The sequence below is a fragment of the Bacillus cereus group sp. Bc031 genome, from assembly GCF_027716265.1.
Classification (GTDB): Bacteria; Bacillota; Bacilli; order Bacillales; family Bacillaceae_G; genus Bacillus_A; species Bacillus_A paranthracis.
Window position 1 is genome coordinate 1 of the sequence record NZ_JAQFUL010000010.1, and the last position, 57,671, is coordinate 57,671.

Sequence of the window (57,671 nt, forward strand, 5' to 3'; positions counted from 1 at the left end):
CCTCCATTGAATTTGCATACTTAGTATGCGAATTCAGGAGGTGTTTTTTTCATGTGCCACTATTCGGGTTCACTTCATTACGAAAGGAGGGGCTTACATGTATTTCTATTATGATAAAGCAGGAGCTTTTTCAAGAAGCTCTTTCGCATCAGCGTATTGTAAACCGTGAGCTTCTGCAACTGCTTCGAATGTTACGTATCCATCTAATGTGTTAATACCTTTTAGTAATGCAGTGTTGCCTAAGCAAGCATCTTTGTAGCCTTTGTTCGCAATTTGTACTGCATATGGTACTGTTACATTTGTTAATGCAAGAGTTGATGTACGTGGAACCGCACCTGGCATATTAGCAACTGCATAATGAACAACACCATGTTTTTCGTAAGTTGGGTTGTCATGAGTTGTAATACGGTCAGTTGTTTCAAAAATACCACCTTGGTCAATCGCGATATCTACAACGACAGAACCTGGTTCCATTGATTGAATCATTTCTTCTGTTACAAGTTTTGGCGCTTTTGCACCTGGAATTAATACTGCACCAATAACAAGATCAGATTCTTTTACAGCTTCTGCGATGTTGTATGGATTAGACATTAACGTTTTTACTTGGTTACCGAAAATGTCATCTAGTTGACGAAGACGTTCTGCACTTAAGTCGATGATTGTTACATCTGCACCTAAACCTACTGCAATCTTCGCTGCGTTTGTACCAGCTTGACCACCGCCGATAATTGTTACTTTGCCGCGTTTTACCCCTGGAACGCCTGCAAGTAAAATACCTTTACCACCCTTGTTTTTCTCAAGGAATTGTGCACCGATTTGTGCAGACATACGACCTGCTACTTCACTCATAGGTGCAAGTAATGGTAATGAACGATTGTCTAATTGTACTGTTTCGTATGCAATTGATACAACTTTGTTATCAATTAATGCTTTCGTTAATTCTGGTTCTGGAGCTAAGTGTAAGTATGTGAATAAAATTAAACCTTCACGGAAATAACCGTATTCACTTGCTACTGGCTCTTTTACCTTCATAACCATATCTTGATTCCATGCTTCTTCAGCAGTTTCAACAAGTTTCGCACCAGCTTGTACGTATTCTTCATCCGTAAAGCCAGATCCTAAACCTGCTCCTTTTTGAACAAAAACTTCATGACCATTTTGTACTAAATGTACTGCTCCCGCTGGCGTCATTGCCACGCGGTTTTCATTGTTTTTAATTTCTGTTGGAATACCGATACGCATTATTAGTTCCCCCTTGAGTTATGAAATGACCCCTGAATCATTTTTTAAAGCGCTTTCTACGCTCTTATATTTTAACATAATATCTCAATATTTGACAAAAAATAATACAAGTTTTCCGATAGATTTAATTTTATATTAAAGGACAGTATTATCCGCACCTCTTTGCATAAAGGATAAACTGTCCAATTATTCGAAACTTCTCTTTATTTTTCTCTATCGATGTCTATGAATAACATCAACTGCACCAGTCACTTCAATAATTGTACCGGTAATCATATCGGAATCGTCCTCACATAAAAACGAAATCGTTCTTGCAATATCTTCACCTGTTCCAGATCTACCAACTGGTGTGTTACGTTCTTTCAACTGACGTGCTTCTTGAATCGTCGCTTCTTTCATTTCACCAATAATATCACCAGGACATACCATGTTTGCAGTAATACCATATTCAGCTTCTTCGTAAGCCACTGTTTTCGTTAATGAAACAAGTCCTACTTTCGCTGCGGCAAAAGCTGAACGATAAATCCATCCCGGTGCGCTATCCGCCCCTTGAAATCCGTAATTAATAATACGGCCAAAGTTCTGTTTTCTCATAATCGGAACGACAAGTTTCAACAAATGAAACACCGCTGTTAAATTACCCTGAATCATTTCATTCCATTCATCTTCTTCATAATCGACTAACTTTTTTCGTTCAAATACATATGGACCAGCATTATTAATTAAGAAATCGATTTTGCCAAAACGGCTTATCGCTTCTTCTACTATTTTATGTAAATCTTCCTTTTTCGTGACATCCGCTTGCACGAATTGTAGACGCTCTTCCATATTTTTATATGTTTCTTTCATCTTTTCCATAGCCGTGATATCGCTATGATATGTTACTGTTACTGAATAGCCTTTAGCCAATAATTTTTCTGTTACTTGCTTTCCTAAACCTTTCGTACCGGCTGTAATGAGCGCGTGTCTCACAAAACGGCCCCCTTTTAAATTGCTATAGTTCATATGTAACAAGTTCTCGCACCAATTACAACTAAAATGAATCAAAACAGAGTTTTCGAAATTCTGTAACGTTTCTGGCAAGCACATTACCAAAATTTGTTTTATAATAAAGTTGTAAACGGTAATAAAAATGATTGGGAGGAATTTACTATGAATAATACATATACAAATATTTTAATCGCGGTGGATGGTTCTAAAGAAGCAGAAAAAGCCTTTAAAAAAGCAATTCAAGTCGCAAAACGCAACAATGCAACATTAACTATTGCTCATATCGTTGATGTAAAAGCATACTCAGCATTAGAAGCTTATAGCCGTGCAATTGCTGAACGTGCAAATCTATTTGCAGAAGACTTATTAGAAGACTACAAAAAAACTGCGCTTGAAGCTGGCCTTGAAAAAATTGAAACTGTATTAGAATTTGGTAATCCTAAATCAAAAATTTCAAAAGAAATCGCTCCAAATCATAAAGTAGATTTAATTATGTGTGGTGCAACTGGTTTAAATGCTGTTGAGCGTTTCCTAATTGGTAGCGTCTCTGAACATATTATTCGCTATGCGAAATGCGATGTCCTTGTTGTTCGTGGTGATGAGGAGCAAGGTGAGCTTTAATTTATAAAAATAAATAGGGTAAATAAGAGGCTTCTCTTATTTACCCTATTTTCATTTATACTTTTGGAATTCTGTAATCTGGATTATGCTGTTCCCAGCCACCTTGTGTATGTACACTCGTATCGCCATCACCATCTACCCATATTGTTCTCCCGTCAGGTAAAACTCTTTCATGGGGTGTTACATGATGCGTATTCGGGTTTTCCTCCGCTGTATATTCTGCATCCATTACTTCTGGAGCTGATGCTTGTGCTACACTATCACCTTCTACTCCGTCGGCGATTCCATCCACACCATCAACTATATCAATAACTCCAACTGAGAAGACGCCTACAGCTGCAACTTTAGCTAATTCTTTCCCTGCTTCTATTGCTTTATCAGTATCTCCTTCTCTTATTGCTTGTACAGTTTCAACTCCCTTTTCCGAAACATGTACAATCCCTTTTCCAATTGTCGTTGCTGTATCTTGAACTGTTCCAAGTATTTCTTCGTATCCTCGCTTCGCTTGCTGTTTATCATCTGTAATAAGACCACCTATAGCATCATACGTCCCATCAGCAAGATTCCCAACGATTTCCCCAGTTTTCACAGTAGCTTTATTAACACCTTTTCCAACATCCTTTATGAAATTACTGTTCGTAACTTCTCCTACTGCTTCTATCGCACCGCCCACTACTTCGGCTGTAACTTTAGCGGCTGCTTTAGTTACTAATTTAATTAAACTCATACCGCATCTCCTTTTTAATATCATTATATAAAACTATTGCGATTATAATTATATAGCTGTAGTCTATATAACTACAACTTATTTCACATACTTTACTATAAACACAAAACAAACCACAACAACAATAACGATCGCCAACACATAAGGCGGAAGAAACTTCAAAGACCATAATGCCATCATAATCGTAGCTACTGTTAAATAAGATTGCCTTGCATCTTCTGTCATTTTTTTACGAAGGCAGAATACATACAAATAACCGATTGGCGGCGTAATAAAGCAAAGAACATATATAATTTTAGATTTCAAATACCATTTTTGTTCCCCAAGTTTCTGTATATCTTCTTCTATTCTCTTATGCTCTTGTTCTCTCGCTTCTTCTACAAGCGGATCTTCCTCTTCTCCTCGCTTTTCTTTCATATAAGGAAGAAAATGCATGAAAAAATAGTATGCAAATACGAACGCTCCAAATCCAATATTTAATCTTTCTATTGGAATATGCTCACTAAAAAAGACAGCAGTAAACACTAAAGACAAACAGTACGTCATCATCCAAAATGAACGTTTTCTCTTTTTTCGTTCCATTTCTTTTTTATCTTGTACATGTTTTCTTTTCGAAAGCCATATCGAAATACAGCAGTCTACTACAAATAGAATAAAGATAAATATCCCGATATGTACTGTTTCTACATCCTCAAATGAAAAGATATTTGGGAATGCAACGTGCAATACAATTAGCGTATACAAAATTAACCCTATAAAATAAATACGTCTCATTTTCCATCCCTTTCTTATTTCCTAACATTAGGTTAACATACATTTTTTAGAAATAGATGGACAAAATATATATGTTTAAAAAAGGAGGGTGCCACATGGATGATTCTGAACGTATTATTTTAGATGTGAATGGGAAAGAAATCGAAATGTTAGATACAATTCGCGCACATTTTAGAGAAACGCATGGAATTGAGCTAAGTAATGGTGCATTACTGCGAGATTTAATGGATATTGAGTATATTCGAATTACGGAAGATCGACATAAGTATGATTAAAAGAAAACGACTGCAGGCGAATGCCATCAGTCGTTTTTCTTTCTTTATTTAAGCTCTTGATGCTTCCCGCCCATACCACCTGGCTCATTGCTATCTTGGTGTACAGTTACTTTATTGGTTTTCGCATCTTTCAAAACTCTATATGTATATGATTCGTTTGGTTCATCTTTAAACTGTACATTCATACCGTAAGAACCGATTTTACTATAAAAGGCCGGTTTTATGTACGAAATATCACTTTCTTTATATCCTTTTTCTTGCAAGTGCCACATCGTTGCAAGAATCGCTTCCTCTCGCTTTACTTGTTCACCAACAAAGATATATTTGTCTAGGAGAAACACTTTAACATTTGCACTTAAGCTAATTAACAGTAAAACGATAAATATTATTTTTTTCATAGACTTCCCCTAAATTATTCTTTTTTACTATATCATAACTTAAATACTAGTAAAAAAGAAAGTACGCCAGACTTTAACAGACTGGCGTACTTTTTAACTCAATTCTTGATAACTTCTTTCGTTAATCCCTTCGCCTTCTCCAAAGCCTTTTCAATCTGTTCAAATCCTGTTCCCCCAGCACTGTTACGACGCTTTACAGCTGCATATGGTGACAGCACTTCATACAAATCTTCTTCAAATAACGAGCTCATTTCTTTATACGTTTCAAGTGGTACATCTACTAAATAAATTCCTTTTTGTGTACAGTGCAGCACTAGCTTTCCAACAATTTCATGAGCTTGACGGAATGGTAGTCCTTTGTTTGCTAAGTAGTCAGCAATTTCTGTTGCATTAGAGAAATCTTGCGTTACAGCTTGCCCCATTTTTTCTTTGTTTACAGTCATCGTCTCTAGCATGCCTGCCATAATATGAAGGCATCCTTCTACTGTTTTTACTGTATCAAACATTCCTTCTTTATCTTCTTGCAAGTCTTTATTGTAAGCGAGCGGCAATCCTTTCATTACTGTAAGTAAGCTAAATAAATTACCGTACACTCTGCCTGTTTTACCACGAATAAGTTCCGCCATATCTGGATTTTTCTTTTGCGGCATAATGCTGCTTCCCGTTGCGTATTGATCGCTCATTTCAATAAATTGAAACTCTTGGCTACTCCATAAAATAAGTTCTTCGCAAAAGCGTGATAAGTGCATCATAAGCATAGATGAGTTACTGAGGAACTCCAATATGAAATCGCGATCGCTTACTGCATCTAAACTATTTTCATAGATTCCATTAAATCCAAGAAGCCCCGCACTATATTCTCGGTCAATCGGGAATGTTGTCCCAGCTAACGCTCCTGCTCCTAATGGTGAAATGTTAATACGCTTTAATGAATCTTCATAACGATTCACATCACGCTCTAACATCCAAAAATAAGCGAGAATATGATGCGCAAATGAAATTGGCTGGGCACGCTGCAAGTGCGTATAACCAGGCATAATCGTCTCAATATTATTTTCTGCTTGATGAACAAGAACCGTCTGCAATTGTTTTGTAGCTTTTATAATATGCTCTACTTTTTCATTTAAATATAAGTGCATATCTGTCGCTACTTGATCGTTACGACTTCGGCCAGTATGAAGTTTCCCGCCTACTTCACCGATTTTTTCAATTAACATCTTTTCGATATTTAAATGAATGTCTTCCGCTTCAACGGAAAAATGCAATTTATTTTGTTTCGCTTCTTCTAATAAATATTGAAGACCTATCTTTATTTTCTCTGCTTCTTCTTTCGTAACGATGCCTTGCTTTGCTAGCATCGTTACGTGCGCAATACTCCCGTTTATATCTTGATTTACTAATTGTTGATCGAAGGAGATGGATGCCCCGAACTCTTCAACCCACGCTTCCGCTTCTTCTGTAAAACGTCCGCCCCAAAGTTTGCTCACGCTTCCACCTTCTTTTGATTCACTTGGCTGTATACTTTCGTCGGTAAACCGAATAATGAAATGAATCCAACTGCTGCATCATGATTAAATTCATCCTGAGCAGTATACGTTGCTAATTTTTCATCGTATAAAGAGTACTCAGATTTACGTCCTTCTACAATTGCATGACCTTTAAATAATTTCACACGCACCATGCCTGTTACATTCTTTTGCGTTTCTTGTAAGAAAGCATGAAGCGCTTGTTTTAAAGGCGAGAACCATAAACCGTTATAAATAAGCTCTGTTATTTTTTGCTCAATCATCGGTTTAAAATGTGCTACTTCTTTTACGAGTGTTAAATCTTCAAGTTCTTTATGCGCCGTAATTAATGTCATTGCTGCTGGGCATTCGTATACTTCACGCGATTTAATACCGACAAGACGATTTTCTACGTGATCGATACGTCCAACGCCATGTTTTCCAGCAAGTGCATTTAACGTTTTAATAAGTTCTGAAAGTGGGTATGCAGTACCATTTAAAGTCGTCGGTACGCCTGCTTCAAAGCCGATTTCTACAAACTCTGGTTTATTCGGTGTATCTTCTAATGCTAATGTCATCTCATATGCATCTTCTGGCGGTGCTGCCCATGGATCTTCTAAAACGCCACATTCATTACTGCGTCCCCATAAGTTTTGATCGATTGAAAATGGGCTGTCTAAATTAATCGGAATTGGTACATCGTTTTCTTTTGCATAGGCAATTTCTTCTTCACGTGACCATTTCCATTCACGTACAGGCGCAATCACTTCTAAGTAAGGATTTAACGCTTGAATAGAAACTTCAAAACGAACTTGATCATTCCCTTTCCCTGTACATCCGTGTGCCACTGCAGTCGCTCCTTCTTGTTCTGCAATCTCTACTAATTTCTTTGCGATAAGTGGACGAGATAACGCCGAAACGAGAGGATATTTCCCTTCATATAACGTGTGTGCTTGCATCGCCATCAATGCATATTCGTTTGCAAATTCTTCTTGAACATCAATCATATATGATTTAATTGCACCTACTGAAAGTGCCTTTTCTTTTACAAATGCTAAGTCTTTACCTTCCCCTAAGTCTAAACAAAGCGCGATAATATCATAATTCTTCTCTTGTAACCATTTAATTGCAACGGAAGTATCAAGGCCTCCAGAATATGCTAATACAACTTTTTTCTTCTCCATTTTGCATCCCCCTAAAGAATAAATATTCATTTTCTTTTATAATAATTCACACTTTAACACCTTTTACAAAATGTATCAAGAGTCATTTTCAAATTTTTTCAAACAATTTCGTCGAACTTCTTTCTGTTTTTTTGTACAATATAAGCAGGAAAACGGGGGTGAACTTATGGAAAAGTATTTCTTATACGATGAACATCTCGGAATTGAAATTCCGCATTTACAAGAAGACTGGGAAGATATCCCCGAAAAAATGCAACATGCGATTTTATTAAAATGGGAACAAGTTCGCGGAAAGATTCCTGATCGTATAAAAGAACTCGAACATTATATTAATGCAAAACAGCATCATTTAAATAACGAAGAAGACTTCGAAATTTCTTGCAAACTGAATTCAGAAATTGCCGATCTCGCTTCCATCATTAATGACCTTTGGCTTTGGTATCGACTCACTCAAAATGTATCTGAGGGGAAAGCACACCAATAAAAAAAGCATGCCCCTCAATTACTTTGGGTCATGCTTTTTTGTCGTAACACGATTTACAATATATTTCTTGTGCTGTTTTTGCCAAACACACATCAAATGGACCAACTAATATACTTCTTTCTTTCGGCAACTTTACAAAAGCAACAAGCTCTTCTTCATATTGAATCTTTTTCTGACATGAAACGCATATTAACTCTTTTCTTTTAAACATGTCTTTTAGCATATTCTCACTCTCCTCTTCATCTATCTATATTAATATATTCTCATAATAGTTAAAACTTGTAAAAAAATGACACATTATAAAGTAAATGATTCATATACTATGTACAAAAGGAGGCCTTACACTTATGCGCGCTTTCGTTATTATCGCTTTAACTTTTTTAAGTGTGATTAGCTGGGATGCGTTTTTTAAAGATAAAAATACAACTGAATAGAAACTCTTCTTTTCTTACTTATTGGACAAACTAAAAAAAAACGGTCCAATTCTCCAAAATAACTTAGGCTTTTCTACAAAAATATTTAAACATAACAATTTTTGTAGATTTCCTCCGTTTATTGTCGGTTTCCATCCGCATACATTTTTTGAAAGTATGATATAATAATATAAATCTTGAAGGAAGGGATTTTGATATCATGATCGCTCGAAGGAGCATGTGGCATCGTATTGACGAATCATACACGTAGCGTATTTTCCAGCTCAGATACTTTAGTCTAGCGAAAAAAATACGAGAGTGGGGAAATTATGATTGCCCGAAGGATAATTTGGCAAAAAAAAGACTCTTCTTACACATAGCGTTTTGTTTAGGGCTTAATTGTTACTAGCTAAACAAAACAAAGAAGAGCAGGATTGCTAAATGAAGAATCCTACTCCACGTTTTGTTTAGTCGTTTTAAGACTTAAACTAAAACGAAAGTAGGGAGAATTGATGGACGAGAGGATTATTCGTTATTTCTTCAGCGACATATAGCTTCAGTTAGTTTTTTCGTAAACTAACTGAAGCTATATGTGAGCTCGTAGTTAGTTTACAACACAAAAAAGGACTACTAACTACGGAAAGAAGGAATAACGATGAGGAACATCCAAAGTCGACAAATTATTAAAGAAGTTTTTATGGTTTTAATCGGTTCATTTATTTTAGCAGCAGCGCTATATCACATTCACTTCCAAAACCACTTAACAGAAGGTGGCTTTGTAGGTATCGCACTATTCATCCAAAATTTTTATGATATTTCACCATCTATTTCAACTGTAATGATGGATATCCCAATTATTCTACTATGCGCTTCATTGTTAGGTAGAAAAATGGTTGGCTATTCATTCTTAGGTTCAATTTCATTCGGAGTATTTTATTCTCTTATGGAAAATTATTCTCCATTTACGGTCGATTTATCAAACAATTTATTTATAGCTGCAGTAGTTGGCGGTGCGTTAGCTGGTATTGGACTCGGTTTTATATTGCGATTTGGCGGTGCAACCGGTGGAGACGATATTTTAACAATTGTATTAAGTAAAAAAACACGTTTTACAATTGGGCAAATTTTCTTCGTCTTTGACGCGATTGTTCTTGCGCTTTCATTATATTATTTAAATTGGACAGAAATTGCTTTTACTATTCTTTCGATTGCCGTACAGGCAAAAACATTGGATTTAATTTATTATCCAAAAACAGAAAAAGCAGAAGAAAAGCAGCCAGTATCTATTCCAATGTCCAAAAAGCATGCAACAAATTAAAAAAGCGAAAGGTTTCGGCCTCTCGCTTTTTTATGCTCTTTTTTCCTTCTCGACTATGTGGCGCACTTGATAAAATCTATTTGCAAATTCAGTAACGTTTCTTGTTAAACGATAATTCACTGTAGACCCGATTGCCATTCCAATCACCGGAATACCTTGGAATAATTTACGACGAAGAGCATAAATCGAAAATGTTTTCAAAATTTGTTTTAAAATAATTTCAGTCGAAGCTGGTTGTAACACCGCTTCATCTCCTTCGTAGAAGAAGGAATCTTCTTGTTCTAGCTCTTGCAGTAAATTGTACCATGCGTATTGCTGAAGTCTTCCTGGTAGTAATGACGCATGAAATACCTTTAACGCAAGCATCATTTCATAAGGCTTGTTCACATCATGCCCAAATGACGTTGCAATAAGTTGAACAGCCTTCACATTTAACGCAATCATAACCGGAAAATCAGCTGTTAATAATAATAAACCTCCAGCACCCGTTGCTCCGCCTTGTACGAATGAATATAGGCGATGGTGTGCTGTTTGCTGCTCTGCTATGTATGTTAATTGATCGATAGATAATGCTTTTAAATCCTCTAGTTGCTCAATCGATTCATCAAATAATCTCGATGTTCCTAAAATACGATTACGCGCCTCTAACTGTGATTGTGAACTTTGAATCAATGCATGCAAATGAAAGAGCCATCCATCTGCTTTCGTAAAGAAATCTTTTCGTTTTTTCTCAGGTAGTTTCGCAATTGTATTATGTACCCATTTATCAAACAGTTTTTGAAAATCAGTCGCTTCTTGCTCAACTAATTGCGATTCCCATTCTTTTATATTGTCTAAAATGGCTTGTTCTCGCTTCGATCGCATCGTAACAACCACCTCGTTCGATTTTTTTCTATTGTAACATATTTCTGCTTATTCTTTGCAAATATGCTTGTCTATCTTTATTCACATACCACTTTTAGTGACATAAAATATTAACAAAAAGGATGAGATAAATCACATGAATCTATCCGATATAAAAAAAGAATATCATGCAGTATTCAGTTTAGGACAAAACTGCTGGCCTGCTTGGGCGTTATATCAATTCAAATTATCACCATTTTTTGGCGTTATTGATTTTATGCTAAGCCCATCATTAGAAAAGGTGAATATATTATTACAAAATCGATTTGACCGTTTTTTACAGTTAGAAAACTTATCCTTCATCTCATTTTGGGATGATGATGCGAAATTAAGACTACGGGACAATCTATATGAAATCGACTCCTGCCACGACTTTAAAACAGATGTAAACACACCAACTTCTTGGCCTTCTTATACAGAAATTAAGTTAAATTATGAGCACCGAATTAATCGTTTTCTAACAACAATTGACACAGCACAATCCATATTATTTATTCGAACTGGAGGAACATACGAAGAAGCACGTTCCTTGGAACACATTTTATCTCAAATCGTTACACATACATTCTCTGTCCTATTACTCATTCCTGAAGATGTACCAACTGTTACGGAAGAAGATTGGGGATTGCAAAATATTTGCGTTATAAAATGTCCTATTATGGATGTATTTCAGTACAATGAAACATTTTGGAATGACTTATTTAATGGCATCGTAATTCGACCACACTCTTAAATACACGACACTTTTATTACGCAATACATTATAATCATCCTTATACAAAATAAAGTGAAACTTTAATCAGCCCTCACCAATCGGACTTTTACGGACAGCCCGACCCCCACCTAACTTCTTTGCTTCCGCTGAATTTTGAGGTGAGGGTCTTACTGCCCGTTAAAGCGGGATAAATAAGGAGTGATTGTATATGTATCCACGTGCAAAAGCTTTCGGTCTTGCTTTACATCACGAGCGGCTTCTCGTACAAGAATATCATACAGGCGATGAAACATATTACCGGCCTCTTGGCGGTTCAATTGAACTTGGTGAAAAATCAGAACATACCGTTATTCGTGAATTTCAAGAAGAGCTTCATACAGAAGTGGAGATCACTGCTTATTTAGGTTGCTTAGAAAACATCTTTCATCTTGATGGAGAAATTGCTCATGAAATCATTCAGTTATATTCTTTACGCTTATTAGACACGTCACTATATGGAATGGAAGTACTGAATATACAAGATGAACAAACAGTATCGTATGCGAAGTGGATTCCCATTACAGCATTCATTCAGGAGAAAAAAGCACTATATCCAGATGGAATTTTAAACTATATCCAAAAGAAAAAAGACGAAATCCTATAGGATCTCGTCTTTCTTTTCATATATTAACCGATGTTTCCAAGACGTAGTACGTCACGAGCGATCATAACTTCTTCGTCAGTTGGAATTACAATAATTTTTACTGGAGAATGTGGGAAGTTGATGAATGCTTCCTCACCGAATACGTTATTGCGTTTTGCATCGAAGTATACGCCCATGTATTCAAGGCCTTCTAATACGCGTTCACGAATAATCGCACTGTTTTCACCTACACCAGCTGTGAAGATGATTGCATCTACACCTTTCATACGAGCAGTGTAAGAACCGATGTATTTGTGGATACGGCTTACGAATACATCAAGTGCTACTTTCGCACGGTGATCGCCTTCTTCTTCTTTCGCAATGATGTCACGTAGGTCACTAGAGTAACCAGTAAGACCTAACATACCACTCTTCTTGTTTAATACGTTAACTACTTCTTCTACTGTTTGGCCTGTTTTTTCCATGATGTATGGAATTAACGCAGGGTCAATGTTACCAGAACGTGTACCCATTGTTACACCAGCAAGTGGAGTGAAGCCCATAGAAGTATCGATAGATTTACCGCCTTCTACTGCTGCGATACTTGCACCGTTACCTAAGTGACAAGAAAGTAAGCTTAAGCTTTCAAGTGGACGACCTAATAGTTCAGCCGCACGCTCAGTTACATATTTATGAGAAGTTCCGTGGAAACCGTATTTACGGATACCGAATTTTTCATAGTACTCATATGGTAAGCTGTATAGGAATGCAGATTCCGGCATTGTTTGGTGGAATGCTGTATCGAATACTGCTACTGCTGGTACGTTTGGTAATACTTCTTGGAATGCTTTAATACCAACAACGTTTGCTGGGTTGTGAAGTGGTGCTAAATCGCTTAATTCTTCGATATCAGCTAATACTTCATCAGTAATTAGAACAGAGTCAGCAAATTTTTCGCCGCCGTGAACAACACGGTGACCGATACCGCCAATCTCATCTAGAGATTTAACGATTCCGTTTTCAGTTAATTTTTTAAGAAGCATATTAACTGCTACTGCGTGATCTGGAATGTTTGTAATTTCTTTTTGTTTTTCGCCATCTACAGTAATAGTGAAGATACTATCTTCTAAACCGATACGTTCTACTAAACCTTTTGTTAATACTGTTTCACTTGGCATTTCAAATAATTGGAATTTTAAGGAAGAGCTTCCTGCGTTAATCGCGATGATTTTTGACATCTAGTCTTTCGCCCCTTTTTCTCTTGGTAGTTGTGTGGATGTTTCCACAAACCGCTCGATTTTATCTGATCAAATTTACTAAATATGAAAACGTTTCATCATTAGTAAATTTTATACTCACGATTTTAATTTAAACATCGTACGACATATATTTCAAGTGAAAAAATTGTAACACCAAGAAAAAAAATATATTACAGATTTCAAAAAAATTCAGTTAAATCTTGTATATATTTAAAAATATGACATATCATATAAAACTGTACTACATGAATTACTAACCCTGTTACATATACCTAGCCTTATTTATGCGTTGCAAACCAAGTATTTAATTGGTCCATAATGTCCTCCATCGCCTTCATGTTGGAGAATTTAGGTAACTCCACTAATAACGCCTGTTTTGGCATCGTTACACTAGGACCTTTCTTTTGGAGAACAAATATACTTTTTGCATTTTTCTCGTTTTTAAACATGGAAACAGGTAGCTGTAATAACCCCTGAATAAAGCATGTTTCTTTAATAAATGCATGTAATTTCGGTGCTTGATCACTTTCAAAAATGAAGTTGGGTACTAGGAAGAATAAGTATCCGCCTTCTTTCGTATGCTTCACACTTTGTTCAATAAATAGGTGGTGGGCATATGACATTCCTTCATCTGCTTTTAACTTATATTCACTTGCACCGATTTCATTTGGATAGTAACCAACCGGTAAGTCTGAAACGACTGCATCAACTGGATCGATATAAAGCGGTGCTAGTCCATCTTGATGGAAGAATTCGATTGCATGCTTTTGTAAATTCGCATTTACTAAAGCAAGTTTAATTAGCACTTCGTCCACTTCTACACCAAATCCACTCATCGTAACGTTTTCTTGAGCACTATTGAAAACTGTCGTCATCAAGTTACCTGTTCCAATTGCAGGGTCTAACACAGTAATTTCATTTTGACCCTTCATAAATTTATGGAATAAGTAACTCATGAACATACCAACTGCATCAGGCGTCATTTCGTGATTCGCTTGTACGCCTTCCTTCATTCCTTTTAAGATGGCTAACTGAAATGCTTTACGAATTTCTTCACCTTTATATGTTTCTTCATTAAACGTACTATATTCACGATTCAGCCTTTCAATTGCTGATTCTGATAATTCCTCTTGTAAAATTGCTCCTTCAAACAAGTTATCCCCTGTTTCTACAAGCGCCTCTAAATATGTTACATCTAATTCTTTACGTAAAACTACCGCAGAAGAATCAAAAATAGAAAATAAAGTTTCTACTGTCTGACTCACGTACATTCCTCCTTCTCTCTTTTACACATAACTTATATCATACCATAATCTGATTTTTTCCCAAAAGAAAAAGCGACCTCTTTTTAAGAGCTCCCTTTTTAGTGATGTATGATGTAACGTCTTCTCTCGTATATCGATTCCATATAGCAATATATGAGAGAAGACGACCTCTTACAAAGAGGTCATCTTCGTTCACATTATTTTGCAGCTTTTGCTGCTTCTAATGCTGCTTCATAGTTTGGATGGCTTGTACCTTCGCTTACGTATTCTACGTAAACTACTTTGTCATTGCTATCTACTACGAATACTGCACGAGCAAGTAAACGAAGCTCTTTCATTACTAAGCCGTAAGCTTCACCGAATGAAAGGTCACGGTGGTCAGAAAGTGTAACAACATTTTCTAAACCGTTTGCTGCACACCAACGTTTTTGAGCGAATGGTAAGTCAGCGCTAATCGTTAATACTTTCGCGTTTTCAATACCTGCTGCATCTTGGTTAAAACGACGTGTTTGTGCATCACATACACCTGTGTCGATAGAAGGTACAACACTAATTAATTTCACTTGACCTTTGTATGTTTCTAAACTTACTGGAGATAAGTCATTTGCTAACACTTGGAAGTTTGGCGCTTGATCGCCAACTTTAACTTCTGTTCCAACTAAAGTCATTGGGTTACCTTTAAAAGTTACGTTTGCCACTTGAAAATCCTCCCTTATTTAAACAAAATATGTACAATGTAAATGATAGTTTGTCCCTATCGATAATGCAAATAAAATCGCTTTATTTACAAAAAAATTAAAGAAGCTAATCTATTGATCAGCTTCTTTATTCGTTAAATTTGAAATTCAGGATCGTCTTCTTTTCGTTTATCCATCATTTCTTTCACTTTATCAACAGCTTGTGGCGCTAATTCAATTATTTTATCGATGACGTGTGTTTGCTTATCTAAGTGCAACACTTTTACGCCTTCTCCATTTATAACAAGAAAAGCAACAGGATTAATAGAAACTCCTCCACCGCTTCCCCCGCCAAATGGATGGCGGCCTGAATGTTCTATTTTACCAAATTCACTTCCACCAGCCGCAAATCCGAAGCTAACTTTTGAAACGGTAAGAATTACACTTCCATCAGCAGCTTTAATTGGATCGCCGACAATTGTATTTACATCAGTCATTTGTTTTAAATGCTGCATTGCAGTTGTCATTAAACCTTGAATTGGATGGTCCATTCTATATCCCCCCTATGCTTGAACAGATTTTTCTGTCGTACCAGATCTTTGTCTTCTCATAAACACGAATAATTTCACCGCTGTTTTTATAGTACGGAATATACGAAAAGATGCTGTTAACTCACATCTTGATGCAAATCCTTTCCCTTGAAAAACAGGAGTAATTTCAAATTCTGGTACGTCGACAATATGCATATATTGTCCTACAACTCCAGCAGCCATTCCTTTTGTCCCCCATGCATATCCGGTGACAATTCCAGTACTAGCTGCGTCGCCTGCTCCAATTTGCGTATGCCATTTCCAACCATTGATTTTCACTCGTTTGAGAAAATCTTTAACGATAGTATGAACTTCTTGCAGCTTTTTTATCAGTTCTCCCATACTATCAAGTTGTGCCATAATTTTATTGTCTAGTCCGCCGTCCTCTTCAGCTTTTTCGATTTTTTGTCCTGTTTTCTTCTGCTGTTTCTCAATTCTTTCCAACACATCAAATGTATATCGAATCATCCATATTTTCACTTGAAGCAAACATTGCTTTTCCATTTCTGAATATAAAAATGTCACTTTAAGCTTTATTTTCGACAATAGTATAAACAAAATAAAAAGGAGAAGAATTATTATTCCAATTACGAGCCACTTCATACGTATCATCCTTTCACTCCGTACCCATTATCGACAACTTTATTCATCATTAAACAGCGTTTCATAAGATTGAATATAAAAATTTTTCTAAAAATAAAAAGGTATTTTGACAATTTATATCGAAATATATTATTTGAACATATCGTCAGGGAACGGACTCTAATGATATGTAGCACGAAGCATAGAAAATTTAACTGCAGTGGAGGGATACATAATGGCAGATCGTCGCAATTTATTTTTCTTTTATGGTGATGACAAAGCAAAGCTCGTTGAAAAAATGAAACCAATCTATCGTATTTTAGAAGAGAATGGATTTACCATATTAGATCATCCAAAAAATGCAAACGCTATCGTCAGTGTTGGAGATGATGCAACTTTCTTACAAGCCGTTCGTAAAACTGGTTTTAGGGAAGATTGTTTATACGCAGGGATTTCTACGAAAGATGAAATTTCATTCTACTGCGATTTCCATATTGATTACGTTGATACAGCCCTTCAAGAAATTACAAAAAATGAAATTGAAGTGCGAAAATATCCAACAATTGAGGTAGATGTAGATGGTAGCACATCTTTCCATTGTTTAAATGAGTTCTCATTACGTTCTAGCATTATTAAAACGTTCGTTGTAGATGTTCACGTTGATAATTTATATTTCGAAACATTTAGAGGTGACGGTTTAGTTGTTTCTACCCCAACAGGAAGTACAGCTTACAATAAATCGTTACGTGGTGCAGTTGTTGACCCGCTTATCCCTTGCTTCCAAGTAAGTGAATTAGCATCTTTAAATAACAACACATACCGTACACTTGGTTCACCGTTCATTTTAAATCACGAACGTACATTAACTTTAAAACTAAGACCAGACGGTAACGATTATCCAGTTATCGGTATGGATAATGAAGCGCTTAGCATTAAGCAAGTGGAAAAAGCTGTTGTACGCTTAAGCGATAAACAAATTAAAACAGTTAAATTAAAAAACAACTCTTTCTGGGAAAAAGTACAGAGAACGTTTTTATAAGATTAAAATAACCGTAGAATTATGGTGGCCCATAATTCTACGGTTATTTATTTACCCCGATTGGCGCGAGCAACAACCTCTCGCTATCCGGCCGATATTCTTGTCAGTTTTTGTCGGTAAGTCGATATATTCTAATAATCGCTCATATATTTGGAGTTACGGTCGATATATTTCAATAATCGCTGATATAATTCAGGTTACGGTCGATATATTTCAATAATCGCTGATATAATTCAGGTTACGGTCGATATATTCCGATAATCGCTCATATATTTTTACGCACCTTTTCTATAGACGACTTTGCCATCTATTACTGTCATCTCTGCTTGTACTTCTTTTATTTCCTCTGCCTCTATTTCAAAAATATCGCGGTCTAATATTGTAAAGTCTGCCTCATATCCTTTTGTAATTTGCCCTCGCTTCGCTTCTTTTCCGATTGCATAGGCACTTCCTGTTGTAAATAAAGAAACAGCCTCATATACCGTTAATCTTTCTTCTGGCATATAACATAAACCGTCCATAAAACTTCTACGTGTAACAGCGCTATATATGCCTAGAAACGGATTTACTTGCTCGATCGGAGCATCAGATCCCCCGTTACAGTGTAATCCCGCTTCCAGTAACGTCTTCCAAGCATACGCATAACGAAGACGGTGCTCGCCTAGTTTTTCAATGACTGATGGAAAATCTGATGAAACAAAGACTGGTTGTATATCAATAATGGCTTGCAAGTTTTTCATTCTTTCAATCAACTCTTCACGAGCTAGCTGACAATGAATAATACGGTCGCGTAATCCTTTTGCTGGCGGATACAATTCAAGCGCATCAATGACATATTCAAGCGATAAGTCACCGATAGTATGAATCGCAACTGGCATATGTAAGTCTCGTGCTTTCTTCACTAATTCCGCAAGTTCTTCACGTGAGAAAATGGCAACTCCATTTGTTTCTCTCGCATCTTCATACGGTTCACTTAATAAAGCTGTTCTTCCGCCAAAAGAACCGTCAGAAAAAATTTTCATTGCCCCAAACTCAATATAATGCTCATTTTCATATTCTTTTCGTTCATGTGCTACTTCATGGTGAACGAGTAAATGTGCTTTAAATGGCATTTCTTTTATAACATGAGAAAACGCATTATGCGTTTTTCTAAATCCACCGTAATAATTTAAATCTTCCGTATGCCCGCCAACGAGTCCATATTGCCAGCAGTCTTTAATTGCTGTTTGCAAAGCACTTTGTAAGTAGGCTTCATCAATTTCAGGCTGGACATGTTTGATTAACTCTTGGCCTTGTTCATATAAAAGTCCTGTTAATTTATTGAATGAGTCCCGTCCAACTTTCCCGCCTTTTGGATCTTCTGCCTTTTCTGTTATGTTCGCTTCTTGCAGTATGTATGAGTTCACCCATGTAACATGGCGACAAACTCTCTTTAATAAAATGGGATGTTCTTTCGAAATTTCATCTAAATCACGCACGTGAACATCTTTCGTATCCTTAAAATTATTTTCGTTCCAGCCCTCTCCGATAATCCAAGAACCTTTCGGCGCTTCTTCTACTCGCTTCCGAACGAGAGTCAGCACTTCTCTATAAGATGTGCAGTTTGATAAATCTAAACGAAGTAACCTCTCCCCGTGACCAATAAGATGCATATGGCTATCAACGAGACCTGGAATCATCGTTTTGCCTTTTAAATCGCGCAATTTAGCCACAGCATATCGGTTTTCTAACTCTTTTTTACTTCCAACATCAACAATCATACCGTTTTCAACATAAATAGCGTCCACTTTTTCATTTTCTTCTCTCATTGTGTAAATGTTGCCACCATACCAAATTTCCCCCATATATTTCATCTCCTTTATTTTTTATTGTATAAAAAAAAGCACCATTTCAAAACATGGTGCTTTTCTAAACATTACTTTTGTTCAGTAGTAGACGTTGTAACTTGCCATTCAATATTAAATTTATCTTTTACTTGTCCGTATGCTGGGCTCCAGAACATTTCTTGAAGGGGCATAATAACTTCGCCACCTTCTTGTAACTTATCGAATACTTCTTTCGCTTTTTCTGCGTTACTAATTTGAATTGCGATTGTTACTTGAGATCCAATTGCATGCCCTTGACCTGGGAATGTATCAGAAATCATAAGATCCGTATTACCAACTTTTAAAGTAGCGTGTAAAACGCGTTCTTTCGCTTCAGCTGGAACCGGGTATTCTGGATTTTCAGGCATATCACCAAAAGTTTGCATGACTTCCACTTTTGCATCTAACGCCTCTTTATAAAACTGTACAGCTTCTTGCCCACTACCATCTAAAACTAAGTACGGATTAATACCTAAAATCATACGGACACCTCTTTTTTCAATTTATAAAATCGAACTTGTGTTCGTTTTTATATTATCATTGTTTGCCATTTCATTCAACTATTTCCTTCACTGTTTTCAAATTTATTTTGACGGAATCTCCATCTCTTGTTTTCTAAGCTCAATACGGCGGATTTTTCCAGAAATCGTTTTTGGTAGTTCATCTACAAATTCAATTTTGCGAGGGTATTTATATGGTGCAGTAAGTTCTTTGACGTGTTGTTGGAGTATTGGAATTAATGTTTCTTCGTTCTTTTCTATATTCTCTCTTAATACGATAAATGCCTTCACGACACTTCCGCGAATTTCATCAGGACTTGCGACAACCGCACATTCTCTCACGTAAGGGTGCTTTACGAGCGCATCTTCTACTTCAAACGGCCCGATTGTATAACCAGAGCTAATAATAATATCATCACCGCGCCCTTCAAACCAGAAATAGCCGTCTTCATCTTTTTTCGCTTTATCACCTGTAATATAATAATCACCGCGGAATTGCATCGCTGTACGCTCATCGTCTTTGTAATATTGTTTAAAGAGGGCCGGCGTTTCAATGTGAACTGCAATATCACCAACTTCGCCTACTTTCACTGGAATACCTTCCTCATTTACAATATCAACGTGGTTACCCGGCGTCGGTTTCCCCATTGATCCTGGTCTATTATCCATTCCTTTCATTACACCAACAAGCAATGTGTTTTCCGTTTGCCCATAGCCGTCTCTTACTGTAATATGAAAGTGCTTTTGGAACGTTTCAATGACTTCTCTATTTAACGGCTCACCTGCGGATACAGCGCTATGTAACGCTTCTAAATTGTATTCACTTAAATTTTCTACTTTTGCCATTAATCTATACTCAGTCGGCGTACAACAAAGCACATTCACCTTATTATCGTCTAATAAATTTAAATACGTTTTTGGTTCAAACTTACCGTGGTATACAAATCCTGTTGCCCCCGAGCCTAGAGTTGCTAAAAACGGGCTCCAAATCCACTTCTGCCAGCCTGGACTAGCTGTTGCCCACACAACATCATTCTCTTCAATTCCGAGCCAATTTGGAGCGCTCGTACGTAAATGAGCGTATGCCCACGCATGTGTATGAACAACACCTTTTGGATTTCCCGTCGTTCCTGACGTGTAAGATAAAAAGACCATATCTTCTTTATCTGTCTTCGCCATTTCTAACATGTCACTTTCTGTTTCTAACGCTGTTTTTAAATTGATCCATCCATCTACTGGCTGCTCGCTCAGAACGAATTTTTGAAGGGATTCCATCTCTTCTATATCATCAAACTGTCCAATGTACGGCTCATAACTTACGATTGCTTTTACTTCCCCATGTCCAATGCGGTACTCGATATCCTTTTTGCGTAACATTTCCGAACTCGGAATTACGACAAATCCTGCTTTAATCGCAGCGATATACGTCATGTATGCTTCAATTAAACGCGGCATCATAATGAGGAGCTTGTCCCCTTTTTGCAGACCACTCTTTATAAAAGCGTTTCCAATTTTATTTGCACCTTTCATTAACTCCGCGTATGTAACTTCTCGGCGATTCCCTTTATCATCTTGCCAAATTAAAGCAAGCTTCTCTTTATCACCTGTATATTTCTCTATTTCAGAAACTAAATTATAAGATGGTGGTGCCAACAATTCCTCTCTCTTCATAAACATCCTCCTTTTTCTTTATGCCTCCCTTATATAATAAAGAATTTTCTGTCAATTTTGAACCCTCATCTTTTGACAAATTTTTTAGTTCTGTCGAATATATCGAACACAACTTAGAATATATTAACAAAAAATTAAATATATCAATTTACCGACAAATGGCGCCACAACATAAAAAAGAAAGAGCGGGAGAACCCGCTCTTTCTAAGCCATCATATGGGATTATTTTTGGTAACCGCCTAATTGTTGCTCAGCTAGTGAAACTAGACGTTTAGTGATTTCACCACCAACAGAACCGTTAGCGCGAGCTGTTGCATCAGCTCCAAGTTGAACACCAAACTCTTGAGCGATTTCGTATTTCATTTGGTCTAATGCTGATTCAGCACCAGGAACCGCTAATTTATTTGTGCTACGTGCCATGTTATATCACCTCCTTGTGAGTATAGAGTGTGATAAATAACATGACTTCATACACGGTTTACATATGGTAATTTATGGTTTTAGAAAAGTTCTTCGAATTTTTCTTCTTCCGCCACTACTTCTACCGTTTGTAATACCATTGTTTCTTTGTTCGCTACAGCTTCATCGATTAATGGTGTGAAATCGTATTTCGCTTCAAAACGATTCGCTTTTTCACGCTTCGGCTTCGTCGCTGGGCTTGCTGGTGTGAATACTGTACAGCAATCTTCGTACGGACGAATTGAAATATCATATGTGCCGATTTCTTCAGCGATTTTAATAATCTCTAATTTATCCATCGTAATAAGCGGACGAATAATTGGATAGTTTGTTACTTCGTTAATCGTATGCATACTATCTAACGTTTGACTTGCTACTTGTCCAAGACTTTCACCAGTCGTGATTGCTAGTGCGTTACGCTCCTCTGCGATACGCTCTATAATACGCATCATCATACGGCGCATAACTGTCATTGAATAGCTAGATGGGATTTCTTTATTAATCGTTTTTTGCACTTCTGTAAATGGAACAAGGTGAAGTGTTACACGTTTACAGTATTTCGTTAACTCTTGTGCTAAATCGATTACTTTTTGTTTTGCGCGCTCACTTGTGAAAGGTGGGCTATGGAAGTGAACTGCCTCCACAGATACGCCGCGTTTCATCGTTAAGTACGCTGCTACTGGGCTATCAATACCGCCAGACAGAAGTACCATTACTTTTCCGCCAACGCCAACTGGTAAACCACCAGCTCCCATACGCTCATCACACATAATGTAGCTATAACCGCTGCGAATTTCTACGCGTACATTTACATCTGGATTATGAACATCTACAGTAATATCTTCTGTATTTTCTAGAATATGTCCACCAATCTCAGGTAATAATTCCATCGTTCTCATTGGGAAATGCTTATAAGAACGGTGTACAGTAATTTTAAATGTTTTCACATCGCCTTTTACTTGTAAGAAAGCTGCTAATGCACCTTTTTTAATGTCTTCTAATTCTGATGGTACTTTCATCGCTAAGTTAAACTTATGAATACCAAACACATCTTTTAATCTTTCAGATACCGCTTCATGATCTTCGCCATTTAATTGGATATACATACGATCATGTGTTGCATCGATTTTAATATTTGGGAATTTTTTCAGTTTGAACTTTACGTTATCTTTTAATGTGCTTACAAATTTAGAACGGTTCTTACCTTTAGTCGTCATCTCTCCATAACGAACTAAAATATATTCATATGTCATCATATTCCTTTACCTCATCACTTCATATAATTTTGGCATCGTCTCTTTCACAATACCTTCAAATTGCTTTACTTCTTCCATCGTGTTTTCTGGTGCCAAACTAATGCGGATAGCACTTGCAGCAGCGGCATGTGGTACTCCCATTGACACTAACACTCTGCTCACTTCATTTGCTTTTGAAGAACAAGCAGATTTCGTTGATACATATACACCGTGCTCTTCTAAAGCATGAACGACCACTTCTGGTTTTAAACCTACAAATGATACATTTAAAATGTGCGGTGCTGCATATGCAAGCGACGTATTAATCGTTACATCTTCCATCTCTTTAAAGAAACGAACAAGCTCTGCTTGTAAACTTTGCAAATGAGCTACCTTTTCTTTCACTTGCTCCATTGTCATGCGAAGTGCTTTCACCATTGCTACAATGCCAGGTAAGTTCTCTGTACCAGAGCGATACTTCAGCTCTTGTTGACCACCTGATAAAATTGGATCTAACCTTACGCCATCACGTACATAAAGAAGACCCGTCCCTTTTACACTATGGAATTTATGTCCAGATATTGAGCAAAGATCAATATGAGAAGCGTATAAATTAAGCGGTACTTTTCCTATCCCTTGTACATGGTCCACATGGAATCTTATTTTCGGATAATTCGATAATAACGTTCCAATTTCAGCAACAGGCTGAATTGCTCCAGTCTCGTTGTTCACGTGAATAATTGACACAAGAATCGTATCTTCACGAAGCGCTCGTTTTACATCCTCTACCGATACAACACCATGCTCATTAACCGGTAAATATGTTACATCAAAACCGAGATCTTCTAATTGTTTATATGCTTCAAACACAGACGCGTGTTCAATATTTGTTGTAATGATATGTTTACCGCGCGAACGATTCCTCATCGCTATTCCTTTAATCGCAAGGTTATTCCCTTCCGTTCCACCTGATGTGAAAATAATTTCAGAAGGCTTAACGTGAAGAAGCTGCGCTGCAATTGTTCTTGATTGTGTTAATAGACGCTCTGCCTCTCCTCCAAGCGAATGAATAGAAGAAGGATTCCCAAAATATTTCCCCGCAACCGTTACGTACGATTGAAGAGCTTCTGGATATGGCTTTGTCGTCGCACTATTATCAAAATAGATCATCGTTCTTCCCCTTTCAGCGCTGTCACATCATATAATCATATCACAAATACGTGTCATTACGCTAAGACTACTCAAAGGTTCCGTTATATTTTAAAACGAATAACCTTACTGTATTCCGCTATTCATTATAGCAACATCGCCTGCAAAATTACACAAAAAAACAAACCCTTATGAAAGGGTTTGTTCATTGTCTACATATTCAGCTATTTTTTGAACAACGCCAGGCTCAAGTTGCTCTAGTACAGAAGCCGCTTGTTCTAAAGCTGCATCGTATTGATATTCACGGAATAATTTCTCCGCATAATTTAAGCTCTCTGCAAGGTTTTCATCATGACTGCGGTAACGATTACCGTATTGAATTAATTTTTCAACTAAATACGCTTGTCCAATTAACTCTTCTGTCATTTCAGCAACACCATTAACAGTTGTGTAAGCTTCTTCTAAACTGCTATTTACAGCATTCATATTTAACGGCTTCACTTCTAATTGCTCATATACAGCTTGCATTGCCATTTGTCCTCTTTTTAAATCTTCCATAATGCTCTCTGGAAGACCTGGCAAATTCGACTTTTGCATAAAGCGTTTCGTTTCGAAAATAGTATTTCGCATTTCTTGTAACTTCTCACGCGCTTCAAATTCTTCTTTGCGCATCGTTTGCAGCATTTCTTTATATTCTGCATGAAGTACTTTTAATGTTTCACATTGCTCATAAATCTCTTCTAGTTCCTCACGAATAATAGAGAAGGCAATATCTTGTTCCGCAACCCGTAATTGCAACATTTCAAAACGTTTCATTAAAATGTGCATTTGCTTTTCAATTACTTTTTGAGACTCAATGTCCTTATCTTGTAACTGATAGCTTTGTTTCACGAGCTGTGTTTCTGCTTTTGTCTCAATCGTTTCAATGCGAATTTCTTCTAAGTCTTCATAAACAGAAAGTGTTTTTTGCTCCACATAATGTCTCGCATGTACTTCTTGTTCTAGTTGATCATAGAAGCTATCTAAACTTGTTTTTAAGTTCTCTACTTTTTCAGCCGCTTCTGTTATGTGAAGCTCCTGTATATCCATTAAACATATTTGTAGTTGTTTCTTCATATCGCGAACTTCTTTAGGAATTTCCAAATACTCTAATACATAACCTTGTCTTACCATATCATTATGTCCGTGTAATAAATCTTCCAACTGAACCGGTAACGTCGCTTGACACTCTACCAATAAATCTGGAATTTGGTGAATAATGATTTCTAAATCTGCTAAACCTTCTTCCAAACTAATAACAATTTCTCTCGCTTTTAAATAGTCACCATTATTTGTTGCTTCTTCAAAGGTTTTAAATTTCTCAGATTCAGCGTCTAGCATCTCTTCGATTTTCTGCTCTGCTGCTCCATACATATGTCTATGAGCAAGAACACTCTTCTTCATACTACGATATGTATCACGTAACCCTTCAATTTCCGAGCTATTTTTTTCATGGCTTTCTAACAATTGCTGTAATTCATTTAAAATGTCTGTAATACGATTATCAGCGTCATCTAAACCACTTATGGATTCATTCATCGCATGCTTTGCTTTTCGGAAGGAGAATTGCGAGGCGAATTTTCGCGCTTGCGCTAAATCTTTTTCAGCTTTCGGAATGGTTGTTGATACAATTTCATCCCATTCTTCACGCCATTTACCAAACAGTTCTTCTGTTTGACCCGTCATATTTAAATCTTTCACCCGTTTTAGTTCATCTGCCACAGGTTTATCTTTTATCTCTTGTTTCCACTGCTCAAGTGCTTCAATATCTTTATATGAACGATTTCTTATCACAAGCTCTATCATGAGCAGCACTAGAATAGAGCTTACTACAATGATAACGATCGTCAGGATAGAATCCATGCAAAAAAGCCTCCTAGTTATATCTCTTTTTTTGTCCGTTCCGTTTATGAAATGGAAGGCATTATGTATAAAAAGGGAATTCCCCTATATTTAACAACTAACAATGTACTAATCATACCATGTAATGGTTTGTTTTTGACCTAGTTTTTTTAAAAATTTCATGTTTCTTTCAATGCAATTGTAATCTTTCTCAATATTCCGTTTGGATTACCTCTCATCATCAAATGAATGCAGCAAAGGGCCTTCTTCCATATGAGATGCGAAATATATTTTACGTACAATTGTCGGTTCAATAGAAATCGCATGCACATTTCCTTGTCTTACCGCTTGCTCTACTGCTATTTCTGGAAGTAACGTGATGCCAAGTCCAGCACTGACCATCGCAAGCATCGGTTCTGCATAAGAAGTTTCAAATGCAATAATCGGTTTCGCACCTATCCCTTGAAACAGATTCGTAATCATTTTCCTTACATCGCAGATTTCTGGGTATACGATTAACTTTTCATTTTGCAAATCTTCCATTCGAATTACTGTTTTCTCTTTATAAAGATGATCATTTGAAACGACACACACAATTTTTTCTTCTCGTATTTCTTTTATACACGTAGCACCTTCTACTACTGAATCGATGAACATCGCTTCAATCTTCCGTTCTTTAAAAAGTCCTATCAGTACTTTCGTATGCTCAATTTTCCATTCTATTTCGAACCCGTCACCTAATATATCTTTACATTTCGCTATGTAATGTGCTACTAAACTTGGCAATATGCCTATAGAAATGTTCCGCTTCTCTTGAAATTTCTTCATTTCGGCTTTCACTTCATGTATGTGTCCCAAAATCGGTAACATTCTTGTTATGAATAACTCTCCAGCACTTGTTAATTCGACTCCTTGCGCGGAACGTTTTAATAAAGTAACCTCTAAATCCGCTTCTAACCTTTGAATTTGTTTACTAAGCGCCGGCTGAGAAATATGTAAAATCTTACTCGCCTTTGATAAACTTCGCGTATTCTTCACTTCAATAAACGATCGTACTGCCTCTAAATCCATCGTACACACCTCTAACAAAAAGTTATAACTGTCATAAAAAATCGATATTTCCTTCTATAAACAATTACTCTTTATACTTATTTCATCAACTTACTATAACGAAATGTAAAGGGGAAAGATACTCTTGAACAAAAAACAAATGCTACTCGGGTCCCTCCTATGCTTACTTGCCGTAACGGCTTGGGTATTTATGTTTCCTGTCATGGCAAACGCCTTACAGTTTATCGATCCGTTCTTCTTCACAACGATTCGCTATGGATCAGCAGCTATTATTTTTCTTATTCTGCTATTACTTACCGAAGGGACAAAGTCACTCCGCTTAGAAAAGAAAACACTTTCGTTACTCTTTTACGGAACAGTCGGTTTCGCAGGATATGGTTTTCTCGTTTTCTATGGACAACAACTTGCCGGACCGTCTGGAGCCATCCATGCCGCGATGATTCAGTCTCTTATGCCACTCATCGCTTTATTATTGCAGTGGATAACAAAAAATAAACGCCCACAAAACTATACATTCCTTTGTATGTTTGTTGCATTATTCGGTGTCATGCTTGTCATTTCAAAAGGAAATATTCACTTATTATTTGGAGCTGCCAGCCATCTCTCAACAAATATACTTATGCTGTGCGGCGTTACTTGCTGGGTCATTTATACAAACGGTGGTGCTAGTTTTCAATCTTGGTCGCCACTTAGGTATACGACGTTAACCTGTTTATTTGGCTCAATTTCACTCATCACTATCGTCACTTTTTTAACTTATACAAACGTCGTTACTGTACCTTCACTATCGACAATTATGAACGTTCGTTTTGAACTCTTATATATGTCTATTATTGCAGGCGTTATCGCAGTATTTTGCTGGAACGCAGGAAATCGCTATATTTCATCTATTAATGGCATATTATTTATGAATTTAGTTCCTGTACTTGCACTTATCGGTTCCATCTTTCGAGGTTATACAGTCGACAAAATTGAAATTGTGGGCGCCTCATTAACAATTATCGCGCTATTATGCAACAATTTATGGCAAAGAAAAGAAAGCACAAAAATCCCCACCTCAGTTCGTTAGGTGGGGATTTTTCACATATGAACAGCTCTTGGCCATTCATAGTACATATTCGTTATACATAATGTTTGTTCTATCCATTGTTCAATTTCTTTCGTGTACATTTCTAAGAAAAAGGTCTCAGATGGAAAAGAATGTAGCACTTCTGATATATATTGCGGATATAAAAACGGCATATTCATCATGCCTTTTAATTGCGTCATAAACATTGTAAAAGATACCTTTTTAAATTCTTGTTTCATTTGTCCTTGTCTAATCATTTGCTCTATATAATATCTTTCTTTAGAAAAATAAACGGTCATCACTTCGCGAATTAATGTCGTATCAAGCGACAGCTCTCGGTAAAAGAAACGTGTCAGCTCCCTATTATCAAATTGATATCGTAAAATCCCGCGCACCATTTGCACCATCACATCTTTAGCCGACAAATATTCTCTCTGTTCAAAGGACGTTTCAATCACATGAATATACCCTTCTAAAAAATTAGTAATAAGCTGCTCTAATAGGCCTTGCTTTCCAGCAAAATAATATGAAATATTCGCTACATTCACATCCGCTCGCTTTGCAATGTCTCGCACCGACGTTCCATCATAACCTTTCGTGTTAAACAACGATATTGCCGCATCAATTACTTTTTGTTTCGTCTGTTTCATGCGCTCACTTCCTCTCACTGAACAGCTATAGTGTAAATTTCTTGACTTTTAAGACAAATTCCTTTAATTTTCTATCGACAAAGTCATGTGAAATACATCGTATTTTGCTAATATTTTACACATCTCGATAAAAAAGGAGCTGTTTCCATGTTTACTAAAGAAAGTTATACAGGATCTCGCGTGCAGCAATATGAGACAGTAATAAAACAACTGGATGCATTATTAACTGGCGAATCAAACGTAGTCGCAAACTTATCAAATGCGTCCGCATTATTAAACCAATTTTTGGATCGTGTTAATTGGGTTGGCTTTTACGTAACAGAAGGAAATCAGCTTGTTCTTGGACCATTCCAAGGAATGCCTGCTTGCGTGCGCATTCCATTTGGACGAGGCGTTTGCGGCGTTGCAGCTGAAACGAAAACAACACAGCTTGTAGCAGACGTTCATCAATTCCCAGGACACATCGCTTGCGACAGTGCTTCAAATTCAGAAATCGTCGTACCGATTATTAAGGATGGGAATGTCATTGGTGTACTTGATATTGATAGCCCTGAAAAAAACCGTTTCGACGAAGTAGATCAGCGCTATTTAGAAAAGTTTGTGGAAACACTCCTAAAACATATGTAACAAAAAAGAGCTAGTTATCGATTAAGTACATGACGTACAAAACCGATAGCTAGCTCTTTTTTTATTGATTACTAACAGTAGATATTTTCTTTAACGCTTGCTCTAAATCAGAAACAATATCCTCCCACGATTCTAAACCGACAGATAAACGTATTAAATTATCATAAATGCCCATTTCTTGTCTTAACGCAGCTGGAATCGCGGCGTGCGTCATCGTTGCTGGGTGCTGAATTAACGTTTCTGTATCTCCTAAACTTACCGCAATTGTAATAAAGTGAAGGTCATTAATAAACGCCTGCGTCTCTTCTTTCCCGCCTTTAATTGAAAAAGATATAACACCGCCCCCACGTTTCATTTGGCGAGATGCTAACTCTCCTTCTGGATACCAAACACCTTCTACCGCATCATGATTTTTTAGGAACGATACAATTTTTTCTGCATTATCACAATGACGATCCATTCTTACTGCTAGTGTCTTTAATCCGCGTAACAATAACCATGCGTCAAACGGTGCCATAATACCGCCGATATCTTTTCGCATCGGGCGGATTTTTTCAGCTAACGCTTTCGTTTTACAAATTGTTACACCCGCCACAACATCACCGTGACCACCAATATATTTTGTCGCACTATGAACAACCGCGTCACAGCCAAGTTCAAGCGGTCTTTGTAAATAAGGTGAACAAAACGTATTATCAACAATAACAAGTAACCCATTTCGCTTCGCAACCCGAATCACTTGTTTTAAATCAATTAATTTCATTGTCGGATTAATCGGTGTTTCAACGAAAATAAGCTTTGTATTCGGGCGAATTTTATTTTCCATATCAGCCTCTGTCTCCATATCACAAAACGAATGCGTAATCATAAATTTTTCTTCTAACACTTCTAAAAAACCGTATGTGCAGCCGTATAATCCATTTGAACAAATAATATGATCTCCAGCTTTTAGAAAACCAATTAACGTTGCGGAAATAGCTGCCATACCGGATCCGAAAGCAAGCGCTTCTTCTCCTCCTTCTAACACCGCCATACGTTCTTCGAATAATTTCACAGTCGGATTTCCAAGTCTTGAGTAAATATAAGATGGATCCACTCCCGCAAAACTTGCCTCTCCTTGCTGCGCAGTCTCAAATGTAAATGTAGACGTTTGAAATAAAGGCGGTGTTAAACTTCCTTTATGTTCCTCTGATGTATAACCGTGATGAATTAACGCTGTCTCCATATGCTTCTTTTTCATAAAAACATCCCCTTTTATGTTTTTATTGCCGCATATTCATCATTAAAACTTTGATGAACGTTTTACTTCATTTTATGTAAGCGTTTTATTTGTGTTTCTATCTCTTCTTTTATATCGTTTTAAATTCCTTCTTGTTCATTTCCAAAATTTATATGCATAAAACAAAAACGTACTCGCTTGACGAAACTCTGGGTAAAAGATATAATAGCGTTTGTGTAAAATAAAAAGGCAGCCTTGTAATGTGAGTTTATCGTTTGTATTTTGTTCCTCTACGGAGGTGTATCTCGTAACTCCCTGCTGCTGGAGCGAAGGTACATGAAAACAAAATGCCCGTAAATATCGATTACGTCTGTTTTTATTTTACGTAAATAAAAACATTTTAAAGGAGGAGTCAACTATGGCTCGTTATACAGGTCCAGCTTGGAAACTGTCTCGTCGTCTTGGAATCTCTCTAAGCGGCACAGGAAAAGAATTAGAAAAACGCCCTTACGCACCAGGTCCTCACGGTCCTAACCAACGTAAGAAACTTTCAGAATACGGTTTACAATTACAAGAGAAACAAAAACTTCGTCACATGTACGGCATGACTGAGCGTCAATTCCGTCGCACATTTGACCAAGCAGGTAAAATGCCTGGTAAGCACGGCGAAAACTTCATGATCCTTCTTGAAGCTCGTCTTGACAACTTAGTTTACCGTATGGGCTTAGCTCGCACTCGTCGTGCAGCTCGCCAATTAGTAAACCACGGTCACATCATGGTTGATGGCGCTCGCGTAGATATCCCATCTTACCGTGTAAAACCTGGTCAAACTATCAGCGTTCGCGAAAAATCTAGCAACCTTGTTGTTGTTAAAGAAGCGATCGAAGTTAACAACTTCGTACCAGAATACTTAACTTTCGATGCTGACAAATTAGAAGCTACTTACACTCGTCACGCTGAGCGTGCTGAGTTACCAGCTGAAATCAACGAAGCATTAATCGTAGAGTTCTACTCTCGTTAATTCAATCGCTTTGTAGATACTAGTATTAAAAACCCTAGAAACGTTATTATAACGCCTTTTCTAGGGTTTTTTACTGTTCTTATGGTTTGTAAAATAACTTAAATAAAATTAATTAGTTGGGGGAGGTTTTTGGGGGGACTTTTGAAATAAAAAAAAGCGTGAGCAAATGCTAATTTCCCCACACACTCTTACAATTTCAGATATAATGATATTTATTCTAATCAAATTAAAAGGAGTTAATTGTTTTGAAAGAAAAATTCACCAAGATCCCTCTTCATGTACAAGACTTTCAAAAATTAAAAATGTTATTAGACGAATTGGTACAAGATGAAATAATGTTCATGGAAGGGGTTTCTAAGTATGCTTTAAATATTTCTTCTAAAGAACATAAGGTCACCATTAACCTTAGAAGTGAGTTTTACCCCGATCCATCCTTAGCGATTACTGCTATAAACATTACCCCAAGTAATCAAGGTAAAGGAAGTATTGTTCTTGAATGGTTTAAAACATTCGCTAAAGAAAAAGGATTCGAACGATTAGTATTACAAGAAGTTATAACTGAAGAAGGTTACCACTTTGCATTAAAAAATGGTTTCTCAAAAAAGGTTGGTCCATTCGAGGAAATATTTAGAAAACCCGATAGTAATGACGGTAATTATGAGCTACATTTATAAAGAGTAAAATAAAAGTGAACGAATATTTTTTCATACTCGTTCACTTTTTTATTTGGTGAATCATTTAATACCACCAGTTCTTTACTCCCCATTTCAGTTGGAATATGGATAAATTCGCTTTTAGGTATATTAATATCTCTAATAAACTCATTGCAATGTAACATTTACAGTTATCTCCTTAAATCGGTATAATTTACTTATTAAAGGAGGGAGATTTTTGAGTTTAAATATGTATTTAGGGGAAGTACAGGCTCAAGCACAAAGTATGAATGCTTTCTGTACCACTACTATTCAAGGTATGGAACAAGCTATTCAGTCAATTGATGCTTTTACAAGTGATACCGTTCTACAAGGGCAAACTTACGATAGTGCAAAAGCATTTTTCGCAGAAACCTTTCGCCCTTTAGCACAAGGAATCATTTACTTATGTGAGGAATTAATTCGTCAGAACGATGCCTTTCCAAGTCAATTTCAATCACAGGTAGCTTCAACAGATGTTATTGAACAAGAAATATTAGAACAAATTCGAGAAATTGACCGAATGATAGCAAGTACAGAAGCACTCCATCAAACTATGCCAAATCCGGGCATGAACGATATGGTAAATCTTTTTGCTGTCATGAAACGAAAACTGCAAGAGAAACTAGAACATCTATATGAATTTAATCAAACATCTAGCGATAACTATAGTACAGCAATTCAATTAGCCGCTAATATTGCGACAGGTTTAGCCGAAGTCCAAAGTGGAAAAGGTTTTAGTCCTGCAAGTGGTACATTTAGTACACAAGGGTTGAATATGGAATGGGCGACTTCAATTCAAGCAATTACAGAAGAAAGAAGTCATCAAGCCGAGAAACTTGAAGATAAAGAAGACGAAAAATCTATGTTGGAAAAAGCTTGGGACGCTATTTATTATGGTTCAGGACAAGCTGTTGGATATGTAATAGAAGGTGTTCCGAAAATTTGGAATGGTATTTATGTTGGTTCAGGACAAGCCGTTGGAGATGTAATAGAAGGGTTCCCAACTTTATTTGAAGCAGAAACATGGTTGAATGCAAAGGACGCTATTATAAATTATGATGAGACTCTTCCTGCCATGTATAATGCGTTGTCAGATTCATTTATTAATGATGTAATAAATGGTGATGCTGAGAGTATTGCAAGATGGGGAACATACACTTTTATGCAAGTTGCTGGTGGAGGAATACTGAGTGGTGCAAAAGGTGTTATGAATGCTTCTAAAGTATCTAAGATTTCAAAAGTAACTGAAATTACTGTTCCGCGTATACAACCAGCTTTTACAAATTTAGTTGATAATTTAAGTATCGAAAATCGACTTGCTTTTTCTGATACCAATGGACTTAATCTAAGACCTCATTTTGATTCCTCTACTTTTAATAAAGCTGAGGACACAATGGTATTTTCTAAAACAACAGATGGAAAAATTAGAGTTAAAGATGTACAAGAGGTAATTCAAGACTATGCAGATAAAGTTCTTGATAGAGTAGAAGTAAAAAATGAGTATCCTGATTCGTATACAGCATCTCAAAAATTACGTGCAGAACTTAAAGAAGCAGGAATTGAACCACCCCCATATTCTAATGCAGCACATCATCTAACACCTTGGAATGATAAAAGGGCTGTTGAAGCACAAGAATTATTAAAAGAATTTGGAATACACCATGATTCTGCTGCCAATGGAGTATTTTTACCGTATAAAGTAAATGAATATGTGACTACTGAAGTGTTACATATAGGTAACCATAGTACGGATTATATGAAAGAGGTAACTAAGGTACTAAAAGAAGTTAAAGAATATGGTGGTACTCAAGCAGACGCTGTTGCAGCTTTACATGATATAAGAACACGTTTATTAGATGGCAGCTTAAAATTAAATAGCCCGAAATAATTTATGAATAGATTAAATATTAAAGGAGAAGGAAAATGAAAATTTGGGAATTGAAGAGTTCATCCGATAACTATGAGTCTTTCCAACTATTAAATTATAAAAATGATAAAAAATATTTTGAAGGAAAATTTAACTCCACTACAATTTTACTAGATTCATGGGGAGAAATATTTATTGAATGTCTAGAAGAAGGAAATCATAGTGATTTTCCTCATTTTTGGGGAGAAACTGGTGCACCAATGGTTAGCGCACAAGCAAAAAAATTATTAGAACCTTTAATAGGTGCTAATGTTGAGTTTCTTCCACTTATTCATAATACAACAGACGAAGTATACTATGTAGTTCATGTTTTAAATGTATTAGATGCAATTGATAGTGATAAAGCAATTTTCAAAAAACTAATTACAGGTTTAATAATAGGATGTGAAAAATTTGCATTTACTCCTAATGTTATTCAAAATGAAATGATTTTTAAAGTATATATAAATAAAAGGATTCATCCTACTGCTGTTTTCGTATCAGATGAATTGAGAAATGCAGTGTTAGAAAGTGATTTAAAAGGTTTTGAATTTGTAGAAGCATGGGATTCAGAAGTAACCTTGTAAAAGAAACTCCTAAAATTGAGGAATAATAAAAAGGGAAGATGTTTAGTGTAAGAGCTAATGTCCCTTCTTTTTTCAGCTGGAAAATTTACTGATACAATAAATACTAACAAAAAAGCTTACTGATTATATGCCTCAGTAAGTTTTTTTTGAATATGGATAAGTTCGCTTTTATTCGCATTAATACCTTTTAAAAATAAAAACGATATTTCTTTCATATTTTGTAGATAAATCTTCCATATTGTCGGATAATGTTTTCTGGAGGCGATAATTAATGGATAAAAAATGGGGAAATAAAGACTGGATTTGGTTAGTAGGAATACTAATTACAATAATAATTTTATTAATAGCTGGATTTTATAACAGTAAGGCAATAGAGATGAATTTCTCTATAATTTCTAGCGCTGTTTCAATAGCCTTAGCTCTTGTAGCAATATTCATTGCGCTTAAACAGGATAGTGATAATCAAAGGGTAAATGACCGATTATCACATTTATTAAATGAGATATCGGCTAATGTAAGAAATGTGGATGCTAAAGTAGATAGAATAGACCCACGATTACTACATAGTGTCAGTAAAGGAATCGTAGAAGAATACAATCAAGAAAGTAAAGAAAAAGATTCGTTCACAAAAGAAGAGGTGGATGAAATTGTTAAGAATATTAGTGAGGATATAACATTAAATATTAACAATCTTTTAAATCAAAGCTCTTCTATAGATAATGATACAAAGATTGCACTTTTAACAAACGTAGAGCATAATAAACTTCGAAAAATAGTTAAGAATAATCTAGGGAAACCTTTACCTACCCTTCAAGCGATGATAGAAACAGAAACTGGTATGTCATATCCAATGAATTATATTGCACATATTAGGAATGAAGTTGCACATGCCAGTGTTAGCTAAGTAGTTTCATATTCGTATCATTAAATTTAAGCCTTCAATTATTTGAGGGCTTTTCATTTTAATAAAAAGATGTTATTTGTTTTTATAGAAATATAAGTTTTGTCAAACAAGAAGATGGAGGAACATAAATGGAACGAAATAAGAAGCAAGATCTAAAAGAAATAACAAAAGAAACAACCATAACCACTGTTCTTGAAGTTGGAAGTGATGCTGTAGCTGATTTTGCAAAAGAATCTGTTACCAGCCTTGTTGCGGAGTTAGCAATAGATGGAGTGGCATCAATAGTACCAGGTTTATCCGGAGTTTATGGAAGCCTTAAACGAGCGAAACTCGAAAGAAATATGCAAACTTTTTCAGAGGATTTAGCCTCTAAAATTACTGAGCTTCAAGCCAATTTAGAAAATAAAACAAGCGAACAAAAACAACAAATTGACAAATTATACGGATATGTAATGGATTATGTTATCGATGAGCAACAAGAAGATAAAATAAAGTACATGGTAAACGGTTTTGTTAAATTAACAGAACACGAAGATGTGACTGAGGATTTTGTATTGACTTATTATGATGTTTTAAAAGAACTAAGAATAGTCGATATTGCAGTATTAAGGCTATATAACTACTCCTACGATCAAGAACGACTAACTTTTGAAGATGTGATGAAACAACACGGATTAAGTTACGATCAATATGACTCTATCAGAAATAATCTCTTTAGATTAGGTATTCTCACAACAAAAACAGAGAAAAAGATTCTTGATGATTTAAAAAATCTATTTCAGTCCATAAAAGATATTCATGACTATTTGGAAAAACAATCAAAAGGAAAAAGAACATCCAATTTAAAATTGAAAAAATTAAATTCGAGAGACAGTTTCGAGATATCTAAATTTGGGAGGGATATAGTAGAATTCTTTTTTAATTTAGAAGAAACAAGCTAAATAGAGCATTCATTAGAGGTGTTCATTCTTATATAAAAAACTATATAAGAATGATTTAAAAACAAAATACACCTGAAGTTTATAATATTCAAGCATCCAAAGCTTATAAAAAATTCCCTACTTAACTATACAGAGGGAATTTTTTTTATTAATGATAAAATACTTTAAAACAATGATACAACATTATTTTGAAATTTTATTTCCTTCGCTTCATAACAATTACGCCCCAAGCAATATTCTTGTATCATCTCCATTGTTAATCCTAGCTCCATTTCTAATTCTTCAACAGTAATTATATTATTCTTTAAGAGAACTTGAATGGCTTGTTTTAGTACTTGTGGCTCTTCAATTGGAATTTCGTCATCTAAAGGTTCAAATTTCCGCCAACTATTTCGGCTAATTTGTTGCCTTAAATGTAAAGTATGATTGCTTGAAAATAACCCTAGTTGTTCTGATCTGTAAATTATCGCTTGGATAGATGCTTTCCAATGTTTTTTTAATGAAATTAGATAAGTTAAATTTGATGCTGCCATATCTAATGCAAGTCCATCACCCGGTAATAAAAGACATCCTGCAAAGTGATCAGCTTCATCTTCTATACGCTTATGGTTACTTGAATTGGCAACATCTTTTTCTTGATAATGAGAATGTAATAAAATATGCCCTAATTCATGTGCTATATTAAATCTCATCCGTACACTAGATTTTCTTTCTTTATTTAAAATAATATATGGTGTATCATCTACGAATACTGTATGTGCGTCAATTTTTGCACTATCTAAATCAGCAAAAAACACTCCTATACCCATTCGTTCACACAAAAGAGTTATGTTCCCTATAGGACCACGTTGTAAATTAAATAAATCTCGTAAGGCATTTGCTGTATCTTCTATGTCATTAAAATCTAATTGACGAAATTCTTTTTGGACCAACGCAAAATTAGGCATAGTAAATTTCGGTAATTTCAATTTCGATTCTAAATATTTTTTTATTCCTACGGATATGGTTGTATTAGCTTCTACTTGTATTTGATATTTTTTCGCAACCGCTGCTCCTTTCCGGAAAAAATTCGGACTAGTTCTTTCGTTATTTTCCAGAAAGTATGATGTAAAGAAAAATGTTCTTGGAAATTGAAGAGCTTGAGATATAAGCCTTATTTTTTCTTCTTGAGGAATATTCTCTCCTTTTTCATATTTAGATATCATTTGATGCGATACATCAATTTTCCCCGCTAATTCCGTGGTAGTCATTGAACGTATTTCTCTAGCTAGTTTTAGCTTTTTTCCGTTAAATTGAAATTTCCCAGAAAACAGCATTCTCTTTTTTGAATACTTATCATATTGCTTATTCATTTATCTCACTCTCATTTAAATATTCTAAGAACTCATCAAGATCAAAGTCCTCTACATTAGCTACCTGTGTTTGTATTCCAGATGGAATTTCTAACACATGTAATTCTTTAGATATTTCTATATAATCTACCCATTCTCCCATTTTATTCGGAATGCCGAGTACAACAAAAGTCGGTTTAAAACTTTGATAACCATGATTTAATTCAAAATATATAGGAGGTTTAGAAATAATATCTATTTCACTGTTCTCTTGCTCTTGATCATCTAATAACATGTAAGACTGAAATTGTTTAATACGCTGATTTCTATAGTGTGCAGGTCTACCTATACAAGATTTCCTTTTGACTTGATTAACACAAATTTCAATCGTATTTTCTAGGTTCTTCATAATAAAATATCGCGCAGATTTGTTACGATTAAATTTAATTTCATACTTATAAGGAAGTCTTCCTTGCTTAATAAAATTACGTAATACGAATTCAACCGCAAAATTTTTTAAATAGGGAAAACTATCCTTTCCTCTCCCATCAGAGTCATTTAAATAGTTTGTATTTTCTAAGGTACTAAGCGCTAACTCATACGCTTTAGCTACAGCCTCATTCATTTCGACTCTAATATTTTGTGGAAAGCTTCGTTCGATTGCTTGTCTAGGAATATCTTTTTGTAAAACAAAATCCATACACACACCCTCCTCCAATCTTTGCAAGTATTATACAATTTTACATGAATTTCTGCAACCGAAAATTCGTTCCTTATGCCATGACTACGATTTAATTTATTATTACGCATAGTAACCACCCCACTCTCACAATCTATCAAATAAAAAAGAACCGACACCCTTTATTATTAAACATCGGCTCTTTTTCTTATAATTAATCAACTATTAAATAATTACTTAACCTCCAAACGATACACAGTTGGTTCTACCTCTGAATAGATTAGCTTCCCGTCGAGAAGGTTGTATAATTTCAATCCTACTTCATTAACATTCGTATACATTTCCTTCATAACTTCAAGTTCCAATCCATCTGATTTTTTTCAAGCGTTACCCTTCAGTAACTAATGTATCGGTTACTTCTACATCAATCGCTGGATTTTTTAACGTTTTTTGTTTCGAACCTGACTTTTCCAGCGCGTCGATCACGTCAACTTTCTTTTCTATCTTCACCTTATAGTCGATTCCAAGTACCGGCGATTTTAAATTACCCCATTTTGTACTTGTATTCCATTTTCTATAAATCTTGTTTTCTACATAACGTAACACTTCATTTACTCGCTGATCTTCTGATTCGTTCGGATCATCATAGTAAAAAGTATATTTGTCATTAGGTTTGAAGCTGCTGTTGTTACGTGATAAAGCATTCTTTAACCAGTTTTTAACTTGTCCGTCCATTTCTTCCTTTAATAAGTCCATACGACCGAATAATACTTTCCCTGCATCTGTTAGCGGAGTTAGTTCAATATCATAAGTATGATAAGCATGTTTTCTTTCTCGTGCCGATAGAATTTTTTCATATATTGTAATCATTATCGTAATACCTCCGATTTCGTAGATGTAACCATTTCATATAGTTCACAGTAATACCCTCCGTAAGTCTCGTTACAATGCATTAACTTTCTATGAGCTTCATGCATTTCATTTAGTTCTACATTAATAGCGGCAACTTCATCAGCAATAGACGTTTCTAAGTCATCTTTTCGTTTGCGTAACTCGATATAACGTTTGTCCATCCCTTTGATATCTTTCTTAATCACTTTCGCCGCCTGGGCTTTGTCTTCTTCACTAAAAATAACTGTTGGCGTGTAACCGAATTTCCTTTCGGCTGCATATTCTTTTTTTAGTTCTTCAACGATCTTTGTAATATGGTCATATTCATCACGTGACGTAACGTTTCTTTGACACTCTTCTGCTAATTTTAGCTTTTCCAGGACCGGAAGGCTTCTTTCTTCTGTTTTGATTCGTTGATACAATAATTCTTTCAATTTTAAACTTTTTTCTAAATGTGCCATGTTTTCATGACCTCCTGTTATATTATTTTTATATATAAAGTTCTTCATCTTCCTCGGTCTCTTCAATGTCTATACCTAAAAACTCCAGTAACTTTGACATTGACGTAATAACTTTTATTAATTCCGTAATAGAATCATTCTTCTTGACTGATCCCGTTACACCAATTACAGATACGCCGCGCTCTTCAATATCTTCAATCAATTTGTTTTTGATATCGAAAAATTTCATGTACGTATTCACCATGTCTACGAATTGCATTTCGCTTTCTAAGCCTTTATCTTTCAATTTATACATCAGTAAATCATAAAGCTTTTGACGTTCTATATTTGCCGATAGTTCTACCCACTTGTAACGGTGACGCCAATTGTTTAGCGTACTCTCTTTGACTCCTAATTCTGCTGCGATTTCTTTAAATGAGTATTTTCCGCTTTTATACATTTCATAGGCTGTTTGTTTTTTGTCTTCATTTGAAATCATACTTTCATCCCCCTTTCATCACTTGTTTTATTATTTTTTTAAATGAAAATTACTATTTGACGTGTATATTTGAGTTATGATAATCTAAATTTAACGAAACAAACGTTGATTTCATGCAGTTTATAGGTTCATAAGTAACAAGTTAATTTACCAACCAAAAACATAAATGTTTTCCTCAAAAAATAGGAAAGCATCTTTTTTTGGCCTTTTTTCTATTTTCCACGCGCGGAAAGCAAAAAATAAAAAGACAAATCTCCCCCCCGCGTTGCTCGGTCCCCCAGCAAAATTGTTTCTATATTTAGATGGGGGGGTATATGAAAAATCATTTTTAATTTTTGTTTACAAATGAACAATTCAATTCTTGTTTAATTAATTAAATAGCTTTTAAAATATTTTGTTTTCCTTCCACAGTTCTCTATTCTCTTACCTTTAATCTCTCAGCAAACTTGATTCTTCTCATAACCTCAGCATGTTTCACTTTAATATAATGTGTACTGTAATTTAATTTAGTTCCTATGCCTTCTAACGTCATTCCATCAATATATTTCAACTTAAGTATCTGTTGTTCTAAGTTTTTGAAATTACTCACCAAGTCTACGAGCTGTTGCAATTGTTCTTTCTTAGATGTGAGCTCATCCTTAAGTTGATCCAGTATCTTTTCCATTTCTTCATTGCCTGTATTAATTGATAATATATCTTTACCCCATTTGCTCTGACGTTTTAATTCAGCATGTATTCTATTTAACTTGTATTCCAAATAAATGATCTCTGCTTCTAACATTTGATAATCTTTAAGGCAAACCAATTACGTATCACCTACTTAGGCGCACTCTTTGTAACAACTTCTTTACCTGATAGTTTCATCTTCTTAAGGACATAACCTGTACGAATATATGGGCTATCTTCCTCAAAACAATGTGCATCCCTGTGTCCTTCACCTGTTCCGTGATGATGAAACTTTCTACAGTATTGACACCATGTACTAAGATTTCCTTTTTCATCACGTTCAATCGCTAATACAATTGGAGCTTTTTTAGTTGCCATTTACTTACCTCCATTTTTTTAGTAATACATGTTTATTACTTTTTGCTAAAACCTTGAAATGCTTACGGCTCTAAGCTTTATTGCCTTTTCTATAAAAATATCAGTAGTACGAGTAATAATAAGGTTTTGGACGTATTACCTTATTTCCCCTTACTCCCACAAGGGATTTGACTTATCAGTAATAAAAGTAATACATTTTTAAAATCAAAATACTTACATATATAAACTGGTTTTATTTTCTTTTTTTAAATACATGTATATATCAAAATCCTTATTACTTTTATTACTCTTATTACTTTTACTGATTCACCCCTTGATTTATAAGGGTTTTAAACAGTAATAAGAAATTTTAAATAAAGTAATTCCCTATTACTCTTATTACTACTAATCTGAAAAATCTATATTAGCTTCATAAAAGTCAAATCCTAGTTCTCCTACAAGTTCCATATTTAACGGTATACCATTAAATTTCTTGCCCTTATGGCTTACAAGTTTGTAATCAACTACTTTACTTCCTTTTTCAACTGGAATTGTCATGCCTCTCTTTAACCATTCACGCCTTACTTGCTTTTCTTCAACACCTAAGAAATCGGTAGTATAAGCTGGGGTCAAAAACAACTGTCTTTGTTTATCTTTATAGATTGCTTTAATAATTTTAGGCATATAATCATAAAATATATTTTGTCTACTACTATCCAAATCCGTAAGTATCTCTTCTAAAAATTGAAGTGGCTTATCAATGGATTTATTTTCTTCTGCTATATCATCAAATAATGAGGAAATGGCTTTTAGATCAATATCAAAGTCCATTTTGTTTTTCAATATACTGCCTGTAAAATGAACTGCTGCATAATATCCAGCTAATCGGCTTAATACTTCATTACCTTTCGCTTTATCTACATAGTGTTTTCTAAACTTGTGATACTCTGGAGTAAGCTCCTTCTTATGTTTTAACCAAACTTTTAAGAACTCTATTCCTATCGCTCCATAATTGTTTTCCATTGCTTCATAAAGTCCCATGATATTGCTATGATCTTTCTTTAATGGCTCGTCAATTAATGGGATAATCCTTGCAGCCGCTCCACCTTGATTTTTAGCGTACTCATTTAGAGAAACTTCACCTGTACTTAGTAAAATATTATGCCAAGTATACTCCCGCTGACTTCCTTTTAAGCTCCCTCTACCTTTTGAACGTCCTCCACTAAAAGAATAAATAACATCTTTTAAAATACGTTCATCAGCTTTTCTTGTATCATCAAGTAATAAAGGAAAACTGTTTAGATACGCTGATTTTCTTTCAATAGATACTTTTGTAGCATTCCATTCACTCATTAAGCTCTCATTACCCCAAACACTTGCGGCTACTTTTAATGTAGTAGTCTTCCCCTGTGAGGTAGTTCCGCTTAAATCAACAATGAAAGGTTGCAAGCGTAAATCTTTAATAATGACACTCGCAAAACTAGAAAGTACAAAAAATACCGCCTTAGGTTGCTGCTTAATTCGTTCAAATATTTCATTTTTCCAAGTATCACCTGTTCCTTTTACTTCAAAACCTTCAAGTAGTTGTTTTTCGCCATGATCTATCGCCATAATTTCAACATCTTTAGTAACTAAAGGATGGATAAAAGTATCCTTTATATGCCCTAAACGCTCTACCGCATAATTTTGTTCTATATTATTAATCAATAGATATTGGTCAAAATAAGTAATGATTTTTTTAACGTTATTATCATTAACGGAAAAGCCTTTATCACTTAGTTCTAATAATTCTTTTCTAACAGCAATAGTAGAAGCTGGCACAACTTCACTTACAGTTCTATTACTTTCCTTCCATTCAATTTCATAAAGTACTTGTGGACGCTCTATGTTGTGGAATTCCTTTGTAATATATGGTGTTTTGCGAGATACGAGTTTTGTTATCTCATTTCCATCCTTATCCTCTCTCGTCTCAAAAAGTGTATCTTTATTTCCCACTTTAAAAGGCTTAGGAATGATTTTATTTTCGTCTTTACCTTCGGCATGTGTTTCAAAATTACTGTCAGATGTATGCTGTCTTTTTGTCTGGTCTGGTTTCCATTGAATAGCTGACTGCGTAAGGCTCTTTAATTCGTTATAAGGAAAATCAGTTTTATCTAAAAGAAAATACTCATATATAAGCTCCATTGCCTGCATTATTTCCTCGTTAGAAACATTCCACGCTTTTAAATGCGTAGCAAACTTATACATTGTGTCATTTCTGCTACCTGAGCTTTCTATAGGTACTGGAAACATATAATCTTTAGATTTATCCGTATTTCTAACAGGTATTAAATAGTGTGGTAATTCGTCCAGCTGATCTATGCTATTATTTGCTATATAGCGTCCTTCTGTGTTGTTTGTAGGAAAAACAATATATCCTGCTCCAGCTGTACGGGTATCAATAACTACACCTATTTGAGAGAAATATTTTGTAATCTGTTTAATGTCTTGTGTCCTTTTCTCTTTAGCTGCAAAAACGAACTGCCATCCGTTTGGTGTTTTAATCGAATGGTGATGCCTGTTTTCTCCTTCAAGCAAATCTTTCACAAGTTCTCCTTGAACCTGGTCATCCACATCTATGATAATCCGCTCCTGAGGAATAACTGCTCCAATCCATCCGCCTTGGTTTATCCATTTATTTATTTCTAAATCATCTAATCCCTGGCTATCTTTCCACTTACATACTGGCGTTTTCGCTTTTTGATACCCCTGATTTCCATTTGCATATCCAGTTAACTTGATAATTTTTGCTCCAGGTAACATTTCATCAATTATTGTTATATAGTGCGGCATGGTAACTTTCAAAAATGAGCACCTCCTTTTCTCTTAATAATGTTTTTAAAAGTAAATATCATACTTGCTTTAATATTCGATTAATTTCTTCTAAAACTTTGATTGCTTTTGAATCACCGTTCTCCGCTTTTTCTAAGATGATATGTAACTTGTCTTCACGTATTTCAGCAGCTGACATTAATTTATTAACTGATACTTCGCCCACATGTATTCACCTCAACCCTTTTAATATCAAAAAAATTACTTATTTTTAAATTTGATAAAACTTCTAATTTTCACGTTTGCTCACGCTTTTGATTTAATTTTCTACTTCTACCAAGAATCCATAATCTGTTTAATTGCTTCCATCGTCGGCTCATAAAACCAGTATCTTTTTCCACCGGGTTTACGACGTTCGAATTGTTTGACTCTCGGATCTTGGAGTATATCAAGTTCAAGACTTGATTTAGAAATGCATGTTAATTCAGCCATTTTATTAATATCAATTGTAAAAAAAGTTTGATGGATACTCTCATCAATTTTCTTTTGGATGTAATCACGCAACTGCTTTTGGTCAACATCGACATTAATTGTTGCTAATTCCATATTGAATCTCCCTTTCAATTCGTTTGCTATCACCAACCACTTTAACAAAAAAAATATCTTCTATTTTGAGATTCAAACCATTAGAAATTTTTGTCGCTATTACTGGTGATGGATTACAATCCCCTTTTAAAATTTGGCTTAAATAAGCATGAGAGAAACCATTTTCTTTAGAAAAACTTCTTAAGCTTTTACCTGTTTTGGCGATTAAAAGCCTAGTTGTTATTTCATCTTTCAATTTTATTTCAATCATTTTTGCTCACCAACTTTTTCTTTGCTTGGTCATAGTATACAACCTATCGTTTGGTACCGTCAACCATTATTTTAAATTTGTTTGACATAACTACCACCCTAAAGTAAAATTTAGACAAATAAATAAAAGAAGGTGATTAAAATAGAATTAGGTGAATATATACGAAAAGTTCGCACGGACAAAAAACTTTCATTAAGAAAAGCAGCAGAATTGACTGGTATATCGCATCCTTATTTATCTCAATTAGAGACAGGTAGTCATAAAAAACCATCAGCAGAAATATTAGAGAAAATAGCTGAAGGATTAGATATTCATTTTAATTATCTCTCCTATCTAGCTGGTTATATTAACTATCCACTTATCGAAAATGATGAAACTTTAACAAATGAAGAAAAAGAAGAGCAGATAAAAGAAGCTATTCATAAAATACCTGGTAATATTTTTAATGATCCTTTTAATTCTTCAAAGACAATACCTATAAATTCATTTGTACCCAAATTCATAAATATTATGGATGAAGAAGACGAAGTAGAAAGTCAGATTCCTACTACAAAAGAACATCTATTTGATTTACATTATCTACTTCAGATGGATGTAGACATTTGCTATGACAAAAAAACCTTAACTAATGAGAATAAAAAAGATATCTTAAAGTTTATTGAAAACTTCATAATTAAATAATTATAAGTATCCTTTCCCTTTTAATAGCGTTTGCTCACGCACGAAAGGGTAGATAAATAATGAAACTATATAAAACAAAGAAAGATCCTGAATTATACTATTATTTCAATACCAAAGGTGTAAAACTATGGTGTTTTAGACATAGATACTATGATTCATTAGGAAAAAGGCGAGAAAAATACAAACAGGGTTATAAATCTGAAAATGAAGCTTACCGAGGGTTACTTGAAGTTAAGACAAGTATCTTAAATGGTGAAGTTAAACAGGTTAAAAACTCCAATTTAACTATTTCAGAATGGTTAGATATATGGTATGAAACTCACAAAAATGAATGGAAGATCTCTTCATGTTCACAGCGAGAAAATGCTATTAAATATCAAATGAAACCACTGCTCGGTAAATATAAATTATCTGAGTTAGATAAATCAACTTACAAGCGTGTTTATATCAATGAACTATTAAAGAGATATAAACCTAGTACCGTTCAACTTTTTCACAGACTTTTTAAAATTGCAATCAATGCAGCTGTGGATGATGAACTTATTCCTCGTAATAGATTTAATAAAATTACAATACCAAATGAAGAAAAGACAGTAGAAAACTTCTTCACAGCTGAAGAGTTAAATGAATTCATAGCAGCTGCTAAAAAGCACGAAAACATCACAAACTATAGCATAATTTTGTTACTTGCTTTCACTGGATTAAGAAAAGGTGAGGCACTCGGGTTACAGTGGAAAAACATTAATTTCGAAGAAAAAACTCTAACTGTAGAACGCACTCGTGATAACAAGGGAACACGCACACCCAAAACTAAAAATAGCTTCCGTACGATTTTAATTGATGATACTCTCATTAATCAATTGAAGGCCTATAGAACATGGTGTAAAAAAACAAAGCTCTCTTTCGGCCTGCACTTAAACGACGATGATTTTATTTTCATATCTTATCAATCTGGAACACCTATAACAGATAACCCTTTAATGTATAGTTTTCAACGCATATTAAAACATACAACTTTGAAAAAAATCACTCCGCATGGTTTAAGACACACACATGCAACATTATTAATTAGCCAGCGGATACCAGTAAAAGTTATTGCTGATCGTTTAGGTAATACACCGCAGATGATTTTTGATATATATGGTCATTCATTTAAGGAATTAGAAGAAGAGTCAGTCGCTGCATTTAGTACAAGTTTACTTACAGCTAGGGGAACTTTTGGGGGGGATTTTTAAAATCATACCTCGAAACCTTAATAATATAAGGGTTTTTAATACTAAGGAGTTCTACTCTCGTTAATGACAAAAAGCCAATCCTGTGGATTGGCTTTTTTCGTTTATATATAAAATAAAATTATTTATTTTCCTCTTTCTGAACATATACATAAGCATCTTTCTGCTCTTTATGTATATCCACCTTCGAATTCTCTGCAAGCTGACCCGCATTTAGCAAAGAAAAAATAATGAGCGCTTCTAGTGACATTTTGTTTTACCACTCCTTTCTAGTTGTTATACATTTATCATACCGCTTACATGTGATTTCCGTATGAACTCGAAAAGGAGATTACAACAAAATGGTTACAAGTATATGAATGCACGCTATAATAACCATAAAATAGGAGGTTGATTCATTTTGACAATAAACCAAATGGTTCAGTTAGGCAGTGCATGTATGTTGTTTATTACTTCCGCGCTTATTAATTGGTATCAGGGAAGTAATTTAATAGATGATCCTGATGAATGGAAATATAGCGCTAAGTTTACGAATTACTTCAAAGGCACCGTTTCAAATTACGAAGATATTTATCAAATCGATTTTTTTATATACGCAGCAAAATTTTATCCAACAGCATTTATCGTTATGCTAGTGAGTTTACTTTATATGCTCATATTAATTCTTTATATTCTATTTAAAAGAAAAGATGCGGCGTTTTAAATCCATACATAAAAACCCCGAATCATAAACTTTTCAGCCTACAATTCGGGGTACTATTTGTTTATATTCGTTTCGGATTAGTAACGAATTAAGAAATATTTCTTTTTACCGCGGCGAATGATTGTGAATTTACCTTCGATGCGGTCTTTTTCTGTTACAACGTAGTCTAATGCTTGTGTACGCTCACCGTTTACGTAGATTGCACCGTTTGTTACATCTTCACGTGCTTGACGTTTTGATGGAGAGATTTTGCTTTCTACAAGTAAGTCGATTAATACTGTATCTTCTGCAGTACGTTCTACAGATGGTACGTCTTTGAATCCTTGCTCGATTTCGCTTGCAGTTAGTTCTGCTACAGAACCGCTGAATAATGCAGCTGAAATTTTAATCGCTTGTTCTAATGCTTCTTCGCCGTGAACAAGTTTTGTCATTTCTGCACCTAATGCTTTTTGTGCTGCACGTTTTTCTGGTGCTTCAGCTACTTGCTTTTCAAGCTCAAGAATTTCTTCATGAGATAAGAATGTAAAGTATTTTAAGTATTTAACAACATCACGGTCATCTGTGTTAATCCAGAATTGGTAGAACTCGTAAGGAGTTGTTTTCTCTGGGTCTAACCAAATTGCGCCGCCTTCTGTTTTACCAAACTTCGTACCGTCAGATTTAGTAACAAGTGGAATTGTTAAACCGAATGCTTTCGCATCTTCTTCTGATTTACGGATTAATTCAAGACCAGCTGTAATGTTACCCCATTGGTCACTACCACCGATTTGTAGGCGGCAATTATGGTGTTGGTATAAGTTTAAGAAGTCGTATGATTGTAAAATCATGTAACTAAACTCAGTAAATGAAATACCAGTCTCTAAACGAGATGCTACTGTATCTTTTGCTAACATATAGTTTAAACCGAAGTTTTTACCGATATCGCGTAAGAATGAAATGACATCTAAGTTACCAAGCCAGTCATAGTTGTTAGCCATTGTTGCTGGGTTTTCCACGTTTTCGAACTCTAAGAAGTTTGAAAGTTGGTTTTTAATGCTTTCTGTGTAGTAAGCAACTGTATCTTTCGTATTTAATGTACGCTCTGCTTTTTTACCACTTGGATCACCGATCATACCAGTACCACCGCCAACAAGTGCGATTGGTTGGTGACCAGCTAATTGGAAACGACGTAACATTAATACTGGTAACATATGACCGATGTGTAAGCTATCCGCTGTCGGGTCGAAACCACAGTATAATTTAACGCTTTCTTTTTCTAATAATTGCTCAAGGCCCTCAGCGTCTGTTTGCTGATTAATTAGACCGCGAAATTCAAGATCTTGTAAAATACCCATATCCTACATACTCTCCTTTAAGTTCATTACTGGCGTGAAGGTTAAAAACATAAAAAAATCGCCCCTTCAAATAAGGGACGATTTTGATTATCGCGTTACCACCCTAGTTGCAGACCAAAAAAGCCTACCACCTTATTTACATAACGGCTTAGCACCGTCTCTTCCCTTTTGAATACAATTCAATCGAAAAAAGATGCTCCAGGGGCGTAATTCGCGATCATCTATGTGCTGATTTTCACCGGCCATCAGCTCTCTAAAACAGGGAAATGATCACTACTTCTCCCTTTCCACGCTCAATTATTCATATACTTTTCTTTATACCATCATTTATATAGGCGTGTCAAATAGAGGTCGAGTTTCTCTTCTTGCCAATCCTTTACAACGTCATACAGAGTATCGTAATAAGAGAAAGAATTGGAACTCCAACTAGCAACGAGACATGAAACACAACTGATAAATCATTCCCAATCGTCGCTTCCACAGGGTCTTTCGCCGGAGAACCAAGAAATCCGATTAATCGATCGAAGCGACTTACCGTTTTTGGAAAGTCCGGTATTTCTACATGATCACTATCTAAATGTTGCTTTAACTTATATTCACTCTTAAAGGGATTTTCGCTCAATTTCATCCACCTCCAGCAATTGTTTCAATTTCTTTATCCCGTTATGGAGTCTTGATTTCACCGTTCCGACTGGAATATCTAATACCTCTGCAATCTCTTTTTGTTGCATATCATGATAATAAGAAAGGATTAGGACCGCTCTTTGCTCTTCTGGAACTTTCAAAATTGCTTCTCTTACTGTGAGCCGATCTTCGTGAGAGAATTCTTTTTCCGGAATCGGCGCTAAAAACGGCAAAAGCGTACGCCACTTTTTTCTCCTATTTAATTTATTAATCATAAGACGATAACCGATTTGAAATAAATACGTTTTTATTTTTCCTTTTTCAAGTTCATACATATGTTTCTTTCGTTCTAACGTCAAAAACGTATCTTGCACGAGATCGATACTTAATTGTTCATCTCGGTTAAATCGATATAAAAATGTGTATAGCGCTGGTTTGATTAAAACGTATAGTTTTTCCCCAGCCTGCTTATCTCCACTTTGATACGCAAGCATGAGCTCTTCCTCAATCCCAATCTGCGCCATGGTTTTTGATCTCCTTTATTCCTTTTAACGTTAATGAAATACGGGAAATTAAATAGCAGCTTGCGACAATAATCCATACTTGCGATTGATTCGTAAAAAATTGAACGTACGGGTTTTGAATTGTATGGCCAGTTGAAACTAAAATATTTAATGCTTGCACACATATGCATGCATACACTGCAAGACAAGCCGAAATCGTATCAAATACATTCCAGCGAAAATATACTTTTGTTTTCGTAAAATCAATTTTATATCCATTTTTTCTTACTATATGTTTTCTATCAAATGGAATAATGATTGAAAACATAACAATCATCATAACTCCAGCTGTAATCATTGATACTTTAAATCCGATTGGCATCGGTAATAGCAAACCACAAGAAAATACGACCATAACTCCAATTAAAGCAAAAGTAAGAAGTAATTTATTAGACATAAAAAAGCCTCCCTCATCTATTCTTTCATAAATGTATACAGACGAGGAAGGCACTTCGTTCAAATATTATTTTATTTTTTTATAATCTTTGCAGGATTTCCGCCAACTACTACATGATCTGGCACATCTTTTCATACAACTGGATCAGTCGGTATATATATTTCTCCTAGTATCATTTTTTCTTTTTCTGTTTTCATTTTCTTCCCTCTTTATATGTAGGTTAAAGAGGGAAGAAAAAAGAAAGGCCTGAACACTATTTCGTTCAGACCTTTCTCTCTTAATCTTCCATCGTTGATAAGTCACCTGTTGGTAAGTTTAACTCCCACGCTTTTAATACGCGGCGCATAATTTTACCGCTTCTCGTTTTCGGTAATTTATCTCTAAATTCAATTTGTCTTGGCGCTGCATGAGCTGCTAGACCTTTCTTTACAAATTGACGAATTTCTTCTTTTAATTCTTCAGATGGTTCGTACCCTGCACGAAGCGCGATAAATGCTTTAATAATTTCGCCGCGCACCGGATCAGGAATACCAATTACACCAGCTTCTGCAACAGCAGCATGCTCGATTAATTTGCTTTCTACTTCAAATGGTCCAACGCGCTCACCTGACGTCATAATTACATCGTCAATACGTCCTTGGAACCAGAAGTATCCATCTTCATCCATGTAGGCAGAGTCACCTGATACGTACCAATCACCCGGCATAAAATAAGACTCATATTTTTGCTTGTTATTCCAAATTCCACGCATCATAGCTGGCCAACCTTTACCAATTGCTAAGTTACCCATTGTGTATGGAGGCACTTCATTTCCTTCATTATCAACAATCGCTGCTTTTACACCTGGAATTGGTTTCCCCATTGAACCTGGACGTATTTCCATACAAGGGTAGTTACAAATAACTTGTCCACCTGTTTCTGTCATCCACCACGTATCATGAATACGAAGTCCAAATGCGTTCATACCCCAGCGAATTACTTCTGGATTTAACGGTTCACCAACGCTTAATACGTGGCGCACTTGTGATAAATCGTATTTTTTAATTGCATCTTGTCCAGCGCCCATTAACATGCGAAATGCTGTTGGTGCACTATACCAAACTGTTACACCGTAATCTTGCAGTGCTTCATACCACGCTTCTGGACTAAAGCGTCCGCCTAAAATAACATTTGATGCTCCGACTAACCACGGTGCAAAAATACCGTAAGCAGTTCCCGTTACCCAGCCTGGGTCAGCTGTGCACCAATATACATCGTCTTCTTTTAAATCTAATACCCACTTCGCCGTTTGATAGTGCTGAACCATTGCGTTTTGTGCATGAAGCACACCTTTTGGCTTACCAGTAGAACCAGACGTGTAATGTAGAATCAAACCGTCTTCACGGCCTAACCATTCAATATGTAATTCTTTTGAAGCTTGTTCGAATAAAGGATTGAATGCTACCGTTTTACCGCCTTCTTCTACATTATCTCCAACAAGAAAGACTGTTTTTAAAGCAGGTAAATCATTTAATGGTACACGCTCTAACAATTCAGGTGTTGTAATTAACACTTTTGCTTCGCTATCTTCTAAACGATCGCGAACTGCGCCTTCCATAAATGCTTCAAATAGTGGACCAACAATTGCTCCCAACTTCACTGCACCAAGAAGTGCGAAATATAACTCTGGGGAACGCGGCATAAAAATAAAAACGCGATCGCCTTTTTCTACATCGCCATAATTTTTTAGGACATTTCCTGCTTTATTAGAAAAATCCTTCATTTCCTTAAATGTATACTTCTCTTTTCGAGATCCATCTTGATAATAAAGGGCTACTTTATTCTTCCGATCGGATTTCGCATGCTTATCGATTGCCTCATACGCCATATTCACTCGGCCTGTTTCATTCCAAGTAAAGTTTTTATTAACCTCTTCCCAGTTAAAATTCGCGTATGCCTCATCATAATTCGGCAAATTATTTTCTCCTTTAATGACAGGAAGCGTTTCTACTTTCATACTTTACATCCCCCTCCTATGTATTCTATTATCTATTATAATAACATTATTTAAAATTTTCAGTATATTTGTTGATTTTTAGACAAATTTTTAATGACAAATTTCGATTCACATCGCATATATTATAAAGTACGATATGAATAGATTCACAAACCCTCAAGGTGGTGAGCAATACATTGATCCATAAAAAAATATATAATGCTAGAAACTTAAAAACAGCGAAAGGCACTTTAATTATTGAAGGGCCTGTCTCTACACATAACTTAGAAATGTATGAATTTCATCCAGATTTAGTTGCGTTTCGTCCTGCCGAGCAGCAATATAAAGCAATTGTCGAAATTTCTAAATTGCCAGAAGCTCGTCTCATTATTGCTAGACATGACCAAACGATTGTTGGATATGTTACATACTTGTATCCTGATCCACTTGAACGATGGTCAGAAGGAAAAATGGAAAACTTAATTGAGCTTGGGGCAATTGAAGTGGTCCCAGCCTTCCGCGGGAGTTCTGTCGGAAAGAACTTACTAGAGGTTTCTATGATGGACGATTATATGGAAGATTACATTATATTGACGACTGAATATTATTGGCACTGGGATTTGAAACAAACAGGCTTAAATGTTTGGGAGTACCGAAAAGTAATGGAAAAGATGATGAATGCTGGCGGGTTACAATGGATGGCTACAGATGATCCTGAAATTTGTTCACATCCTGCTAACTGTTTAATGGTCCGCATCGGTAAACGCGTTGATACGGATTCTATTCAAGCATTTGATCGTCTACGTTTTCACAATCGTTTTATGTATTAATAAAGGGGGCAACTGGAATGATTGTAGAAGAAATTATGAGTCAAGATGTGGTGACACTACATCCAAACGATACAATCGAAACAGCAATCCGAACGATACGCACGAAAGGCATTCGGCACATTCCAATTGTCGATCAAAATAATCATGTCGTAGGCATTATTTCTGATCGGGATGTAAGAGATGCAAGTCCGTCTATTTTAGATGAACAAGTTTCACTCGATATGCTGAAGCAACCGCTCGAACTGATTATGAAACATCCTGTTATGACTTGCCATCCTCTCGACTTTGTTGAGGAAATTGCTACTTTATTTTTTGAAAATAAAATTGGCTGTCTTCCTGTTACAAAGGCAGGAAAGTTAGTTGGAATTATTTCTGAATCTACTGTACTGCACACGTTAGTGAAATTAACAGGAGCACATCAACCGAGTTCACAAATTGAAATTCAAGTAAAAAATGAACCTGGCATTCTCGGAAAAGTCGTTGCTATTTTTAGTGAGTTACAAATAAATATCGTGAGCGTTCTCGTCTATCCAGCAAAAGATGAGAATGATAAAGTACTCGTTTTCCGCATTCAAACGATGAATCCGCTAAAAGTGATTGATGCACTTGAAGCAGAAGGCTACCGCGTATTATGGCCAAACATCATGGGGATGCAAGCATGAGTAGCGCGTTTATTTATTCGGAGGACTTTCGGGGCTATTCATTTAGCCCTGATCATCCTTTTAACCAACTGCGCGTCACACTTACGTACGATTTATTACAAAAGGGTGGTTTCATCTCCCCTTCTCAAATCATCTCACCACGGATGGCTACAGATGAAGAGATTGCCTACATTCATACAGAGGAGTACATAAATGCGGTAAAACGTGCTGGAGAAGGAAAGTTAGAAAAATCAATTGCAATGACATATGGACTCGGAACAGAAGATACACCGATGTTTCCAAATATGCACGAAGCAAGCGCATTACTCGTTGGCGGTACATTAACAGCTGTTGACGCTGTTCTTTCTGGAAAAGTAAAGCACGCGCTTAATTTAGGTGGCGGCTTACATCACGGCTTCCGCGGCAAGGCATCTGGCTTTTGTATTTATAACGACAGTTCCATCGCAATGAAATATATTCAGAAGAAATACGGTTTACGCGTTTTATATATTGATACAGATGCTCATCACGGTGATGGTGTACAGTGGTCCTTTTATGACGATCCTAACGTATGCACCATTTCACTACATGAAACTGGTCGATATTTATTCCCTGGAACTGGCGCTGTAAACGAACGAGGACAAGGTAATGGCTATAGTTATTCTTTTAACGTTCCACTCGATGCTTTTACAGAAGACGAATCGTTTTTAGATTCCTATCGAACTGTCGTAAGAGAAGTGGCCGCATACTTTAAACCGGATATTATTTTAACGCAAAATGGTGCTGACGCACATTATTACGACCCACTTACACACCTTTGCGCAACGATGAATATTTACCGCGAGATACCGAAGCTCGCTCGCGAAATCGCTAACAAATATTGCGAAGGTCGCTGGATTGCTGTCGGCGGCGGTGGCTATGACCACTGGCGCGTCGTCCCAAGGGCTTGGGCACTCATTTGGCTCGAAATGAACAACATCCAAAACATCTCAGGTTATCTCCCTCCAGAATGGATTGACGCTTGGAAAGGACAAGCTGAAACAGAACTTCCTCTCACATGGGAAGATCCGGACAACATGTATAAACCTATCCCCCGTAAACCAGAAATTGAAGAAAAGAACGCATTAACTGTAGCGAAATCCCTTGAAATTATTCGGAATAATATGAAAAAATCTTTGTACTAAACGAAAAGGAGGCTCGTTTTTGAATAGCCTCCTTTTATTTATTGTCGATTTCTATCGGTAAGTCGATATATTTTAATAATCGCTGATATATTTCGAGTTGCGCCGATATATTTTGATAATCGCTGATATATTTCGAGTTGCGCTGATATATTTTTATGTACTAACGGACTTTATGGGAAAAGGTCGTGATATTATGTGGAAACAACAAATGGTCAACACGAAACGCGGCACATTCGAGCTTTTTACTAAAGGCAGTGGCGAACCACTTTGCATTACACATCACTATTCCCAATTTAATGAGACTGGTGATTACTTTGCGGATGTTTTCACTTCTACGCATCGTGTATTGCTCATTAATTTACGAGATGCTGGTAACTCCGCAAAAGCCAATTCAGAAAAAAAATTAAGTATGATTGAAACCATTCACGATTTAGAAGCGATACGAGAAGCTTTACAACTTCCAATATGGCATTTCGCTGGCCACTCAACAGGTGGTATGCTTGGACTTCTATACGCAATCACATATCCAAAATCCTTACAATCACTAGTCGTCGTTGGAGCCGCAGCAAGTAACTATACTGAAACACCATTTTGTATTTATCATCCGGAACATCCTCAGTTTCATTATATGCAACAGCTCATCGAAAATTTAAAAAGCCCTCACCTTACAAATGAGGAACGGAAAGAACTATCTACTGAGAGAACAAAATTATCATTGTATAAACGAGAAAACTACAACTCTTGTTTTGATAAACCAATCAAAACAACAATGTCCGCTAGCCGGATGAACGCTTTTGCTCATGAATATCCATCATTTGATTTACGAGAGCATTTACCTTCTATAAAAACAAAAACAATAATTATGTGCGGAAGACACGATGTACAGTGCCCGATTCAGTATTCTATTGAGATGCATGAGGGCATACGTAATTCTATTTTTGTGACATTTGAAGAGAGTAATCATTATCCTTTTTTAGAAGAAGCTGCTCAATTTATTTCTACTACTCAAGAATTTTATAAATCATTACACTAGTACCGTTATTATTAAAGAAAGCTCACAGCCTCTATAAGACTATGAGCTTTTTTCAAAAGAAATATTTCATACTAAAAACAACAAGCAGAACAAAACAATCATTAAACCTACATCAAGGAATACTGCCTTTTTATCTCTCTTTATATTTTAACATAAATTACCTATTCCATCCTTTTGATCACATACAAAAAAACCTGTCAAAACTTTGACAGGTTCCCTACACATTAAAACGATAACCAGCCCCCCACACTGTTTCAATATATTGCGGGTGAGCAGGATCTCTTTCAATTTTTTCACGTAACTTTCTAATATGAACGACAACAGTTGCTAAATCACCAGCGGAGTCTAATCCCCAAATGCGTTCAAATAACTGTTCTTTATTTAATACTTGGTTTGGGTTTGTGACAAAGAATGTTAATAAATCAAATTCTTTCGTTGTAAAGGCGATTTCTTCATTGTTTATAAAAACTTTTCTCGCTCGTTGATCAATAGAAATTCCGTGAATATATAACGTATCGCGTTGCTTACTTACATTCCCTGATAATCTTTCATAACGAGAAATATGTGCTTTTACTCTTGCTACTAGCTCACTCGGGCTAAACGGTTTCGTTATATAATCATCCGCTCCTAAACCGAGCCCACGAATTTTATCTATATCTTCTTTTTTTGCTGAAACAAGTAGAATCGGAATATCTTTTATAGCTCGAATTTGCTTACAAATTTCAAATCCATTCATTTTCGGAAGCATAATATCTAAAATAATTAAATCGTAGTCTTCTTGCAGGGCCATTTGTAAACCTGTTTCTCCTGAATGTTCTACATCAACTTGAAAATCATTAATTTCTAAATAATCTCGCTGTAATTCTGCAATGCTTACTTCATCTTCTATTAGTAAAATTCTTTTCAATTTA

The 57,671-nt window shown here is 35.7% G+C and carries 65 protein-coding genes and 1 other annotated feature (1 of these 66 running past the window's edge); of the genes, 22 read left to right on the forward strand and 43 right to left on the reverse strand.

Features of this window, described 5'->3' with window-relative positions:
* Window positions 1-108: 108 nt before the first annotated feature.
* Window positions 109-1,242, reverse strand: coding sequence for an alanine dehydrogenase (ald, locus tag PDQ33_RS06005; protein ID WP_001219405.1), 1,134 nt, complete (start codon window positions 1,240-1,242; stop codon window positions 109-111).
* A 213-nt stretch (window positions 1,243-1,455) separates the two neighbouring features.
* Window positions 1,456-2,247 carry an SDR family oxidoreductase gene (locus PDQ33_RS06010; protein WP_025991611.1) on the reverse strand — a complete coding sequence of 264 codons (792 nt, stop codon included), beginning with the start codon at window positions 2,245-2,247 and terminating at the stop codon, window positions 1,456-1,458.
* Between the two features lie 147 nt (window positions 2,248-2,394).
* On the opposite strand from PDQ33_RS06010, the gene PDQ33_RS06015 reads away from it, so the two are divergent.
* Window positions 2,395-2,853 carry a universal stress protein gene (locus tag PDQ33_RS06015; RefSeq protein WP_270755134.1) on the forward strand — a complete coding sequence of 153 codons (459 nt, stop codon included), beginning with the start codon at window positions 2,395-2,397 and terminating at the stop codon, window positions 2,851-2,853.
* Between the two features lie 55 nt (window positions 2,854-2,908).
* On the opposite strand, the gene PDQ33_RS06020 is transcribed toward PDQ33_RS06015, so the two are convergent.
* Together PDQ33_RS06020 and PDQ33_RS06025 are read right to left on the reverse strand one after the other, a co-directional pair.
* Complete coding sequence (locus PDQ33_RS06020) at window positions 2,909-3,580, reverse strand: hypothetical protein (RefSeq protein ID WP_000052602.1); 672 nt, start codon at window positions 3,578-3,580, stop codon at window positions 2,909-2,911.
* Window positions 3,581-3,658: 78 nt separating this feature from the next.
* Window positions 3,659-4,354, reverse strand: a complete 696-nt coding sequence (locus tag PDQ33_RS06025; RefSeq protein WP_061132058.1) for a hypothetical protein — start codon at window positions 4,352-4,354, stop codon at window positions 3,659-3,661.
* A gap of 95 nt (window positions 4,355-4,449) precedes the next feature.
* On the opposite strand from PDQ33_RS06025, the gene PDQ33_RS06030 reads away from it, so the two are divergent.
* Window positions 4,450-4,629, forward strand: coding sequence for a hypothetical protein (locus PDQ33_RS06030; RefSeq protein WP_000342755.1), 180 nt, complete (start codon window positions 4,450-4,452; stop codon window positions 4,627-4,629).
* Window positions 4,630-4,673: 44 nt separating this feature from the next.
* Here the strand turns inward: PDQ33_RS06030 and PDQ33_RS06035 are convergent, their stop codons facing one another.
* The 3 genes from PDQ33_RS06035 to PDQ33_RS06045 all read right to left on the reverse strand — a co-directional run bounded on the left by PDQ33_RS06035 (window position 4,674) and on the right by PDQ33_RS06045 (window position 7,716).
* Window positions 4,674-5,027, reverse strand: coding sequence for a DUF3139 domain-containing protein (locus tag PDQ33_RS06035; protein WP_061132057.1), 354 nt, complete (start codon window positions 5,025-5,027; stop codon window positions 4,674-4,676).
* A gap of 98 nt (window positions 5,028-5,125) precedes the next feature.
* Window positions 5,126-6,514 carry an argininosuccinate lyase gene (argH, locus tag PDQ33_RS06040; RefSeq protein ID WP_061132056.1) on the reverse strand — a complete coding sequence of 463 codons (1,389 nt, stop codon included), beginning with the start codon at window positions 6,512-6,514 and terminating at the stop codon, window positions 5,126-5,128.
* Window positions 6,511-7,716 carry an argininosuccinate synthase gene (locus PDQ33_RS06045; RefSeq protein ID WP_061132055.1) on the reverse strand — a complete coding sequence of 402 codons (1,206 nt, stop codon included), beginning with the start codon at window positions 7,714-7,716 and terminating at the stop codon, window positions 6,511-6,513. The genes argH and PDQ33_RS06045 overlap by 4 nt, the downstream gene beginning before the upstream one ends.
* Window positions 7,717-7,882: 166 nt before the next feature.
* Here PDQ33_RS06045 and PDQ33_RS06050 point away from each other — a divergent pair, with 166 nt between their 5' ends.
* A complete protein-coding gene (locus tag PDQ33_RS06050; RefSeq protein ID WP_000417212.1) occupies window positions 7,883-8,200 on the forward strand; it encodes a hypothetical protein in 318 nt (105 codons plus the stop codon).
* A gap of 28 nt (window positions 8,201-8,228) precedes the next feature.
* Here the strand turns inward: PDQ33_RS06050 and PDQ33_RS06055 are convergent, their stop codons facing one another.
* Window positions 8,229-8,423 (reverse strand): hypothetical protein, encoded by a 195-nt coding sequence (locus PDQ33_RS06055; protein WP_000910278.1) that lies wholly within the window; start codon window positions 8,421-8,423, stop codon window positions 8,229-8,231.
* Window positions 8,424-9,268: 845 nt separating this feature from the next.
* Between PDQ33_RS06055 and PDQ33_RS06060 the strand changes: the two genes are divergently transcribed.
* Window positions 9,269-9,931: a YitT family protein gene (locus tag PDQ33_RS06060; protein ID WP_001244531.1), complete on the forward strand. Its 663-nt coding sequence runs from the start codon at window positions 9,269-9,271 to the stop codon at window positions 9,929-9,931.
* 30 nt (window positions 9,932-9,961) lie between these two features.
* On the opposite strand, the gene PDQ33_RS06065 is transcribed toward PDQ33_RS06060, so the two are convergent.
* Entirely contained in the window at window positions 9,962-10,795 is an 834-nt protein-coding gene (locus PDQ33_RS06065; protein WP_270755130.1) for an EcsC family protein, read from the reverse strand.
* Window positions 10,796-10,931: 136 nt separating this feature from the next.
* Here PDQ33_RS06065 and PDQ33_RS06070 point away from each other — a divergent pair, with 136 nt between their 5' ends.
* On the forward strand, window positions 10,932-11,567 hold the full coding sequence (locus tag PDQ33_RS06070) for a DUF1796 family putative cysteine peptidase (RefSeq protein ID WP_001053724.1): 636 nt from the start codon (window positions 10,932-10,934) through the stop codon (window positions 11,565-11,567).
* Window positions 11,568-11,757: 190 nt separating this feature from the next.
* Window positions 11,758-12,192 carry an NUDIX hydrolase gene (locus PDQ33_RS06075; RefSeq protein WP_061132054.1) on the forward strand — a complete coding sequence of 145 codons (435 nt, stop codon included), beginning with the start codon at window positions 11,758-11,760 and terminating at the stop codon, window positions 12,190-12,192.
* Window positions 12,193-12,215: 23 nt separating this feature from the next.
* On the opposite strand, the gene ackA is transcribed toward PDQ33_RS06075, so the two are convergent.
* The 5 genes from ackA to PDQ33_RS06100 all read right to left on the reverse strand — a co-directional run bounded on the left by ackA (window position 12,216) and on the right by PDQ33_RS06100 (window position 16,574).
* The gene (gene ackA / locus PDQ33_RS06080; protein WP_000034576.1) at window positions 12,216-13,409 is read right to left on the reverse strand and encodes an acetate kinase; all 1,194 of its coding nucleotides are present in this window, start codon (window positions 13,407-13,409) and stop codon (window positions 12,216-12,218) included.
* A gap of 299 nt (window positions 13,410-13,708) precedes the next feature.
* The gene (locus PDQ33_RS06085) at window positions 13,709-14,695 is read right to left on the reverse strand and encodes a class I SAM-dependent methyltransferase (RefSeq protein ID WP_000084357.1); all 987 of its coding nucleotides are present in this window, start codon (window positions 14,693-14,695) and stop codon (window positions 13,709-13,711) included.
* Between the two features lie 197 nt (window positions 14,696-14,892).
* Window positions 14,893-15,393, reverse strand: coding sequence for a thiol peroxidase (gene tpx / locus PDQ33_RS06090; RefSeq protein WP_061132053.1), 501 nt, complete (start codon window positions 15,391-15,393; stop codon window positions 14,893-14,895).
* A 134-nt stretch (window positions 15,394-15,527) separates the two neighbouring features.
* Entirely contained in the window at window positions 15,528-15,923 is a 396-nt protein-coding gene (gene ytfJ / locus PDQ33_RS06095; RefSeq protein ID WP_000350002.1) for a GerW family sporulation protein, read from the reverse strand.
* 12 nt (window positions 15,924-15,935) lie between these two features.
* Entirely contained in the window at window positions 15,936-16,574 is a 639-nt protein-coding gene (locus PDQ33_RS06100) for a DUF2953 domain-containing protein (protein WP_270755125.1), read from the reverse strand.
* A gap of 205 nt (window positions 16,575-16,779) precedes the next feature.
* Here PDQ33_RS06100 and PDQ33_RS06105 point away from each other — a divergent pair, with 205 nt between their 5' ends.
* On the forward strand, window positions 16,780-17,583 hold the full coding sequence (locus PDQ33_RS06105) for an NAD kinase (protein WP_061132052.1): 804 nt from the start codon (window positions 16,780-16,782) through the stop codon (window positions 17,581-17,583).
* 275 nt (window positions 17,584-17,858) lie between these two features.
* Here PDQ33_RS06105 and PDQ33_RS06110 read toward each other — a convergent pair whose 3' ends face one another.
* The 8 genes from PDQ33_RS06110 to PDQ33_RS06145 form a co-directional block, all read right to left on the reverse strand.
* A complete protein-coding gene (locus PDQ33_RS06110) occupies window positions 17,859-19,427 on the reverse strand; it encodes an amidohydrolase (protein ID WP_061132051.1) in 1,569 nt (522 codons plus the stop codon).
* A 71-nt stretch (window positions 19,428-19,498) separates the two neighbouring features.
* A complete protein-coding gene (locus PDQ33_RS06115) occupies window positions 19,499-19,930 on the reverse strand; it encodes a VOC family protein (protein ID WP_270394093.1) in 432 nt (143 codons plus the stop codon).
* 102 nt (window positions 19,931-20,032) lie between these two features.
* On the reverse strand, window positions 20,033-21,619 hold the full coding sequence (gene mbcS / locus PDQ33_RS06120) for an acyl-CoA synthetase MbcS (protein ID WP_061132050.1): 1,587 nt from the start codon (window positions 21,617-21,619) through the stop codon (window positions 20,033-20,035).
* 222 nt (window positions 21,620-21,841) lie between these two features.
* Entirely contained in the window at window positions 21,842-22,039 is a 198-nt protein-coding gene (locus PDQ33_RS06125) for an alpha/beta-type small acid-soluble spore protein (protein WP_000124489.1), read from the reverse strand.
* An 80-nt stretch (window positions 22,040-22,119) separates the two neighbouring features.
* Window positions 22,120-23,334 (reverse strand): tRNA uracil 4-sulfurtransferase ThiI, encoded by a 1,215-nt coding sequence (thiI, locus tag PDQ33_RS06130; RefSeq protein WP_270755124.1) that lies wholly within the window; start codon window positions 23,332-23,334, stop codon window positions 22,120-22,122.
* Between the two features lie 6 nt (window positions 23,335-23,340).
* The gene (locus tag PDQ33_RS06135; protein ID WP_000638965.1) at window positions 23,341-24,483 is read right to left on the reverse strand and encodes a cysteine desulfurase family protein; all 1,143 of its coding nucleotides are present in this window, start codon (window positions 24,481-24,483) and stop codon (window positions 23,341-23,343) included.
* A 168-nt stretch (window positions 24,484-24,651) separates the two neighbouring features.
* Window positions 24,652-26,364: a septation ring formation regulator EzrA gene (gene ezrA / locus PDQ33_RS06140; RefSeq protein WP_000377297.1), complete on the reverse strand. Its 1,713-nt coding sequence runs from the start codon at window positions 26,362-26,364 to the stop codon at window positions 24,652-24,654.
* Window positions 26,365-26,571: 207 nt separating this feature from the next.
* On the reverse strand, window positions 26,572-27,414 hold the full coding sequence (locus PDQ33_RS06145) for a LysR family transcriptional regulator (RefSeq protein ID WP_270755121.1): 843 nt from the start codon (window positions 27,412-27,414) through the stop codon (window positions 26,572-26,574).
* A gap of 124 nt (window positions 27,415-27,538) precedes the next feature.
* Between PDQ33_RS06145 and PDQ33_RS06150 the strand changes: the two genes are divergently transcribed.
* Window positions 27,539-28,483 (forward strand): DMT family transporter, encoded by a 945-nt coding sequence (locus PDQ33_RS06150; RefSeq protein WP_270755119.1) that lies wholly within the window; start codon window positions 27,539-27,541, stop codon window positions 28,481-28,483.
* An 11-nt stretch (window positions 28,484-28,494) separates the two neighbouring features.
* Here the strand turns inward: PDQ33_RS06150 and refZ are convergent, their stop codons facing one another.
* Entirely contained in the window at window positions 28,495-29,133 is a 639-nt protein-coding gene (refZ, locus tag PDQ33_RS06155; RefSeq protein WP_000814932.1) for a forespore capture DNA-binding protein RefZ, read from the reverse strand.
* A 147-nt stretch (window positions 29,134-29,280) separates the two neighbouring features.
* On the opposite strand from refZ, the gene PDQ33_RS06160 reads away from it, so the two are divergent.
* On the forward strand, window positions 29,281-29,760 hold the full coding sequence (locus PDQ33_RS06160; protein ID WP_000494346.1) for a GAF domain-containing protein: 480 nt from the start codon (window positions 29,281-29,283) through the stop codon (window positions 29,758-29,760).
* 61 nt (window positions 29,761-29,821) lie between these two features.
* Here PDQ33_RS06160 and megL read toward each other — a convergent pair whose 3' ends face one another.
* Window positions 29,822-31,000, reverse strand: a complete 1,179-nt coding sequence (gene megL / locus PDQ33_RS06165; protein WP_000726590.1) for a methionine gamma-lyase — start codon at window positions 30,998-31,000, stop codon at window positions 29,822-29,824.
* Window positions 31,001-31,397: 397 nt separating this feature from the next.
* On the opposite strand from megL, the gene rpsD reads away from it, so the two are divergent.
* From rpsD to PDQ33_RS06195, 6 genes are all read left to right on the forward strand, one after another.
* Window positions 31,398-32,000 carry a 30S ribosomal protein S4 gene (gene rpsD, locus PDQ33_RS06170; RefSeq protein ID WP_000135319.1) on the forward strand — a complete coding sequence of 201 codons (603 nt, stop codon included), beginning with the start codon at window positions 31,398-31,400 and terminating at the stop codon, window positions 31,998-32,000.
* A 245-nt stretch (window positions 32,001-32,245) separates the two neighbouring features.
* Entirely contained in the window at window positions 32,246-32,674 is a 429-nt protein-coding gene (locus PDQ33_RS06175; RefSeq protein WP_076873250.1) for an N-acetyltransferase, read from the forward strand.
* A gap of 217 nt (window positions 32,675-32,891) precedes the next feature.
* Window positions 32,892-34,583 carry an AHH domain-containing protein gene (locus PDQ33_RS06180; RefSeq protein WP_076873251.1) on the forward strand — a complete coding sequence of 564 codons (1,692 nt, stop codon included), beginning with the start codon at window positions 32,892-32,894 and terminating at the stop codon, window positions 34,581-34,583.
* A gap of 35 nt (window positions 34,584-34,618) precedes the next feature.
* A complete protein-coding gene (locus PDQ33_RS06185) occupies window positions 34,619-35,188 on the forward strand; it encodes an imm11 family protein (protein ID WP_076873252.1) in 570 nt (189 codons plus the stop codon).
* Window positions 35,189-35,459: 271 nt separating this feature from the next.
* Window positions 35,460-36,092 (forward strand): hypothetical protein, encoded by a 633-nt coding sequence (locus PDQ33_RS06190; RefSeq protein WP_076873253.1) that lies wholly within the window; start codon window positions 35,460-35,462, stop codon window positions 36,090-36,092.
* 128 nt (window positions 36,093-36,220) lie between these two features.
* Complete coding sequence (locus PDQ33_RS06195) at window positions 36,221-37,033, forward strand: hypothetical protein (RefSeq protein ID WP_076872302.1); 813 nt, start codon at window positions 36,221-36,223, stop codon at window positions 37,031-37,033.
* Window positions 37,034-37,197: 164 nt separating this feature from the next.
* On the opposite strand, the gene PDQ33_RS06200 is transcribed toward PDQ33_RS06195, so the two are convergent.
* The 11 genes from PDQ33_RS06200 to PDQ33_RS06250 all read right to left on the reverse strand — a co-directional run bounded on the left by PDQ33_RS06200 (window position 37,198) and on the right by PDQ33_RS06250 (window position 45,563).
* Complete coding sequence (locus PDQ33_RS06200) at window positions 37,198-38,385, reverse strand: helix-turn-helix domain-containing protein (RefSeq protein ID WP_076872303.1); 1,188 nt, start codon at window positions 38,383-38,385, stop codon at window positions 37,198-37,200.
* A complete protein-coding gene (locus PDQ33_RS06205; protein ID WP_076872304.1) occupies window positions 38,378-39,064 on the reverse strand; it encodes a hypothetical protein in 687 nt (228 codons plus the stop codon). Before PDQ33_RS06205 ends, PDQ33_RS06200 begins: the two co-directional genes overlap by 8 nt.
* A gap of 366 nt (window positions 39,065-39,430) precedes the next feature.
* On the reverse strand, window positions 39,431-39,913 hold the full coding sequence (locus PDQ33_RS06210) for a hypothetical protein (RefSeq protein ID WP_076873254.1): 483 nt from the start codon (window positions 39,911-39,913) through the stop codon (window positions 39,431-39,433).
* The gene (locus PDQ33_RS06215) at window positions 39,913-40,395 is read right to left on the reverse strand and encodes a DNA repair protein Rad50 (protein ID WP_076873267.1); all 483 of its coding nucleotides are present in this window, start codon (window positions 40,393-40,395) and stop codon (window positions 39,913-39,915) included. Before PDQ33_RS06215 ends, PDQ33_RS06210 begins: the two co-directional genes overlap by 1 nt.
* A gap of 28 nt (window positions 40,396-40,423) precedes the next feature.
* Window positions 40,424-40,873: a terminase gpP N-terminus-related DNA-binding protein gene (locus PDQ33_RS06220; RefSeq protein ID WP_076873255.1), complete on the reverse strand. Its 450-nt coding sequence runs from the start codon at window positions 40,871-40,873 to the stop codon at window positions 40,424-40,426.
* A 415-nt stretch (window positions 40,874-41,288) separates the two neighbouring features.
* On the reverse strand, window positions 41,289-41,678 hold the full coding sequence (locus PDQ33_RS06225) for a sigma factor-like helix-turn-helix DNA-binding protein (RefSeq protein ID WP_076873256.1): 390 nt from the start codon (window positions 41,676-41,678) through the stop codon (window positions 41,289-41,291).
* Window positions 41,679-41,689: 11 nt separating this feature from the next.
* A complete protein-coding gene (locus PDQ33_RS06230) occupies window positions 41,690-41,917 on the reverse strand; it encodes a hypothetical protein (RefSeq protein ID WP_076873257.1) in 228 nt (75 codons plus the stop codon).
* A gap of 384 nt (window positions 41,918-42,301) precedes the next feature.
* Window positions 42,302-44,740, reverse strand: a complete 2,439-nt coding sequence (locus tag PDQ33_RS06235; RefSeq protein ID WP_076873258.1) for a DUF927 domain-containing protein — start codon at window positions 44,738-44,740, stop codon at window positions 42,302-42,304.
* Between the two features lie 46 nt (window positions 44,741-44,786).
* Complete coding sequence (locus PDQ33_RS06240) at window positions 44,787-44,933, reverse strand: hypothetical protein (protein ID WP_179098830.1); 147 nt, start codon at window positions 44,931-44,933, stop codon at window positions 44,787-44,789.
* Between the two features lie 107 nt (window positions 44,934-45,040).
* Window positions 45,041-45,313: a hypothetical protein gene (locus PDQ33_RS06245; protein ID WP_016133299.1), complete on the reverse strand. Its 273-nt coding sequence runs from the start codon at window positions 45,311-45,313 to the stop codon at window positions 45,041-45,043.
* On the reverse strand, window positions 45,294-45,563 hold the full coding sequence (locus tag PDQ33_RS06250) for a helix-turn-helix domain-containing protein (protein WP_076873259.1): 270 nt from the start codon (window positions 45,561-45,563) through the stop codon (window positions 45,294-45,296). The genes PDQ33_RS06245 and PDQ33_RS06250 overlap by 20 nt, the downstream gene beginning before the upstream one ends.
* A 132-nt stretch (window positions 45,564-45,695) precedes the next feature.
* On the opposite strand from PDQ33_RS06250, the gene PDQ33_RS06255 reads away from it, so the two are divergent.
* On the forward strand, window positions 45,696-46,244 hold the full coding sequence (locus PDQ33_RS06255) for a helix-turn-helix domain-containing protein (protein ID WP_270755103.1): 549 nt from the start codon (window positions 45,696-45,698) through the stop codon (window positions 46,242-46,244).
* Between the two features lie 59 nt (window positions 46,245-46,303).
* Window positions 46,304-47,479, forward strand: a complete 1,176-nt coding sequence (locus tag PDQ33_RS06260) for a site-specific integrase (RefSeq protein WP_076873260.1) — start codon at window positions 46,304-46,306, stop codon at window positions 47,477-47,479.
* A 118-nt stretch (window positions 47,480-47,597) separates the two neighbouring features.
* Here the strand turns inward: PDQ33_RS06260 and PDQ33_RS06265 are convergent, their stop codons facing one another.
* Window positions 47,598-47,726: a hypothetical protein gene (locus PDQ33_RS06265; RefSeq protein WP_000050940.1), complete on the reverse strand. Its 129-nt coding sequence runs from the start codon at window positions 47,724-47,726 to the stop codon at window positions 47,598-47,600.
* A gap of 150 nt (window positions 47,727-47,876) precedes the next feature.
* On the opposite strand from PDQ33_RS06265, the gene PDQ33_RS06270 reads away from it, so the two are divergent.
* Window positions 47,877-48,179 (forward strand): YjdJ family protein, encoded by a 303-nt coding sequence (locus PDQ33_RS06270; protein WP_000154634.1) that lies wholly within the window; start codon window positions 47,877-47,879, stop codon window positions 48,177-48,179.
* A 77-nt stretch (window positions 48,180-48,256) separates the two neighbouring features.
* Here the strand turns inward: PDQ33_RS06270 and tyrS are convergent, their stop codons facing one another.
* The 5 genes from tyrS to acsA form a co-directional block, all read right to left on the reverse strand.
* Window positions 48,257-49,513: a tyrosine--tRNA ligase gene (gene tyrS / locus PDQ33_RS06275; protein ID WP_000512096.1), complete on the reverse strand. Its 1,257-nt coding sequence runs from the start codon at window positions 49,511-49,513 to the stop codon at window positions 48,257-48,259.
* Window positions 49,514-49,583: 70 nt separating this feature from the next.
* Window positions 49,584-49,812 (reverse strand) — a binding site (T-box leader).
* Window positions 49,813-49,889: 77 nt separating this feature from the next.
* A complete protein-coding gene (locus PDQ33_RS06280) occupies window positions 49,890-50,135 on the reverse strand; it encodes a hypothetical protein (RefSeq protein ID WP_061132046.1) in 246 nt (81 codons plus the stop codon).
* On the reverse strand, window positions 50,116-50,661 hold the full coding sequence (locus PDQ33_RS06285) for an RNA polymerase sigma factor (protein ID WP_048557724.1): 546 nt from the start codon (window positions 50,659-50,661) through the stop codon (window positions 50,116-50,118). Before PDQ33_RS06285 ends, PDQ33_RS06280 begins: the two co-directional genes overlap by 20 nt.
* Window positions 50,642-51,097, reverse strand: a complete 456-nt coding sequence (locus PDQ33_RS06290) for a hypothetical protein (protein ID WP_061132045.1) — start codon at window positions 51,095-51,097, stop codon at window positions 50,642-50,644. The genes PDQ33_RS06285 and PDQ33_RS06290 overlap by 20 nt, the downstream gene beginning before the upstream one ends.
* A gap of 277 nt (window positions 51,098-51,374) precedes the next feature.
* Window positions 51,375-53,093, reverse strand: a complete 1,719-nt coding sequence (gene acsA, locus PDQ33_RS06295) for an acetate--CoA ligase (RefSeq protein WP_000862052.1) — start codon at window positions 53,091-53,093, stop codon at window positions 51,375-51,377.
* Window positions 53,094-53,269: 176 nt separating this feature from the next.
* Here acsA and acuA point away from each other — a divergent pair, with 176 nt between their 5' ends.
* From acuA to PDQ33_RS06315, 4 genes are all read left to right on the forward strand, one after another.
* Window positions 53,270-53,902, forward strand: coding sequence for an acetoin utilization protein acetyltransferase AcuA (gene acuA / locus PDQ33_RS06300; RefSeq protein WP_000581400.1), 633 nt, complete (start codon window positions 53,270-53,272; stop codon window positions 53,900-53,902).
* A 17-nt stretch (window positions 53,903-53,919) separates the two neighbouring features.
* Complete coding sequence (locus tag PDQ33_RS06305) at window positions 53,920-54,564, forward strand: acetoin utilization AcuB family protein (RefSeq protein ID WP_270755099.1); 645 nt, start codon at window positions 53,920-53,922, stop codon at window positions 54,562-54,564.
* The gene (acuC, locus tag PDQ33_RS06310; RefSeq protein WP_270755096.1) at window positions 54,561-55,727 is read left to right on the forward strand and encodes an acetoin utilization protein AcuC; all 1,167 of its coding nucleotides are present in this window, start codon (window positions 54,561-54,563) and stop codon (window positions 55,725-55,727) included. Before PDQ33_RS06305 ends, acuC begins: the two co-directional genes overlap by 4 nt.
* A gap of 172 nt (window positions 55,728-55,899) precedes the next feature.
* Window positions 55,900-56,760, forward strand: coding sequence for an alpha/beta fold hydrolase (locus tag PDQ33_RS06315; RefSeq protein WP_270394615.1), 861 nt, complete (start codon window positions 55,900-55,902; stop codon window positions 56,758-56,760).
* 217 nt (window positions 56,761-56,977) lie between these two features.
* Here the strand turns inward: PDQ33_RS06315 and PDQ33_RS06320 are convergent, their stop codons facing one another.
* Together PDQ33_RS06320 and PDQ33_RS06325 are read right to left on the reverse strand one after the other, a co-directional pair.
* Window positions 56,978-57,667, reverse strand: a complete 690-nt coding sequence (locus tag PDQ33_RS06320; RefSeq protein ID WP_033671272.1) for a response regulator transcription factor — start codon at window positions 57,665-57,667, stop codon at window positions 56,978-56,980.
* A gap of 1 nt (window position 57,668) precedes the next feature.
* Window positions 57,669-57,671: the end of a sensor histidine kinase gene (locus PDQ33_RS06325; RefSeq protein ID WP_061132042.1), read on the reverse strand. Its footprint extends 1,452 nt past the window's final position; the window shows 3 of its 1,455 coding nt (coding positions 1,453-1,455); the start codon falls outside the window, past its right edge; it ends in the stop codon at window positions 57,669-57,671.

Coding starts and splice junctions, on each gene's coding strand:
- ald (WP_001219405.1), bottom strand. CDS start 1,242: ATGCGTATCGGTATTCCAACAGAAATTAAAAACAATGAAAACCGCGTG.
- PDQ33_RS06010 (WP_025991611.1), bottom strand. CDS start 2,247: ATGAACTATAGCAATTTAAAAGGGGGCCGTTTTGTGAGACACGCGCTC.
- PDQ33_RS06015 (WP_270755134.1), top strand. CDS start 2,395: ATGAATAATACATATACAAATATTTTAATCGCGGTGGATGGTTCTAAA.
- PDQ33_RS06020 (WP_000052602.1), bottom strand. CDS start 3,580: ATGAGTTTAATTAAATTAGTAACTAAAGCAGCCGCTAAAGTTACAGCC.
- PDQ33_RS06025 (WP_061132058.1), bottom strand. CDS start 4,354: ATGAGACGTATTTATTTTATAGGGTTAATTTTGTATACGCTAATTGTA.
- PDQ33_RS06030 (WP_000342755.1), top strand. CDS start 4,450: ATGGATGATTCTGAACGTATTATTTTAGATGTGAATGGGAAAGAAATC.
- PDQ33_RS06035 (WP_061132057.1), bottom strand. CDS start 5,027: ATGAAAAAAATAATATTTATCGTTTTACTGTTAATTAGCTTAAGTGCA.
- PDQ33_RS06045 (WP_061132055.1), bottom strand. CDS start 7,716: ATGGAGAAGAAAAAAGTTGTATTAGCATATTCTGGAGGCCTTGATACT.
- PDQ33_RS06050 (WP_000417212.1), top strand. CDS start 7,883: ATGGAAAAGTATTTCTTATACGATGAACATCTCGGAATTGAAATTCCG.
- PDQ33_RS06055 (WP_000910278.1), bottom strand. CDS start 8,423: ATGCTAAAAGACATGTTTAAAAGAAAAGAGTTAATATGCGTTTCATGT.
- PDQ33_RS06060 (WP_001244531.1), top strand. CDS start 9,269: ATGAGGAACATCCAAAGTCGACAAATTATTAAAGAAGTTTTTATGGTT.
- PDQ33_RS06065 (WP_270755130.1), bottom strand. CDS start 10,795: ATGCGATCGAAGCGAGAACAAGCCATTTTAGACAATATAAAAGAATGG.
- PDQ33_RS06070 (WP_001053724.1), top strand. CDS start 10,932: ATGAATCTATCCGATATAAAAAAAGAATATCATGCAGTATTCAGTTTA.
- PDQ33_RS06075 (WP_061132054.1), top strand. CDS start 11,758: ATGTATCCACGTGCAAAAGCTTTCGGTCTTGCTTTACATCACGAGCGG.
- ackA (WP_000034576.1), bottom strand. CDS start 13,409: ATGTCAAAAATCATCGCGATTAACGCAGGAAGCTCTTCCTTAAAATTC.
- ytfJ (WP_000350002.1), bottom strand. CDS start 15,923: ATGGACCATCCAATTCAAGGTTTAATGACAACTGCAATGCAGCATTTA.
- PDQ33_RS06100 (WP_270755125.1), bottom strand. CDS start 16,574: ATGATACGTATGAAGTGGCTCGTAATTGGAATAATAATTCTTCTCCTT.
- PDQ33_RS06105 (WP_061132052.1), top strand. CDS start 16,780: ATGGCAGATCGTCGCAATTTATTTTTCTTTTATGGTGATGACAAAGCA.
- PDQ33_RS06110 (WP_061132051.1), bottom strand. CDS start 19,427: ATGGGGGAAATTTGGTATGGTGGCAACATTTACACAATGAGAGAAGAA.
- PDQ33_RS06115 (WP_270394093.1), bottom strand. CDS start 19,930: ATGATTTTAGGTATTAATCCGTACTTAGTTTTAGATGGTAGTGGGCAA.
- mbcS (WP_061132050.1), bottom strand. CDS start 21,619: ATGAAGAGAGAGGAATTGTTGGCACCACCATCTTATAATTTAGTTTCT.
- PDQ33_RS06125 (WP_000124489.1), bottom strand. CDS start 22,039: ATGGCACGTAGCACAAATAAATTAGCGGTTCCTGGTGCTGAATCAGCA.
- thiI (WP_270755124.1), bottom strand. CDS start 23,334: ATGATGACATATGAATATATTTTAGTTCGTTATGGAGAGATGACGACT.
- PDQ33_RS06135 (WP_000638965.1), bottom strand. CDS start 24,483: ATGATCTATTTTGATAATAGTGCGACGACAAAGCCATATCCAGAAGCT.
- ezrA (WP_000377297.1), bottom strand. CDS start 26,364: ATGGATTCTATCCTGACGATCGTTATCATTGTAGTAAGCTCTATTCTA.
- PDQ33_RS06145 (WP_270755121.1), bottom strand. CDS start 27,414: ATGGATTTAGAGGCAGTACGATCGTTTATTGAAGTGAAGAATACGCGA.
- refZ (WP_000814932.1), bottom strand. CDS start 29,133: ATGAAACAGACGAAACAAAAAGTAATTGATGCGGCAATATCGTTGTTT.
- PDQ33_RS06160 (WP_000494346.1), top strand. CDS start 29,281: ATGTTTACTAAAGAAAGTTATACAGGATCTCGCGTGCAGCAATATGAG.
- megL (WP_000726590.1), bottom strand. CDS start 31,000: ATGAAAAAGAAGCATATGGAGACAGCGTTAATTCATCACGGTTATACA.
- rpsD (WP_000135319.1), top strand. CDS start 31,398: ATGGCTCGTTATACAGGTCCAGCTTGGAAACTGTCTCGTCGTCTTGGA.
- PDQ33_RS06185 (WP_076873252.1), top strand. CDS start 34,619: ATGAAAATTTGGGAATTGAAGAGTTCATCCGATAACTATGAGTCTTTC.
- PDQ33_RS06190 (WP_076873253.1), top strand. CDS start 35,460: ATGGATAAAAAATGGGGAAATAAAGACTGGATTTGGTTAGTAGGAATA.
- PDQ33_RS06195 (WP_076872302.1), top strand. CDS start 36,221: ATGGAACGAAATAAGAAGCAAGATCTAAAAGAAATAACAAAAGAAACA.
- PDQ33_RS06200 (WP_076872303.1), bottom strand. CDS start 38,385: ATGAATAAGCAATATGATAAGTATTCAAAAAAGAGAATGCTGTTTTCT.
- PDQ33_RS06205 (WP_076872304.1), bottom strand. CDS start 39,064: ATGGATTTTGTTTTACAAAAAGATATTCCTAGACAAGCAATCGAACGA.
- PDQ33_RS06210 (WP_076873254.1), bottom strand. CDS start 39,913: ATGATTACAATATATGAAAAAATTCTATCGGCACGAGAAAGAAAACAT.
- PDQ33_RS06215 (WP_076873267.1), bottom strand. CDS start 40,395: ATGGCACATTTAGAAAAAAGTTTAAAATTGAAAGAATTATTGTATCAA.
- PDQ33_RS06220 (WP_076873255.1), bottom strand. CDS start 40,873: ATGATTTCAAATGAAGACAAAAAACAAACAGCCTATGAAATGTATAAA.
- PDQ33_RS06230 (WP_076873257.1), bottom strand. CDS start 41,917: ATGGCAACTAAAAAAGCTCCAATTGTATTAGCGATTGAACGTGATGAA.
- PDQ33_RS06245 (WP_016133299.1), bottom strand. CDS start 45,313: ATGGAATTAGCAACAATTAATGTCGATGTTGACCAAAAGCAGTTGCGT.
- PDQ33_RS06250 (WP_076873259.1), bottom strand. CDS start 45,563: ATGATTGAAATAAAATTGAAAGATGAAATAACAACTAGGCTTTTAATC.
- PDQ33_RS06260 (WP_076873260.1), top strand. CDS start 46,304: ATGAAACTATATAAAACAAAGAAAGATCCTGAATTATACTATTATTTC.
- PDQ33_RS06265 (WP_000050940.1), bottom strand. CDS start 47,726: ATGTCACTAGAAGCGCTCATTATTTTTTCTTTGCTAAATGCGGGTCAG.
- tyrS (WP_000512096.1), bottom strand. CDS start 49,513: ATGGGTATTTTACAAGATCTTGAATTTCGCGGTCTAATTAATCAGCAA.
- PDQ33_RS06285 (WP_048557724.1), bottom strand. CDS start 50,661: ATGGCGCAGATTGGGATTGAGGAAGAGCTCATGCTTGCGTATCAAAGT.
- PDQ33_RS06290 (WP_061132045.1), bottom strand. CDS start 51,097: ATGTCTAATAAATTACTTCTTACTTTTGCTTTAATTGGAGTTATGGTC.
- acsA (WP_000862052.1), bottom strand. CDS start 53,093: ATGAAAGTAGAAACGCTTCCTGTCATTAAAGGAGAAAATAATTTGCCG.
- PDQ33_RS06305 (WP_270755099.1), top strand. CDS start 53,920: ATGATTGTAGAAGAAATTATGAGTCAAGATGTGGTGACACTACATCCA.
- acuC (WP_270755096.1), top strand. CDS start 54,561: ATGAGTAGCGCGTTTATTTATTCGGAGGACTTTCGGGGCTATTCATTT.
- PDQ33_RS06315 (WP_270394615.1), top strand. CDS start 55,900: ATGGGAAAAGGTCGTGATATTATGTGGAAACAACAAATGGTCAACACG.